Below are 56,695 nucleotides of genomic sequence, written 5' to 3'. Positions count from 1 at the left end.
AGCTCAACCAGACCGTCATTCAGCATCAAATGGAAATGCTGAAGATGCGCGAACACCTGCGCATGTTGACCGACAAGCTGCGCTCGACCCAAACCTCAATGATCGCCTCGCAGTCGGAAGAAACCCCTCCGCCGCACTATTGAGGGCTCGCCATGCGGTTATTTCAGGCGTGCCAACCCTTCGACGGCACGCTCGAGATACCGGCGCGGGCACCCCAGGTTGATGCGGATAAAACCGCGCCCCTGCGGGCCGAAACCGCTGCCCATCGACGGCGCCAGCTTCGCCACCGCCACCAGCGCCTGCTGCAAGTCTGTATCGCTCAAACCCAGCGAGCGACAATCCAGCCAGGCGAGATAGGTCCCTTCAGCCTGGATCATCGCGCACCAGGGCGCGGCGGCCGCCAGCGCCTGCTCAAACCAACGCCGATTCTCCGCCAGGTAGTCGAGCAGCTCATCAAGCCAGGCAGCGCCCCGTTGATAGGCCGCGGTCGCCGCCGTCATCGACAGCGCGTTGAATACATCCAGCCCGTGGGCGTTCAGCCGATCGACAAACGCCTGCCGAAGCCGGGCATTGGGGATCAGGAAATTCGAAATGCGCAGCGAGGAAAGGCCGAACGTTTTGCTGGCGGACGTCGCCGCAATTACCCGCTCGCGATATTCCTCGCCCAGATGCAACACCGACGTAAACGTCTCGCCGGGCAGCAGCAGGTCGGCCCAAATTTCATCGGAGATCACCGTGACGTCATGGGCGTGGCAGAGCGCCATGAGCCGCTCCAGTTCATCGCGGCGCCAGCAACGGCCGGTTGGATTGTGCGGGTTGCACAGCAACAACAGCGGCGGTTTACGCTGCGCCAGACAGGCGGCCAGCTGGTCGAAATCGATCCGGTATCCCTGCGGGGTTTCCCGCAGCGGGTTTTCAATCACCTCTCTGCCGTTCATGGTGACTATCTTGGCGAACGAGCCATAATACGGCCCCTGCACCACCACCCCGTCCCCCGGCTTGCTGAGCAGTTGGATCAGCATCGCCAGCCCCGGCACCACCCCTTCAATCGACGTGAACCACTCGCGCCGCAGCGGCAAGCCGTGCCGCTTGGCAAACCAGTCGATCGCTGCCTCATAGTAAGCGTCGTCGCGTTCGCTGTAGCCAAAGACGCCGTGGTCCACCCGCTGATGCAGCGCCTGCTGCACCTCTGGCGGGCACGGAAAGTCGAAATCGGACACCCACATCGGCAACAGTTCGCTGCCGTCCAGTTGCAGATAGCGGTCGATGAAGTCCCACTTCACGGAGCCGGTGTTGTGGCGATCGATGATGGCGTTGAAATGACTCGTCATGTCAGGCTTCCTTACGCTGCAAGTCGTTCTGAGGTTGGAGTTTGGCGATACCGAAGCCGGTGAACCCATAAATCAGGGCGAACACCACCGCGGCATAACATTGGATCGCCCACGGCAGCAGATCGAGGGTGCTGACCCCCAGCGTGGTGGCCATGTAAATGCCGGCGGCCGTCCACGGGATCAGCGGTTCGATGACGGTGCCCGCATCTTCGACGGTGCGCGACAGATTTTTGTTGTCCAGCCCCATGCGTCGATAGGCCCCTTTGAACAGCTCCGCCGGGATCAGCAGCGCCAGCTTGCCGTCGCTGGTCGCGCCGGTCACCAGGATAGTGGTGGCAACGGTGGCGGCGATCAGCTGGCCGGTGGTGTGCACCACTTTCAGCAGCCGGCTGATGATCACCGTCAGCGCGCCGGTCAGCGTCAGAGCGCCGGCGAAGGAAAAGGCGCAGAACACCAGCAGGATCGTACTCATCATCGAGAACATGCCGCCGCGGTTCAGCAGGCGCGGCACATCGGCGACGATCCCTTCGACGTTATGGCCCTGATTGGCGAACATCGACAGATTGAAACCGTCCATCAACGCATTCAGCCCCTGCTGCAGGCTAAAGCCCTGCAGCGCGACGCCGATGGCGATCGCCAGCGCGCAGGCGGCCAGCATAACGGGGATCACCGGCCGTTTGGTCACCGCGCCCCACAGCACCAGCACCGGCGGCAGGATCAGCAGCAGATTGAAGTGGTACAGCCCCTCGAGCGCGCCGACGATTTCGGTCACTTTTTCCGGCGTTGCCACGCTGCCCACCGCACCGGTGTGGCCGGCGATCAGGTACACCACGGCGGCCAGGATGAAGCTCGGCAGCGTCGTGTACATCAGATGCTGGATATGGCTGTAGAGATCGGTATCCGCGACGATGGCCGCGAAGTTGGTCGAATCGGACAACGGCGAAATTTTGTCGCCGAAGTAAGCGCCGGACACCACCGCCCCGGCCGCGGCGGCCAGCGGCACGTCCAGACCGGCGGCCACGCCCATCAGCGCCACGCCCACGGTGCCGGCCGCTCCCCAGGAAGTGCCGGTGCACACCGAGATCACGCTGGTGATGAAGAATGCGGCGATCAGAATGTATTGAGGGCTGATCAGCTTCAGCCCCCAGTACACCATGTAAGGGATTGTGCCGCTGATCATCCAGGTGCCGATCAGGCCGCCCACGCAGATCAGGATCAGGATAACCGGCATCGCCTTCGCCAGTTTGGCCACGATGGCCTCGATGATGTCGTCCCAGCGGTAGCCTTGCCACCAGGCCAACGCGGCGGCGATGGCGGCGGAAACCAGCAGCAGCGGTTCAATGCGCAGGCCAAACTGGCCATAGCCGATGATGAGCAGCAACAGCATGGCCACAATCGGCAGCGTCGCCAACCCAAGGTTGAGCGTTTTCTTATTATCCATATACGGCTCCTGTTGAAGATGGGGTACTGCAACAGCGTAATGGCTTCGATAATCGGAGGATGTGAGCGCAGGCAATCGGCCATGTAATCGGTTTCATGAGGTGGTGTTGTGTGAGCCGTCTCTCATTCGCCGAGCTTGCTTTGCGCATGCGCCTCACCGTCGGTTACGGAGTCTCGCAGGATAAGTTCGGCCGAAAAGCGGTTGTTCTGCGGCGCAACGTCGCTGCCGCTGTGGATCTGCAGCGCCAGGCGCGCGGCGCGTCGGGCCATTTTCTCGATCGGGTAATGCACGGTGGTCAACGAAGGATGGAGATATTTCGCCAGGGCAATGTCGTCAAAGCCGACGATCGACAGCGCCTCGGGCAGCTGAACTTGCCGTTGATGGCAGGTGCGCATCATGCCGGCGGCCATCACGTCGTTGAACGTCACTGCGGCGGTGAAGCGTTGGTCGCTGGCCAGAACGCGCTCGGCCGCCAGTTCGCCCCCTCGCTCGTTGAAGGGCACGCTGATGATCCAGCTGCCAGGCACCTCAATGCCGGCGGCGGCCATGGCCAGGCGGTAACCCGCTAGCCGCTGCGCGCGATCGTCGATCGGCAGATCCGCCGTCACGCAGGCAATTCTTCGATGCCCCTGGCGTATGAGCAACTCGGTCGCCGTCTGCGCCGCATTGGCGTTGTCGAGCCAGATGCAACGGTTGGCGATGGCGGGCAGATAACGATTGATCAGCACCAGTGCGGGCGTATGGGCGGCGTAGCGCAGCAGCGCCTCCTCCCCCATGCGCGTGACGTGCGCCACGATGGCTTCACATCCCTGATTGATGAGAAAATCGAGGCCGCTTTTTTCCAGCTCGGCCTGATGCCCGCCGCTGCACAACATCAAACGCACGCCGGCCTGCCGCGTGATGTCTTCCACGCCCCGCGCCAGACGCGAGAAAAACGGATCGTCAAGATTGCCGGTCAGCAACCCCAGCATATTGCCGCTTCTTTTCGCCAGCGCCAGCGCGGCGGCGTTGCGGTGGTAGTTAAACTCGCGCATCGCTTTCTCGACGCGTTCGCGGGTCACCGGTTCAACGTAGGCGGTATTATTGATCACCCGGCTGACGGTGGCCGTGGAAACGCCGGCGCGCCGCGCCACGTCTTTCATGGTGGCCATGGCATGTCCTGTTGTGCCGTTCGGCGCCCGGTGCGCCGCGCATAAAAAAGGGCAGCCGATGGCCGCCCTCTTGTCTCGTCACTGCGATCTGCTTAGTGGCAGCCGCAGCCGCCGTTACCGCAACCGCCTTTACCGTGGTCGTGACCATGGTCGTGATCGTGGCTGTGGCCGTGACCGCCGCAGCAGCCGTCACCGTGTTCGTGGTGATGGTCGTGCTCGCCGTGTACGTGACCGTGCGCCAGTTCTTCTGCGGTCGCTTCGCGGATCGCGACAACTTCCACGTTGAAGTTCAGGTTTTGGCCGGCCAGCATGTGGTTGCCGTCAACCACCACGTGGTCGCCGTCAACTTCGGTGATTTCAACCGGTACCGGGCCCTGATCGGTGTCAGCCAGGAAACGCATGCCGACCTGCAGTTCGTCAACGCCCATGAAGACGTCTTTCGGTACGCGCTGCACCAGGTTTTCGTCGTAGTTGCCGTACGCGTCGTTCGCGCCGACGTGAACGTCAAAACGATCGCCAACGTCGTGGCCTTCGAGTGCTTTTTCCAGACCTGCGATCAGAGAACCATGCCCGTGCAGATAGTCCAGCGGTGCGCTCACCGGAGACTCATCAACCAAAACACCGTCTTCTGTACGTACTTGGTAAGCCAGGCTGACCACCAAGTCTTTTGCTACTTTCATGATATCTCCTACCGTTGGCTACTAGGACGCGCACCGTTATCGGGATGCGCGCCTTTTCCGGACAGATTGTAACGGAAATCTGCCTCGCTGTACCCTCCGGGATAAAAAAACGCTACTTCGGCTGGAAAATGCCGATCACCTGCTCTTGCGGGCGAACGTGTTTTTCCACCTGTTGTTCGGTCTGGCGCTGATGGTGGCCGCACTTGACGCACTCCACCACCTCCACCTGATCCTCCCGCCATACCGCCAGCGTATCCATGGCGCTGCAGCTCGGGCACACCGCCCCGGCGATAAATCTCTTACGTGTTGCAGACATCGTTATGCTCCCGCTTATTCGTATTCGTCCCAGCCGTCGAACTGGCGACTTTCTTTTTGCATTTCGCGATGGAACAGCTCTTCCAGCTCGCGCCGCGCCTCTTTCACGCGGGAAATTTGCGCCACGTCGCCCTGATGCGGCGGCATCAGTTCACGCAGCATGCGCATATCCAGGCGGCGGAAATGCTGCTGGGCGCGGAAGGCCTGATGCGGGTGCATGCCCAACTCCATCAGCGCTTTGCGCCCCAGTTCCAGCGCGCTGGAGAAGGTCTCGCGGCTGAACTGCTTCACGCCCGCCTGCAGCAACTCATGCGCCTCCACGCGGCCGCGCGCCCGCGCCAGAATGCTCAGATTCGGGAAGTGCTGCTGGCACAGCCGCACGATCTCCATGGTGTCTTCCGGCTCATTGCAGGTGATCACGATCGACTTGGCCTTCTCGGCGCCCGCCGCGCGCAGCAGCTCCAGCTCGGTGGCGTCGCCGTAATAAACCTGGTAACCGTAACGCCGCAGCACGCCGACGGCGCTGACATCGCGCTCCAGTACGGTAATGCGCATTTTGTTGGCCATCAACAGGCGGCCGATCACCTGGCCGAAACGCCCGAAGCCGACGATGATCACCTGCGGATCGTCGTCCTCTACGTACGGCGTTTCCTCTTCTTCGCCCTTGGCGTTATAGCGACGCGCCAAAATGCGGTCGATGGCCTGCATCAGCAGCGGCGTGGTCATCATCGACAGCGTCACCACCACCAGCAGCAAGGAGAGTTGATCCGGCTGCAGCACCTTTTGCGCGCCCGCCGCAGAAAACAGCACGAAGGCGAACTCGCCGCCCTGGCTGAGCACCCCGGCGAACTGCAGGCGCACCGAACTGCGCAGGCCGAACAGACGCGACACCCCGTAGAGTACGCCGGATTTGATCGCCACCAGCGCCAGCACGCCGATCAACACCTCGGCCAGATTGGTGTAGAGCACGCCGATATTCAACACCATGCCCACCGAGATAAAGAACAGCCCCAGCAGCAGCCCTTTAAACGGCTCGATGGAAATCTCCAGTTCGTGGCGGTATTCGCTCTCCGCCAGCAGCACCCCGGCGATGAAGGTGCCGAGCGCCATCGACAGGCCAAGCGTCTCCATAAACAGCGCCGAGCCGAGCACCAGCAACAGCGCCGCGGCGGTGAAGATCTCGCGCACGCCGGAAGCGGCGATATAGCGGAACAGCGGTCGCAGCAGGAAGCGGCCGCCGATCAGCATGCCGCCGAACGCCGCCACCTTGAGCGCGATCTTCGCCCAGTCGTCGCTGGTTCCGCCGGCGCCGGCCAGAATGGGGATCAGCGCCAACGCCGGGATCACCGCCATATCCTGGAACAGCAGCACCGAGAAGCCGAGCTGCCCCCCTTCGTTGCGGTTCATGCCCTTCTCGCGCATCAGCTGCAGCGCCATGGCGGTGGAAGACATCGCCAGGCCGATACCGCCGATCACCGCCGCCTGCCAGGCGAAGTGCGTCAGATACAGCAACGCGCCCAGCACCGCAGCGGTGATCAACACCTGGCCGGCGCCGGCGCCGAAGATCGAGCGCCGCAGCTCCCACAGCTTGCTGGGGTTCAGCTCCAGGCCGATGATGAACATCAGGAACACCACGCCCAGCTCGGAGAAGTGCAGGATCTCGTCGACGTCGCGAATGAAGCCCAATCCCCAGGGGCCGATGGCGATGCCGGCGATCAGATAGCCCAGCACCGCGCCGATCCCCAGGCGACGGGCGATCGGCACCGTCACCACCGCGGCGAACAGGAACAGCAAAATGGCGGTCAGTAAGGTCGATCCTTCCATCGTCACCGCCCTCCGTGCGGCAGCGGGTGGCTCAGCCACTCGCCGTAGGCGTCCGCATGGCTGCGCAGCACCTCCGGCTTCTGCCGCCGCGCCCAATAGACCACGAACGGCGTCAGCCAATGCATATGGCACATCCCGGCGGTCAACTCGAACGGCCGCAGGATATCTTCCATAGGATAGTGGTTATAACCGCCGGTGCGGTAGGCGCCTTCCGGCTCACCGGTGGTGATCACCGAGCGCCAGTATTTGCCCGCCAGCGCATTGCCGCCCACCCCGCTGGCGAAGCCGCGCGACAGCACGCGATCCAGCCACTCCTTCAGCAGCGCCGGGCAGCTGTAGGTATACAGCGGGTGCTGAAACACGATGACCTGATGCTCACGCAGCAGCTGTTGTTCGTGATGGATATCGATAAAAAAATCAGGGTAGTGCGCGTAGAGATCGTGCACGGTGACATGTTCCAACTGCTGCGCCGGTCGAAGCAAAACCCGGTTCGCCACCGAGTCATGAGATTCCGGATGGGCATACAGCAGCAAGACCTTGGGCGGCTGCGACATCATTCCCCTCCAAAGCGTCGTCAGGGTAGCGGTTTTCCGTTACCATGCATCGCAAAGACAAAAACAGCGCGCGGTGCGCGTTCTGTTACCTTAATGATAATTTAACATACTCTGAACATACGGCGCTTTATGATTGTATTCTCCTCGCTACAAATCCGACGCGGCATCCGCGTCCTGCTGGACAACGCCACGGCGACGGTTAATCCAGGTCAGAAGGTCGGCCTGGTGGGCAAAAACGGCTGCGGCAAATCCACGCTGCTGTCGCTGCTGAAGGGCGAGATCGCGGCGGATGGCGGCAGCTTTACCTTCCCCGGCAACTGGGCGCTGGCCTGGGTCAACCAGGAGACGCCGGCGCTGGACGTGCCGGCGATCGAGTATGTTATCGACGGCGACCGCGAGTTTCGCCAGCTCGAAGCCGAATTGCAGGCGGCCAACGACCGCAACGACGGCCACGCCATCGCCACCCTGCACGGCAAGCTGGACGCCATCGACGCCTGGACCATCCGTTCCCGCGCCGCCAGCCTGCTGCACGGCCTCGGCTTCTCCAACGAACAGCTGCAAAGCCCGGTGCGCGACTTCTCCGGCGGCTGGCGGATGCGCCTCAACCTGGCGCAGGCGCTGGTGTGCCGTTCCGACCTGCTGCTGCTCGACGAACCGACCAACCACCTGGATCTCGATGCGGTGATCTGGCTGGAGCGCTGGCTGAAAAGCTATCCCGGCACGCTGGTGCTGATCTCGCACGACCGCGACTTCCTCGATCCGATCGTCGACAAGATCCTGCATATCGAACAGCAGACGATCAATGAGTACACCGGCAACTATTCGTCGTTCGAACGCCAGCGCGCCACCAAGCTGGCGCAGCAACAGTCGCTGTATCAGCATCAGCAAGAGAAAGTGGCGCACCTGCAAAGCTATATCGACCGTTTCCGCGCGCAGGCCACCAAGGCCAAGCAGGCGCAGAGCCGCATCAAGATGCTGGAGCGCATGGAGCTGATCGCCCCGGCGCACGTCGACAACCCGTTCACCTTCAGCTTCCGTCCGCCGGAAAGCCTGCCGAACCCGCTGCTGCGCATGGACAAAGTCAGCGCCGGGTATGGCGATAAAGTGATCCTGAAGTCAATCAAGCTGAACCTGGTGCCCGGCTCGCGCATTGGCCTGCTCGGCCGCAACGGCGCCGGTAAATCCACGCTGATCAAACTGCTGGCCGGCACCCTGGAGCCGCTGAGCGGCGAGATCGGCCTGGCGAAAGGCATCAAGCTGGGTTACTTCGCCCAGCACCAGCTGGAATTCCTGCGCGCCGACGAATCGCCGCTGCAGCACCTGAGCCGCATCGCACCACGGGTGCTGGAACAGCAGCTGCGCGACTATCTGGGCGGCTTCGGTTTCCAGGGCGACAAGGTCAGCGAAGTGACCGAACGCTTCTCCGGCGGCGAGAAGGCGCGGCTGGTGCTGGCGCTGATCGTCTGGCAGCGCCCTAACCTGCTGCTGCTCGATGAACCGACCAACCACCTGGATCTCGACATGCGCCAGGCGCTGACCGAGGCGCTGATCGATTTCGAAGGCGCGTTGGTGGTGGTCTCGCACGACCGTCACCTGCTGCGCTCCACCACAGACGATCTGTACCTGGTGCACGACGGCCAGGTCGAGCCTTTCGAGGGCGATCTCGACGACTACCAGCAGTGGCTTGTCGACCTGCAGCGCCAGGAAAGCCAGCAGGACGCGCCGGAAAAAGAGAGCGGCGGCAACAGCGCGCAGGCGCGCAAGGATCAAAAACGCCGCGAGGCGGAGTTCCGTACGCAGACCCAACCGCTGCGCAAGCAGATCGCCAAGCTGGAACAGCAGATGGAAAAACTGGGCGCCGAACTGGCGGCGGTGGAGGAACAGCTGGCGGATCCCGCGCTGTACGACATCAGCCGCAAGGCCGAGTTAACCGACTGCCTGCAAAAGCAAAGCCAGGCCAAATCCGCGCTGGAAGAGACGGAAATGACCTGGCTGGATGCGCAGGAACAGCTGGAACAGTTAACGCAGGCGTTCGAAGCCTAAGCCTCAGGCCTTGTAAAAAGGCCTATCCCCCAGAATGGTCGCGCGGTGCATGATGCGCCGCTGCGGCAGATAATCCGCGTTGGCGTAGTGCTGCGTCACGCGGTTATCCCAGATCGCCACGTCATTTTCCTGCCAGCGCCAGCGCACCTGAAACTCCGGTTTGGTGATGTGAGCAAACAGGAAGTTCAGCAAAGCGTCGCTCTCTTTCGGCGCCAGATCGACGATCCGCGTGGTAAACCCTTCATTGACGAACAGCGCCTGCCGGCCGCTGACCGGGTGGGTGCGCACCACCGGATGCAGCAGCGGCGGGTTTTTCTGCACCGCCTGTTGCCAGCGCTGATGCTCCTCTACACTGCCGCGATGTTTGTGTTCCGGGAACGACTTGGTGAAGTCATGCTCCGCACGCAGCCCCGCCAACAGCGTTCTGAACGGTGCCGACAGCGCCTCGTAGGCCGCGATGCCGCTGGCCCACAGCGTATCGCCGCCGGTGGAAGGCAAGGTCTTGGCCGCCAGGATCGCCCCCAGCGGCGGGTTGTCGATAAAGGTCACGTCGGTGTGCCAGTTATCGTTGTCCGGCGGGTTGTCGTCGTGGGTATCGAGCACGATGATCTCTTCCACGTCGGTGGCGTGCGGATAGACCGGATGGATATGCAGATCGCCGAAGCGGCCGGCCAGATCGCGCTGCTGCAGCGGCGTGATCGGCTGATTGCGGAAGAACAGCACCTGATGCTTCAGCAAGGCATGATAAAGCTGTTCAAACTGGCCGTCGCCCAGCGGCCGGGCCAACTCGACGTTTTCCACCAGCGCCCCGATGTAAGGCCCCAGCGGGGTGATATTCAGACGTTCGTTCATTGCTGTACTCCATGCCACGGGGTCAATCGGCGCTGCAGGGCACGCAGCCCCAGCTCCAGCCCAAATGCAATCACCGCAATCACGCCGATGCCGGCCAACACCACGTCGGTCGCCAGAAACTCACCGGCGGATTGCACCATAAATCCCAGGCCGCGCGTGGCGGCGATCAGTTCGGCGGCCACCAGCGTCGACCAGCCGACGCCCAGCCCGATGCGAATACCGGTCAGGATCTCCGGCAGCGCGCTCGGCAGCACCACGAAACGCAGCACCTGCCAACGCGTGGCGCCCAACGCCCGGGCGGCACGCACCCTCACCTGCGCCACGCTGCGCACGCCGGCCACGGCAGACAGCGTCACCGGCGCGAAGATCGCCAGATAAATCAGCAAGATCTTCGAGGTTTCGCCGATGCCGAACCAAATCACCATCAGCGGCAGATAGGCCAGCGGCGGCACCGGGCGATAGATCTCAATCAGCGGATCGAGAATGCCGCGCACCGTGTCGTTCAGCCCCATGGCGATGCCCACCGGAATGCCGACGATCACCGCCGCCAACAGCGCTACCAGAATGCGCCCCAGGCTGGCCGCCAGGTGTTGCCACAGCGTGGCGTCCATAAAGCCTTGCGGGCTGGCGATGGTGATCAGCTGGTGCAGCACCTGCTGCGGCGCCGGCAAAAACAGCGGGCTGATCAGCTGCAGCGCCGTCACGCCCCACCAGACGATCAACACCGTCAACAGCGTGGCGCCGCTCAGCCAAACGTTGCGCGGCACGCTGAAACGGCGCGCCGCTTTGCCCTGCGGCTGCGCCGCGGCCTTCAGAGTGGAATGCAGGCTCATAGCAAGGCCTCGCGCTGTTGGAAAACTTTGCCCAGCACGTATTCGCGCTGCGCGATAAATTCAGGATCGGACTTGATGGCGCGGCAGGCTTCGCCGTCGGCATAGCGTTGGCCGAAGTTCAGCGACAGCCGCTCCACCACCTGCCCCGGCCCCGGCGACAGCAGCAACAGCTCGCTGGCGAGGAACACCGCCTCTTCGATATCGTGGGTGATCAGTAGCACCTGTTTGCCGGTATCACGCCAAATGGTCAGCAACAGCTCCTGCATCTGCTCGCGGGTGAACGCATCCAGGGCGCCGAACGGTTCGTCCAGCAACAACAGCCGCGGATCGGCGGCCAGAGCGCGGGCGATGCCGACGCGTTGGCGCATGCCGCCGGAAAGCTGCCAGATAAAGTGCTGTTCATAGCCCGCCAGCCCCACGCGCTGCAGCATCTGCTCCGCCACCTGGCGGCGCTGCGCCTTGCCGACGCCGGCCAGCTGCAGGCCGAACTCGACGTTGTCCACCACGTTGCGCCACGGCAGTAAACCCTCATGCTGGAACACCACGCCCCGTTCGGCGCTCGGGCCGTGAACGGGCGTTCCATCCAGCGTGATGCTGCCAGCTGAAGGCTCGATAAACCCGGCGATCAAATTCAGCAGCGTGGTCTTGCCGCAGCCCGACGGGCCGAGCACCACCACCAGTTGCCCGGCGGCAATCTGGAACGACACGTCACGCAGCGCGGGCCGCCCCTGATACTCTGCTGAAAGATGATTGACGTTTAGCATCCTGCTTCCTTACGACTGCGGCGCAGCCTGCACCTGTTTCACAAAACGGTCGGTCACGTAAGCGCTGTAGTCGCTGTCGACCTGCGGGATCTTGCCCTGCTGCTTGAGGAATTCGGCGGTATCGCGGATCGCCTTGTCCACCGGCTGGCCGAGCTGGGCAACCTGATCCGCCACCGGCAGATAACGGTTTCCCTTCACCAGCTCCGGCACCTGCGCTTCCGGCACCCCGCTCAGGCGCGCCAGCGTGCTGAGATGGCTCGGATCTTTCAGCCACTGCTCCGGCGCCGCCAGGTAGGCCTTTTGCGCCTGCAGGGCGCTGGCGGCAAAGGCGGTCACCACGTCGGGATGTTTCTCGGCAAAGTCTTTGCGCACCACCCACACGTCCAGCGTCGGCGAGCCCCATTCGCCCACCTGCGCGGAGTCGGTCAACACCTTGCCCTGTTTGGCCAGTTCGTTGACCACCGGCGCCCAGACGTAAGCGCCGTCGATGTCGCCGCGCTGCCAGGCGGCGGCGATGGCCGGCGGCTGCAGATTGAGGATCTTCACCTGCTCAGGCTTGATGCCCCAATGCTTGAGCGAGGCCAGCAGGCTGTAATGGGTGGTGGAGATAAACGGCACCGCAATGCGCTTGCCGATCAGATCCTGCGGGCTTTTGATGTCATTTTTCACCACCAGCGCTTCGGAGCTGCCGAGCTGCGAGGCGATGAGGAATACTTCGATGGGGAGTTTCTGGCTGGCGGCCACCGCCAGCGGGCTGGAGCCGATATTGCCGATCTGCACGTCGCCGGAGGCCAGCGCACGCAGCACGCTGGAGCCGCTGTCGAACTTACGCCAGTCGACGGTCGCGCCGGACCGTTTGGCGAAGCTGCTTTCCGCCTGCGCCACCTTGGCCGGCTCCGCCGACGTCTGGTACGCCACGGTCACGTCCACCGCGTAGGCGCTGGCTGCGCTGAGCGCCAGCGCCAACAGCGCCGCGTTGCGTAAGGAAAAGAGTTTGCCCGCCATGTTCCGCTCCGTTGATAAAAATCTGTTCAGTTGCTGACAGTTTTATCTGAGCGGTGACGGGCGATAAAAGAATAAAAAAGTCTTCTTTATTACCCTGCGTAATATAAACGCGGATTACAGCGCGATCGTCCCGTGCAGGAACACGTGAGCATAGCCGCCGAGCAGCGTGCGATCCCCTTGCAGTTCGCAGAACAGTTCGCCGCCGCGTGCCGAGACCTGCTGCGCCTGCAGCCGATGGCGGCCGAGACGCGCCGTCCAGTAAGGCATCAGCGTGCAGTGCGCGGAGCCGGTAACCGGATCTTCACCGCCGTCGAGCGTGAAATAGCGCGAAACGAAGTCCACGGTGTCACCGGGCGCAGTGACGATCACCGCACGCCCGGCCAGCGCGATCAGCGCCGGGATGTCCGGCCGCAGCGCGCGCACCTGCGCCTCGTTTTCCAGCACCACCATCAGCGCTTTCGCCTGCCACACCTCCTGCGGCTGCACGCCCAGCAGCGCCGCGAGGCCCGCCGGCTCAGCCACCTTCTGCGGCGGCCGGGCGGGGAAGTCGAGCACCAGCCGTTCCCCGTCCTGCGCATCGCGCTTGACGAACAGTTCGCCGCCGGCCGAGCGGAAGCGAATATCCTGCAGCGCCGGGTTAACCACGCTGAACATCACATGCGCCGCCGCCAGGGTGCCGTGGCCGCAGAGATCGACCTCGCGCTGCGGGGTAAACCAACGGATGGCGGTCATGTCGCCGTCATCCCAGACAAAGCTGGTTTCCGGCAGGCCGATCTCGTTGGCGATCGCCTGCAGCCGCGCCGCCGGCAGCGGCTGCGTCAGCAGGCACACCCCGGCCGGGTTGCCGCGCAGCCCTTCGCCGGTAAAGGCAACCACGTGATAATAATTTTCCGCCATCGTTCGCTCCTTAATGCCAGATCAGTAACACACAGGCTGCGGTCAACAACCCCATGGAAACGTTGAAGATAACCCAGGCCTTTTTGCTGCGCAGCAGGCGGCCGATCACCGTGCCGAACGCCAGCCAGATAATGCCGGCGACGATGTTGACCGCCAAAATGCCCAGCGCGATCGCCGCAATGGAACCGTTGTACTTATCGCCCGCCAGGCTGAAGCTGGCCACCGCCCCCAGCGCCATCAGCCAGGCTTTCGGGTTGAGGAACTGCAGCAGCCAGCCCTGATACAGCCGCACCGGCTGCGGCGGCGCCACGTCGGTTTCCAGTTTTTCATAGGCGGCGGTGGCGACTTTCCATGCCAGCCACAGCAGGTACAGGCTGCCGAGGATTTTCAGGATCAGGTGCAGCGACGGATAAACCAGGATCAGGCTGCCGACGCCGAAGGCCACCAGCAGCAAAATGCTTTGCATGCCGAGCATGATGCCGATCATCAGCCACAGCGAACGCATAAAGCCGAAGTTGGCGCCGGAAGTGGTCAGCAGCAGGTTATTGGGGCCGGGCGTGATGGCGGCGACCCACAGGAAGCCCAGCATCGAAAGGAATAAACTCGGTTCCATGGCACGGGTGCTCCTCACCCAAGGCGCTTTTTTGCAGTATCATTGTTAATTCTTGGTATTGAAGCTAACAGTGCGCTAGGGATCTCACAATAGCCGCCCACAACATTTTACTCAGCCTATGCCTAACACCTTTCGCCCTCTGACCGGGGCCAGTAACCCGCACCTGCAAACGCTGTTGCCGCGGCTGGTGCGCCGCCGCGTATTATTGAAACCGCATTGGCAGCGGCTGGAATTGCCCGACGGTGATTTCGTCGATCTCGCCTGGAGCGAGGATCCGGCGCAGGCGCGCGACAAACCGCGCGCGGTGCTGTTCCACGGCCTGGAGGGCAGCTTCTACAGCCCCTACGCGCATGGCCTGCTCAACGCCTGGCGCGAGCGCGGCTGGCTCGGCGTGGTGATGCACTTTCGCGGCTGCAGCGGCGTGCCCAATCGCAAGCAGCGCATCTACCACTCCGGTGAAACCGAAGACGCGCGCTTCTTCCTGCGCTGGCTGCGCGACCGCTACGGCGAGGTGCCGACCGCGGCGGTCGGCGTTTCGCTCGGCGGCAACATGCTGGCCTGCTACCTGGCGCAGCAAGGCGCCGACAGCCTGCTGCAGGCGGCGGTGGTGGTCTCGGCGCCGCTGATGCTGGAGCCCTGCGCCTACCGCATGGAGCAAGGCTTTTCCCGCGTTTATCAGCGCTACCTGCTGGGGCAGTTGAAACAAAACGCCACCCGCAAGCTGTTGCACTACCCGGACACCCTGCCGCTCAAGCTGTCCCAACTGAACGGTCTGCGGCGCATCCGCGAATTCGACGACGCCATCACCTCGCGCATTCACGGCTTCAGTGACGCCACCGACTATTATCGCCGCTGCAGCGCCCTGCCGCTGTTGCCGGCTGTCCAAACGCCGCTACTGATCATCCATGCGAAGGACGATCCCTTCATGACCCCTGAGGTGATCCCCGACGTCGCCGGCCTGCCGCGCAATATCGAATATCAGCTGACCGAGTTCGGCGGCCACGTCGGCTTCGTCGGCGGCACGCTGAAAAAACCATACATGTGGCTGGAGCATCGCATTCCGGCCTGGCTTTCCCCTTATCTGGACATCCCGACGTGATCATTCCCTGGCAAGAACTGGCAACCGACACCCTCAACAGCCTGATCGAATCTTTTGTACTGCGCGAAGGCACCGATTACGGCGAGCACGAACGCTCGCTGGAACAGAAGGTGGAGGACGTGCGCCGCCAGCTGAAAAACGGCGAAGTGGTGCTGGTGTGGTCGGAACTGCACGAGAGCGTCAACATCATGCCGCGCGGCCAGTTCCGCGCCGGGCAGGAAGAAATTTAGTGGCGATCGGTTCTATGACTGACGGAAAAAATCAGGTAACAATGGGGCATTGCAAACCAGCGCGCGCCATTTTTTCCCGAGATAGAGAGCGTCAACAAGAGCCACAATAATCCCCTGACGCCGGCGCATTCAACACGGAGTGACAACCACCATGTCTGCCAAACATCCCGTTATCGCGGTGACCGGTTCCAGCGGCGCCGGCACCACCACCACCAGCGTGGCGTTCCGCAAAATATTCCAACAACTCAACATCCGCGCCGCCGAGCTGGAGGGCGACAGCTTCCACCGCTACACCCGGCCGGAAATGGACGCGGCGATCCGCAAGGCGCGCGATCTGGGCAGACACATCAGCTATTTCGGCCCCGAGGCCAACGACTTCGGCCTGCTGCAGCAGAGCTTCATCGACTACGGCAAGAACGGCACCGGGCGCTCGCGCAAGTATCTGCACACCTACGACGAAGCGGTGCCCTACAATCAGGTGCCGGGCACCTTCACCCCGTGGGAACCGCTGCCGGCGCCGACCGACGTGCTGTTTTACGAGGGGCTGCACGGCGGCGTGGTCACCGAGCACCATGACGTGGCCAAGCACGTCGACCTGCTGGTCGGCGTGGTGCCGATCGTCAACCTGGAGTGGATCCAGAAACTGATCCGCGATACCGGCGAGCGCGGCCACTCCCGCGAAGCGGTAATGGATTCGGTGGTGCGTTCGATGGAAGACTACATCAACTACATCACGCCGCAGTTCTCGCGCACCCACATCAACTTCCAGCGCGTGCCGACGGTGGACACCTCCAACCCGTTCGCCGCCAAGGCGATTCCCTCACTGGACGAAAGCTTCGTGGTGATCCACTTCCGCGGGCTGGATCAAATTGACTTCCCCTATTTGCTGGCGATGCTGCAAGGCTCGTTTATCTCGCACATCAATACGTTAGTGGTGCCGGGCGGCAAGATGGGGCTGGCGATGGAACTGATCATGGCGCCGCTGGTGCAGCGGTTGCTGGAAGGCAAGAAGATCGAATAAACGCGTTGAGCGCGGCGCCGGGCCGCGCTCCGCCTCGATTACGCCGCTTGGCGGATCTCGAAGCTGTGGGTCACCGTGGCGGCCTTGTTGAGCATCAGCGCCACCGAGCAATATTTCTCCGCCGACAGGTTCACCGCACGCTCGACGATCTTGTCGGTCAGATCCTGGCCGGTAACGATGAAATGCAGGTTGATATGGGTGAACAACCGCGGAGCTTCTTCGCGGCGCTCGGAGGTCAGCTTCACCTCGCAGTCGCGCACGTCGTTGCGCCCTTTTTGCAGGATGGACACCACGTCGATCGCGCTGCAGCCGCCCACCGACATCAGCACCATCTCCATCGGGCTGGGTGCTTTATCGCCGGCGTTGCCGTCCATCAGCACCTGGTGGCCGGAGGCCGATTCACCCAAAAACGTTAACCCTTCCACCCATTTAACTCTTGCCTGCATTCTGATCACTCCGGTTGATTTCTTAAAATCAGAGTACGCTTTCGCATAGAAACAGGCAACGTAACCTGATGCTAATCATGCTGAAGCGAGACAACACGAGACACCCGCCTTACTCTGTGCTACAAACAGAGCCGCAATAAATCTTTCCGGGACACTGAATTTCAGGGAAACGCCCAGAGAAAGGCTCCTTTACCGGTATGTTAACAGAATGTAGCTTGCAGCGCTTACGGCAAGTTAATATGCTAGAGCGACAGCGTATTTTTATGACACGCCTCAAAACTTGCCGGTAGCCCTCGCTCATGACTGCGGCTACAGGCGGGTTTTACAGGGAACTCTGACCCCTGTGACACAAGGCAGCGATAACAACAGAGGATAACAGCGAATGGTTCTCGGCAAACCGCAAACAGACCCTACTCTCGAATGGTTCCTGTCTCATTGCCATATCCACAAATATCCATCGAAGAGTACGCTGATTCACCAAGGTGAAAAGGCCGAAACGCTTTACTACATCGTGAAAGGCTCCGTCGCGGTGCTGATCAAGGATGAAGAAGGTAAAGAGATGATCCTGTCCTACCTCAACCAGGGGGATTTCATCGGCGAGCTCGGATTGTTCGAAGAAGGCCAGGAGCGCAGCGCCTGGGTTCGCGCGAAAACCGCCTGTGAAGTGGCCGAAATTTCCTACAAGAAATTCCGCCAGCTGATCCAGGTGAACCCAGACATCCTGATGCGTCTGTCCGCCCAAATGGCGAGCCGCCTGCAGGTCACCTCCGAAAAAGTGGGCAACCTCGCCTTCCTGGACGTTACCGGCCGCATCGCGCAAACCCTGCTGAATCTGGCGAAGCAACCCGACGCCATGACTCACCCGGACGGCATGCAGATCAAGATCACCCGCCAGGAGATCGGCCAGATCGTCGGCTGCTCGCGCGAAACCGTTGGCCGTATTCTGAAAATGCTGGAAGATCAAAACCTGATTTCCGCCCACGGCAAAACCATTGTCGTCTACGGCACTCGTTAATCCCTGAAGAAACGGCGCAATCTGCGCCGTTTTTTTTATCTGCTCTCTGCCATGTGGCGCCGCCTGATCTACCACCCGGAAATCAACTACGCACTGCGACAAACGCTGGTGTTGTGCCTGCCGGTGCTGTTCGGCCTGCTGATAGGCCAGCTGCAGCTCGGCCTGATGTTCTCTCTGGTGCCCGCCTGCTGCAATATCGCCGGTCTGGACACGCCGCATAAGCGCTTCTTTAAACGGCTGGTGGTTGGCGGCTCGCTGTTCGCCTTCAGCAGCGTGCTGCTGCAACAGGCACTGCTGTGGCACGTGCCGCTGCCGGCGCTGATGCTGGGCCTGGCGCTGCTGCTCGGCGTCACCGGTGAAATCAGCCCGCTGCACGCCCGGCTGTTGCCGGCGGCGCTGGTGGCCGCCATCTTCGCCCTCAGCACGGCCGGCACAGTACCCATCTGGCAGGCGCCGCTGCTATACGCCATCGGCACCGTCTGGTACGGCTTATTCACCTGGTTCTGGTTTAAGCTGTGGAAAGAGCAGCCGATGCGCGAGACGCTGAGCCAGCTCTACCTGGAACTGGCGGACTATTTCGAAGCCAAATACTCGCTGCTGACCCAGCACACCGATCCGCAAACCGCGCTGCCGCCGCTGCTGGTGCGCCAGCAAAAGGTGATGGATCTGATCAGCCTGTTGTACCAACAGCTTAATTTCCTGCCGCACGCCAACAACCTCGAGCAAAAGCGCCTGCAGCGCGCCTTTCAGGTGGCGATGGACCTGCAGGAGCACATCACCGTCAGCCTGCATCTGCCGGAGGAGGTGCAAAAACTGGTGGAGCAGAGCCAGGCCGAAGCGATCATTCGCCGCAACGCTCAGGTGATCGCCGGCCGGCTGCGCGTAGTGGCGCACGATATTCTCTATCATCAACATTCGAAGCGCTTCTCCATGGCCCACGAGCTGGCGGCGCTGGAAAAAATGGCGGCGCAGCATCCCGATAACCCGGTCGGCCAGTTTTGTTATTACCACTTCAGCCGCATCGCCCGCCTGCTGCGCACCCAGCATCCGCTGTACCGCCGCGACCTGATGCCCGGCCAGCACCGCCTGCCGTTTTGGCCGGCGCTGGCCAGCTATCTGTCGTTCAAGTCCACCGCCCTGCGCAACGCCGCGCGGCTGGGCGTGACGCTGGCAGTCGGCAGCAGCCTGGGTGCGGTGTTCAATCTGCCGAAGCCTTACTGGATCCTGCTCACCATCATGCTGGTGAGCCAAAACGGGTATAACGCCACCCGGGTGCGTATTCAGCACCGTGCGCTGGGCACGATTGCCGGGCTTTTGCTGGCGGCCGGGCTGCTGCAGCTGCAGTTGCCGGAAGGAGAAACGCTGAGCATCATGCTGGTGATCACGCTGCTGGCCTACCTGGTTTCGCGCAAGAACTACGGGCTGTCGGTGATTGGCTTTACGGTCACGGCGGTTTACACCCTGCAGCTGCTGGCGCTGAACGGCTCGCATTTTCTGGTGCCGCGCCTGATCGATACGCTGATCGGCTGCGTGTTGGCGTTCGGCGGCACCATTTGGCTGTGGCCGCAGTGGCAAAGCGGGCTGCTGCGCAAGAATGCCCATCAGGCGCTGGAGCACGATCAAACCGCGCTGCGGTTGATGCTGGAACAGCCGGAACCGGACGCCACCGCGTTGGCCTATACCCGCATGCAGGTCAACCAGGCGCACAACGCGCTGTTCACCTCGCTCAATCAGGCGATGCAGGAGCCGGGGTTCGCGTCGGACTATCTGGCGGACATGCGGCTGTGGGTCACGCATAGCCAGTTCATCGTCGAGCACCTGAACGCCATGACCATTCTGGCGCGCGAACACTACATGCTGACGCCAAAACTGGCGGAAGCGTATCTGCAGGCCTGTGAAATCGCGCTGCAAAGCTGCCAACAGCGGTTGGAATACGACGGCCCGAGCAGCGGCAACAGCGGCATCATGCAGCCGCCGGATCTGCATCCGGAGATGCCCGTTACCGAGATGGAGCGCCATCTGCGGCGCATTCTGTCGCACCTGAGCGTGATGCACACCATTTCTTCGCTGGCCTGGCGCCAGCGCCCGCACCACGGCATTTGGCTCAAGCGCAAACTGCGCGATCAATAAGGGCGCGGCATGCCGCGCCCCGTTATATACCGCGCGGGCATCAGGCGTTGATCACATCCTGCACCGCCAGCTCGAACAGCGCCATGCCGGCCTCGATATCCTGCAGCTCCACCACCAGCGACGGCGCGAAACGGATCACGTTCGGCCCGGCGTTGAGGATCATCAAGCCGCGCGCGGCGGCGGCGGTGAGGAAGTCGCGCGCTCTGCCGTGATAATGCGGCGTCAGCTCGGCGCCAATCAGCAACCCCATGCCGCGAATCGCGGTGAAAATACCGTATTTATCGCCGATATGCTGCAAAGCCTGCACATACAGCGCATGACGCTGCTCGATGCCGCTCAGCACCTCCGGCGTATTGATCACGTCCAGCGCCGCCTCCGCCACCGCGCAGGCCAGCGGGTTGCCGCCGTAGGTGGTGCCGTGGGTGCCCACCTGCATCACCGACGCGATCTCTTCGGTAGTCAGCATGGCGCTGACCGGGAAACCGCCGCCCAGCGCCTTGGCGGTGGTGAGAATATCCGGCGTCACGCCATAATGCATATAGGCGAACAGTTTGCCGCTGCGCCCCATGCCGCTTTGCACTTCGTCGAACACCAGCAGCGCCTGATGTTGGTCGCACAGCTCGCGCACGCCTTTGAGGAAGCCGGCATCGACCGGCGTAATGCCGCCCTCGCCCTGAATCGGCTCCATCACCACCGCGCAGGTGTGGTCGTCCATCACCGCCTTCACCGCCGCCAAATCGTTGAACGGCACGTGCACGATGTCGGCCGGCTTCGGCCCGAACCCGTCGGAATATTTGGCCTGCCCGCCCACCGACACGGTGAACAGCGTGCGGCCATGAAACGCGTTATAGAAGGCGATGATTTTGGTTTTGTAGGGGCTGTGGCGGGTGATGGCATAATGACGCGCCAGTTTGAACGCCGCCTCGTTGGCCTCTGCGCCGGAGTTGGCGAAGAACACCCGATCGGCGAAGGTGGCGTCGATCAGTTTGCTCGCCAGGCGCAGCGCAGGCTCATTGGTGAAGACGTTGCTGGTATGCCACAGGGTTTCGCCCTGGCGTTTGAGCGCCTCGACCAGCGCCGGATGGCAGTGCCCCAGCGCCGTCACCGCGATGCCGCCGGAAAAATCGATGTACTCTTTTCCCTGTTGATCCCAGACCCGGCTGCCTTGGCCGCGCACCGGCACAAACTGGGCAGGTGCATAAACAGGCAGGATCACCTGGTCAAAGGTGCTGCGGCTCACTGCGGATTTTTCAGTCATTTTCGGCTCCACCCTGAAGGTTTTTCAGCGCTATCGTGATGTTAGATTGAAAACATAATCACGAAATATGCATAAAAAACCAATCGAGCGCAAACGCAAAACGCCTGGCGGGCGAAAAAAACGCATCGGGATTAACGCTGGAGGAAATTATCCAGCAGCTGGTGGCCCTGCTCGCTGAGCACGCTTTCCGGATGGAACTGCACGCCTTCCAGCGCCAAAGTGCGGTGGCGGATGCCCATGATCTCGTCGCGCACGCCGTCGCGTTCGCTCCAGGCGGTCACTTCAAAACAGTCCGGCAGCGTATCGGCCTTCAGCACCAGCGAGTGGTAGCGGGTCACGGTCAGCGGATCGCTCAGGCCGCGAAACACGCCGACGCCCAGATGACGAATCGCCGAGGTTTTGCCGTGCATCACCGCGCGGGCGCGCACCACCTCGGCGCCGAACGCCTGCCCCAGCGCCTGGTGCCCCAGGCACACGCCGAGGATCGGCAGCTTGCCGGCGAAATGACGAATGGCGGCCAGCGAGATACCCGCTTCGTTCGGGGTACAGGGGCCAGGGGAAATTACCAGATGCTGCGGCGCCAGCCGCTCGATATCGGCCAGCTGCAGCTCATCGTTGCGCTTCACCAGCACCTCGGCGCCCAATTCGCAGAAGTACTGGTAAAGGTTATAGGTAAAGGAGTCGTAGTTATCGATCAGCAGCAGCATGTTAGGTCCGGCAGAGAAAAATGCCGCCACAGTGTACTGATTTAACCCGCCGCTGCCGACGATAATTTCCGCTTACTTTTTACGGCCGCCGGTGATCGAGCCCAGCACGCCGCGCAGGATCTGGCGGCCGAGATCGCGCGCCATGCTCTTGGCGGCGGTCTGGACAATGCCGTCGCGCTTGCCGCCGCGCGGGCCGGTGGAACCGAACAACAGCTCGTTCAAGCCGTCCATCAGGCCGCCGCCCGCCTGCTGTTGTTGCTGTTGCGCCTGCGGTTGCTGCCCCTGCTGCGGGGTGCCGACGGTGGCAAAACCGCCCGACGACAGCTTCTCGTAGGCGGACTCGCGGTCGATCATATCCTCATAGCGGCCATACAGCGGCGACTTGTTGATCGCACTGTTCAGCCCTTCCGCGCCGAGCATGCCCATTTTGGATTCCGGCGCGATCACCATCGCCCGCTCCACCACGTTCGGCCGGCCCTTTTCGTCGAGGAATGACACCAGCGCTTCACCCACGCCCAGCTCGGTGATCGCCGTTTCGGCATCGAAGGCCGGATTGGCGCGCAGGGTTTGCGCCGCCGTCTTCACCGCCTTCTGATCGCGCGGCGTGAAGGCGCGCAGCGCATGCTGCACGCGGTTGCCCAGCTGGCCCAGCACGCTGTCCGGGATGTCCAGCGGATTCTGGGTGACAAAGTAAATGCCGACGCCTTTGGAGCGGATCAGGCGCACCACCTGTTCGATCTTGGTCAGCAGCGCCGCTGGCGCGTCGTTGAACAGCAGGTGCGCCTCATCGAAGAAGAACACCAGCTTCGGCTGTTCAGGGTCGCCCACTTCCGGCAGGTGCTCGAACAGCTCAGCCAGCAGCCACAGCAGGAACACCGAATACAGCTTCGGCTGATTGATCAGCTTGTCCGCCGCCAGCAGGTTGATCACGCCGTGGCCGTTGGCGTCGGTTTTCATCAGATCGTTGATGTCGAGCATCGGCTCGCCGAAGAACTGGTCAGCGCCCTGCTCTTCCAGCGTCAGCAACCCGCGCTGAATGGCGCCGATCGACGCGGCAGAGATATTGCCGTACTGGGTCTGGAATTGTTTGGCGTTGTCGCCGACGAACTGCATCATGGTGCGCAGATCCTTCATGTCCAGCAACAGCAGCGCGTTGTCATCGGCGATCTTGAACACCAGCTGCAGCACGCCGCTTTGCACCTCGTTCAGATCCAACAGGCGCCCCAGCAGCAGCGGCCCGAGATCGGAAATCGTGGCGCGGATCGGGTGCCCCTTTTCACCGTAAATATCCCACGGGATAATGGTGCAGGCCTGCGGCTGCCAGTCGCTGACGCCGATCGCCGCCAGGCGCGCCTGCAGTTTCTCGGAAGGCACGCCCTCGACGCCGATGCCGGACAGATCGCCCTTCACGTCCGCCAGGAACACCGGCACGCCAATGCGCGAGAACTGTTCGGCCATTTTCTGCAGCGTCACCGTCTTGCCGGTGCCGGTTGCCCCGGTGATCAGCCCGTGGCGGTTGCCCAACGCCGGCAAAATCACCAGATCCTGCTCCGGTTTTCCGTCTTTCATCGCTTTGGCGATAATCCGTGGTTCACTCATTTTCTGTTCCTTTGACGCTGACGCGGCGCGAAACGCGCCTGTGGATGCAATAAAGCTATAAGCGCCGCGTAACCCCGTCAAGGACAAACAAAATGGGTGCCGTCGGGGCCTGATGAATTCAGATTGCGCTTAGCGTCAAAGCGCCTTTGCTTGAACAATAAAGCACCAGTGCTATAGTGAGCATTACGCTGTATATACGAGGTAAATACCATGTCTGAATCTACCGTGGTAATCCGCGTGGATGAAGAGTTAAAAACCGCTTTCGCCAGCGCGGCAAAGGCCGCCGATCGCACGGCTTCGCAACTGCTGCGTGATTTCATGCGCGAGTTTGTCAGCCGCCAGGCGCAACAGGAAGAGTACAACCAGTGGTTAAAGGAAAAGGTCGAGGTAAGCCGCAAGGCGTTGCGTGAAGGCAAATTCGCCGACGATGAAGAGGTGGCCGCTTATTTCGCCGAACGCAGAGCCAAATCAACGCAATAAAACACAAAAGGACTTTTGTGAAACTGACATGGACGGAACCCGCCATCGCCGATCGTCTGGCGATTTATGAATGGTTGGAACTTAAAAATCCGGCCGCCGCCGCAGAAAATGATGCAAAAATCGCTGACGCGGCGGCACGCCTCGTGCATCATCCGCCAGCGGGAAAACGGGGCGGATAGCCGGTACGCGCGAGCTGGTCATCTCCCCGTCCTATTTGCTGGTCTATGAATGGGCGGCTCAACGCGTCATCGTATTGGCCATCGTGCATACTCGCCGTCGGTGGCCGCCGGCATAGTCACCCCCGCAGCCCCAACTGCTCCTTCAGCGTCTTCAAATAGCGCCGGCTGACCGGCACCGGATCGCCGGCCGACATGATCATCTCCGCCGCGCCGCCCTCTTCGAAGCGGATCTCGCGCACCTGCTCCAGATTGACCAGATACTGCCGATGGCAGCGCACCAGCGGCGTGCGGCTTTCCAGCGTGCGCAGCGTCAGCTCGGTGAAACACTCCATGCCGTCGCTGCGCACCACGAAGACCCCGCTCAGTTTGGAGCGGATCGCCAGCACTTCGTCGAAGCGCAGCAGATAGATGCGGCTGTGGCCGGTGCAGGGAATGTATTTCAGGTAACCGGCGCTCTCTTCCAGCGCCGTCACGTCCTGCGGCGCACTGCGCTGCCGCAGACGTTGCAGCGTCTTGCTCAGCCGCTTCGGCTCCGCCGGCTTCAGCAGATAGTCGAAGGCGTGCTCCTCGAATGCCTGCACCGCGTATTCGTCATAGGCGGTCAGAAACACGATGTGCGGCATGCGGTTGGGATCCAGCATGCCGACCATTTCCAGCCCGCTGATGCGCGGCATCTGGATATCGAGAAACACCACGTCCGGCTGCAGCCGGTGGATCTGGCTGATGGCTTCAATGGCGTTGGCGCACTCGCCGATAATCGCGATCCCCGCTTCAGCTTCCAGCAGGTGGCGCAGGTTGTCGCGCGCGGAAGGTTCATCGTCAACAATCAGTGCGTTTAACATCAGGCGGCCCTCTCCATGGGAACATTGAGCGTAATGCGGGTGTAGGCGTCCGGTCGGCAATCCACCTGCACGCCATAGCCTTCGCCGTAGCGCACGCGAATGCGTTTATCCACCAGGTTCATCCCCAGCCCGCTGCAGTTCGGCTTCGGCTGGAACAGCCCGGCGTTGTCCGTCACCTGCAGCAGCAGATGCTCCCCTTCGCAACAGGCGCCGATTTCGATGCGGCCCACGCCCAGCAGATGCGAGGTGCCATGCTTGATGGCGTTCTCGACGATCGGCTGCAGCGAGAACGCCGGCAGCCGCACCGCCAACAGCGCCTCCGGCAGCGATACCGCGATCTCCAGCCGATCGGCGAAGCGCGCTTTCTCGATCTGCAGGTAGGCGTTCACGTGTTCAATCTCGTCCGCCAGGCTGACTTCGTCATCCGAGCGTTTGAGGTTTTTACGAAAGAAGGTCGAGAGGGATTGCACCAGATCGCAGGCGCGTTCGCCATCGCGGCGGATCACCGCCACCAGAGTATTCAAGGCATTGAACAGGAAATGCGGATTGACCTGCGCATGCAGCAGCTTGATCTCCGACTGCGCCAGCAGCTGCTTGTGGCGCTCGTACTGTCCGGCCATGATCTGCGCCGACAGCAGGCTGGCGATGCCTTCGCCCAGCGTACGGTTGATGGTGCTGAACAGCTGGCTTTTCGGTTCGTACAGTTTGATGGTGCCGATCACCCGCTGGTTTTCGCCGCGCAGCGGGATCACCAGCGTCGATCCCAGCTTGCAGGCCGGATTGATCGAGCAGCAGTAAGAGAGCTGATTGCCGTCGGCGTACACCACCTCGTTGTTGTCGATGGCGCGATGCGAATGCACCGAGGCGATCGGCGTGCCCGGCAGGTGGTGGTCGTCGCCGATGCCGATAAACGCCAGCAGCTTGTCGCGATCGGTGATCGCCACCGCGCCGATGCCCAGCTCCTGATAGATCACCCGGGCGACCTTCATGCTGTTCTCCTGATCGAAGCCCTGCCGCAGGATGCCCTCGGTGCGCTCGGCGATCTTCAGCGCCTTGGAAGAGAAGGCGCTGGTGTATTTTTCGAACATCGCGCGCCTATCCAGCAGGATTTGCATGAACATCGCCGCACCGACGGTATTGGCGATCATCATCGGCAGCGCGATGTGCTCCACCAGCTGCAACGCTTCGTCGTAGGGGCGCGCCACCGCCAGGATGATCGCCATCTGCAGCACTTCCGCCACCAGCGCCACGCCGCCGACGAACAGCGGATTGAACAGCAGCTCGATGCGCCCGCGGCGCATGGCGATGCTGTGTACGATGCCGCCGACCAGGCCTTCCGACACCGTGGAAATCGCGCAGGCCACGTCGGTCATGCCGCCGAGCGTATACCGGTGCAGGCCGCCGGTCAGCCCGACCAGAAAGCCCACCGACGGCCCGCCCAGCAGACCGCCCAGGACCGCGCCTATCGCGCGGGTGTTGGCGATCGAATCCTGAATGTGCAGCCCGAAATAGGTGCCCATGATGCAGAACACCGAGAAGATCACATAGCACAGCAGCTTGTGCGGCAGGCGGATGGTCACCTGCATCAGCGGGATGAACAGCGGGGTTTTGCTCAGCAGATAGGCGATAACGAGATAGACGCACATCTGCTGCAACAGCAACAGCACCTGGTTAAATTCATACATGGCAGCAACTCATCCAGAGACAACAAAGGGCGAACGCCGGATTGGTCTGATTATTGTCTGCCGATTAGAGCATGAGGCGCGGGAGAAAACAGTGATGAAGGCAAGGCTTCGGGAGGAAGGAGCGGCCGACCCCAACGGGATCGGCCAAAAAACTTACGGCAGCACCTTGGCCGACAGAATCACCACCGGTTTGGTCGGCACATTCTGGTAAGGGCCGACGTTGCCGGTCGGCACCTGGGCAATTTTGTCCACCACGTCCATGCCTTTCACCACTTTGCCGAACACCGCGTAGCCGAAGTCACGCTGGCCGTGATCCAGGAAGGCGTTATCCGCCACGTTCAGGAAGAACTGGCTGGTGGCGCTGTCCTTGTCGGCGGTGCGCGCCATCGAGATGGTGCCGCGCAGATTGCGCAAGCCGTTGTCGGCTTCGTTCTTGATCGGCGCCTTGGTGGATTTTTGCTGCATGTCAGCGGTGAAACCGCCGCCCTGGATCATAAAGCCCGGGATCACGCGATGGAAAATGGTGTTGTTGTAGTACCCGCTGTTCACGTAATCGACGAAGTTCTGGGTGGAAACCGGTGCCTTCTGGCTGTCGAGCGCCAACTCGATATTCCCCGCCGAGGTCGTCAGCATGACGTGGGTCTCACCGGCGGCGAGTGCGGCTGGCGCCATCGCTGTGAGGGAACACAGCGCGACGAAGGTCACTAAAGTACGTTTGAACATTAACGGGTCCTTTCTCTGAGAGACAAACAACGGAAAAGCGCTTTGATTCTAAAGAGCTGTATCGGCAAGTACCAGCCATTTACCTATATTTACCCAATTACGGGACATATCCTAGGCGGCCCTGAATTTTGCTGCGGAAAGTATGGGCGCAGAAGGCTTTTTTGCCAACCGCATCACGCATTTTTTGCCCCGCGCCGCCCTGGGTTGATTTTTGCGATCTGCCTCCCAGTTTGCACACGCATTGCCGTTACTCTATATAAATGAGAGCGCTCTCATTATAAAAAGAGCGGATACTGAAGCATCCCACGGCGGCGTCGCCGCGCAACCCCTGGAGAAATGACGTGAGTGAACTGATGACTGAAGTCAGCCCCGAGTTTGAAAGCACCATCATGGAACTGCTGGTGTTCTCCGGCAGCGCGCGCAGCAATGCGTTGACGGCGCTGCGGCAAGCGCGCGCCGGTGACTTCGCCGCCGCGGCCAGGCACATGGCTGAGTCCAAAGAGTGGGTGAAGAAAGCACACCTGATCCAGACCGAGCTGATCGGCCTGGACGAAGGCTGCGGCAAACTGGCGATCAACCTGATCACCGTGCATGCGCAGGATCATCTGATGAACGCCATGGTGATCCAGGATCTGGCCGACGACATGATCGAGCTCTATCGCCGTCAGTCGCAGACGGAGGGCCGCCCATGAGCGCACTCAAAATCGCCGTGATCGGCGGCGGCAGCAGCTACACTCCCGAGCTGGTCGATGGGCTGATCCAGCGCATTGAGGAGCTGCCGGTCACCGAGCTGGCGCTGGTGGACGTCGAACCGGGCCGGCAAAAAGTGGAAACCATCGCCGCCCTGACCCGCCGCATGCTGGCGCGCCACGGGCTGGAGCAGGTGAAGGTCAGCGTGCACTTCGCGCTGGACGACGCCATTCGCGGCGCCGCCTTCGTGCTGACCCAGTTCCGCGTCGGGCAACTGCCGGCGCGCGCCGCCGACGAACGGCTGGGCCTGAAATACCAGCTGCTCGGCCAGGAGACCACCGGCGTCGGCGGCTTCGCCAAGGCGCTGCGCACCATCCCGGTGATGCTGGACATCGCTCGCCGGGTGGAAAAACTGGCGCCGGACGCCTGGATCATCAACTTCACCAACCCGGCCGGCATCGTCACCGAGGCGGTGTCCCGCTTTACCAAAGCGAAGATCATCGGCCTGTGCAACGTGCCGATCAGCATGCATCACATGATCGCCAACATGCTGCAGGCGCCTTACGCCGACGTGCAGCTGCGCTTCGCCGGCCTGAACCACATGGTCTGGGTGCATCAGGTCACGCAGCAGGGGCGCGACGTCACCGCCAAGGTGATCGACATGCTGTGCGACGGCGCGGCGCTGACCATGAACAACATCAAGGAAGAGCCCTGGCAGCCGGACTTCCTGCGCGCGCTCGGCGCCATCCCCTGCCCCTACCACCGCTATTTTTACCAGACCCGCGAGATGCTGGCGGAAGAGATGGCCGCCGCCGGCGAGCGCGGCACCCGCGCCGAGCAGGTGATGCAGGTGGAGAAAGAGCTGTTCGAGCTGTATGCCGATCCGCAGCTGAACACAAAACCGGAGCAGCTCAGCTTCCGCGGCGGTTCTTTCTATTCCGAAGTTGCGCTGGAGCTGATTCGTGCTATCCATAATAATCTCGGCACGCAATTAGTGGTCAACACCGCAAACCGCGGCGCTATCCATGGCCTGCCGGACGATGCTGTGATAGAAATCAACTGTATCGTTGATGCTCAGGGCGCGCACCCGCTGACCTTCGGCCCGCTGCCAGAGCCGATGCAGGCCCTGACGCAGCAGGTGAAAGCCTACGAACGCCTGACCATCGAGGCGGCGGTGCACGGCGATCGCCGCAGCGGGTTGCTGGCGTTGATCGCCAACCCGTTAGTGGGCAACGCCAACCTGGCGCAGCCGCTGCTGGAAGAGGTGTTGACGATAAACGCGCCGTATTTGCCGCAGTTCAGGTAAGCGGCTATACGCAGCCAGACAGGGGTTCGGCGCGCCGAACCCATTTTTTTAGCCGTAATTCAGGAGTGGGACGATGGTGACACTGGAAGATGTCGCAGCGCTGGCGGGCGTTTCGCGCGCCACCGTATCGCGCGTGGTGAATGGCGACAGCAACGTCAAGGCGCCGACCCGCGAGAAGGTTGAACGCGCCGTTGCCCAGCTCGGTTACACCCCCAATCCGGCGGCCCGCGCGCTCGCCTCCAGCCACAGCAATACCCTTGGGCTGGTCACCACCTCGTACCGCGGCGGCTTTTTCGGCGCGCTGATGGACTTCGTGCAGACCGAGGCCGAATCCCACGGCAAACAGCTGCTGGTGACCCAGGGCCGCAACAGCGCCGAAAACGAATGGCAGGCGGTGCAGCGGCTATTTAGCCTGCGCTGCGACGGCGTGATCCTGCACGTGCGTTTTCTCAGCGACGATCGGCTGCGCCAATTGGCGGCGGAGCAACGTGATTTCGTATTGCTCGATCGTCTGGTGCCGGGGCTGGAAGACCGCTGCGTCACCTTCGATCACCCGCTCGCCAGCCGCATGGCGACGCAGCAGCTGCTCGATGCCGGGCACCGGCGCATCGCCTGTATCAGCGGCCCGCGTGAACGCCCGTCGAGCCGCCTGCGGCTGCAGGGGTTTGAAGAGGCGATGCAGGCGGCGAATATCGAGCCGGTGGCCTGCCTGGAGGGCGTCTACGATCTGGAAAGCGGTTACCGCTGCGCCGATCGGCTGCTGCGGCAAGCCGCGCGGCCCAGCGCCATCTACTGCTGCAACGAAGAGATGGCGATCGGCGCGCTGCTGGCGATCAACGAACACCGCCTGCGGGTGCCGCAGGATATCTCCTTGATCTGCTACGACAGCGGCGAACGCGCGCCTTTCGTGCGCCCGGCGTTGAGCAGCGTACATTTTCCCATCAGCGAGATGGCCCAATACGCGGCGCGCAGGTTGATCGACCCCGCCACCCCGGCGCACCGGTTTGAGCCGACGATCGTCAACCGTGATTCCGTTGTGACGGTACGCAAATAGATCACAATAATGCACACCGACCCTTCATGGGTTACATCAAAAAATCGACAGCCATCACAAAAAATCCCGTTGTCTGTGCTAGGATCCGCCCCCTGGTGGCCTGATCGGGACTTTTTTCTGCGTTTGCCAGGAAAAGCCAGCGGCCTTATGCCAGCGTTAAAACCTCTAACAGACATATTCAGGCCTATACAATGAATGACAGTAACCGCATACGGCTTACCTGGATCAGCTTCTTTTCGTACGCGCTGACCGGTGCTTTAGTGATCGTCACAGGGATGGTGATGGGAAACATTGCAGAGTACTTTAATCTGCCGGTTTCCAGCATGAGCAACACCTTTACTTTCCTCAACGCCGGCATTTTGATTTCGATCTTCCTCAATGCCTGGCTGATGGAAATCATCCCGCTGAAGCGTCAGCTGATCTTCGGCTTTGTCCTGATGGTGCTGGCGGTCGCCGGGCTGATGCTCGGCAAGAGCCTGACCATGTTCTCGCTGTGCATGTTTATCCTCGGCGTGGTTAGCGGTATCACCATGTCGATCGGCACCTTCCTGATCACCCACATGTATGCCGGCCGCCAGCGCGGTTCGCGCCTGTTGTTCACCGACTCCTTCTTCAGCATGGCCGGGATGATCTTCCCGATCGTCGCCGCGATGCTGCTGGCCCGCCATATCGGCTGGTACTGGGTTTATGCCTGCATCGGCCTGCTGTACGTGGGGATCTTCGTGCTGACCCTGTGCTCCGAATTCCCGGTGCTGGGCAAGAAAGGCGCCGACGCCGGCCAGCCGGTCGAGAAAGAAAAATGGGGCATCGGCGTGCTGTTCCTGTCGATCGCCGCGCTGTGCTACATCCTCGGCCAGCTGGGCTTCATTCAGTGGGTGCCTGAGTACGCCACCAAGTCGTTCAACATGGACATCGGCCAGGCCGGTAAGCTGGTGAGCGACTTCTGGACCTCTTACATGGTCGGCATGTGGGTGTTCAGCTTCATCCTGCGCTTCTTCGATCTGCAGCGCATCGTGACCGTGCTGGCCGCACTGGCTACCGGCGCGATGTACCTGTTCGTCAGCACCGACAACCCGGAGCACCTGGGCTACTACATCATGGCCCTGGGCTTCGTTTCCAGCGCCATCTACACCACGCTGATCACCCTCGGCTCGCTGCAGACCAAGGTCTCCTCGCCGAAGCTGGTCAACTTTATCCTGACCTGCGGCACCATCGGCACCATGTTGACCTTCGTGGTTACCGGCCCGATCGTGGCGAAAGGCGGCGCGCACGCGGCGCTGACCACCGCCAACGGCCTGTATTTGGCGGTGTTCGTGATGTGCCTGCTGCTGGGCTTCGTGACCAAGCACCGCAGCCACGGCCACGTGACGCACTGATCCGCACACAGGGCTGAATTCATCGTCGTTGACTGATAATGCCCCTCTCCTTAGATAAATGCCGGCCGCTTCTACCTGGCCGGCATTTTTTATTCTCTCCTCTTTTCCATAAGCTGGGCCAACGCGCCCTGGGCCGGTGGCATAACCGAGTTTCATTTCCAATCCGCGCTGTGACGGAACATAATTAAATGGGCATTGTATAAAATGCCAACACTCCTTATATTTGAAAACTCCGATTAATGAGAAACAGCGCAGCCCTACCGGCGGCTGTTCACTTATCATTTTCACTCACTCAGCGCTCAAGCATCACCATCAAATATATATAAAGGAATATCATAAATGAAAAAGATAGTTTATGCCTTATTCTTAATGTTGATAAGCAACGCCCCCGTCTATGGTAAAAATACGTCATTCACAACAGCGTCGGCCATTAATGCGCGTAACACAACACATCAATTCCTCTTAAGTGCGAAAAACGCCTATGAGATTTATAACCTGGAAAAACTGGAAAATGCATTATCCTCGGCTCACCAGAGTGCGCCACAACGCTTGGATGTCCTATTTAGCCTGGGAAATACCTACATACTGCAAGGAGATATTCATAAGGCACTAGACGTCTATGCCAGAATAAATACCCAAACCGGTGGTGATATTGATGCGCTGACCTATCTGGTGATGTACAAACACTATCTGGGGCAACCATTTACCAACGAAATATCAGCCCTAAAGAAAATCAGTGAGCAACGGGCAAAAGATGTGACGACCATAATCGGTAATATCAACGAGCAATTAGCCATGCCAATAGCGGAAAAACTTCCCGCTGGCTATAACAAAAATAACCCAGCACTAATTATCACCTTGGGTTATGCATTAAAAGAAGATGGCACCATGGATAGCATCTTGATCGACCGGCTGGAAAAAACCTTAGCCATGGCTAAAATGCTGCCTGAGGCTAAAATTGTCGTAACAGGCGGCGTGCCGAAACATGATAAAAGCGAAGGCATCGAAATGAAGCAATGGCTGATTCACCAAGGCATAGATGAAAACCGGATAATTGCCGAAAACTATGCGACAGATACCGTAGAAAATTTTATTTATTCGCGTTACATCATCAAACAAGAAAAACGAAATAACATTGTCATCGTCAGTTCCGCAACCCATGTGCGCAGATGCCATGTCATTTTACAATCCCTCGCTCTGGCCAAAGGGGAACATTATGATATCACTACCGTCGCAGCCCCTGACGCCTCCGAAGAAGAAATGAAATTCGAAGGGAAACGCAAACTGGGTATCTATCGTGATGCGCTGCGCGCCTATGGATTGTATATGATTTCTGCCGCACCTGAATTCTCGCTAAACTGATAGCGTGCTCCCGGATGGACGGCGCCATCCGGGATTCGATTCACTGCTCAGGGCTGGCTCAGCTCAATTCCCAACCAGGAAGGTACAGGGCGGGCATTGCCGTCAGGTTGTTTTATCGGCGAACACCAGGCGCCAGAGTTAGAACAACTGCTCTTGGGTAACTCGCCGCCCCCCCATTTCGCCGCGCCGTCCTTAATCACTAAGGCGGCGGAGCCGCCGCCGTCCAGTTCTATCGCTACCTTGGCCTCCAATGCCCGGAACAACGCGGTCAGATCCCCACGGTCAATGCCGTCACGGTAAGCACCGCCGTGAAAAATATAAAGACGATCCTGCTGGTTATGGTAACCCAGGGCAATCCGGGTCGTTTGGGCTGGCCCATTATCCGGCTGCCCTTCCGGACCATCATCACGCCGTGGAATCAACGAGGTACCGGAAAAGGCCACAAATTGGCCTCTCATATTCGTTAGCTTATTAGCGTAATTCGTAGCCTCTCTGCTGAAACGATCGGTATTTATTACAATATGCAACGGAACTCCAGGTTGATTCATTTCCCAAAAAAATGTGTCAACCGGCGCGGCTTTATTATGCTCATCAACAAAATGGCGCAGCCCAGGGAAATAATCACTGGTTTCTTGCTCAGGCTGTGTTGAACCACCGCTAATATTGTCATAATACATACCAAGCGGCGTTGCACAGCCATTACTCAGCCAGGTAGTACCGTTTCTTTGCGCCCTGATATCAAAATAATTAACGTTTAGCACAATGTCAGGGAAAGCTAACCGCCCCCATGCGCCAACCGGATAATAAATTTCAGATGATTGCCGCCTCCCGTCATCCGTTACCGCATTGTTATTCATCTCACAACGCAACGACGTCCTTTTTTTCATATCCAGAAGCAATGACGGCACTCGTTTTCTCACATCAGGAATCACCAACAACACACCATTTTGATTATTGGCATAATATCTATCAACGTTTGAGCGCATGGGAATTTGATGGTCTTTATCAAAAATATAAGCAAACGGTTCATCTTTATGCTTCTCTATTTCATCATTTAGCTTCATTAAGGTTTCAGCACCATCAGGGTCGATGTTTACTTCCTTACTTAAACGAACATAGATATCATTAGCGCTGCCTATTTTATCAGCATGTACGGTCGCGTTGAGCGTAAACGTATATCTCCCAGACCTTGGTGTTGGTATCACCTTGACGAAGCGCTTATCTCTGCCAAATCCGTATAACTGAAAGAGCTGCTGACTTTCTCTCCCTGTTTCATCATGTTTTATCCCGACCAGCATGCTCAGTTTATAAGGCTCTTCCCAGTCATACCAAAAGCCCGAACTATAATCCTGATACTTGTTCACCCATAGAATTAAAACCATCTTCCCATCGACATACTTTTCGCACATCGTGAACATGGCATACCTATCTCTGTTAGCCGAATACTTCTCCGTGGCACGTTCATCGCAATTGGGATCCTGAATATTTATATCATCAAATTCATTGGTCGGATCCGTAACGCTACCTTCACCGGCCAACGCCGCATAGCATGCCCCGCCATAAGCCAGAAAACCAAACAATGCTATTCGGCGGAAAGATATCATTAAACCTTGCATATCAGACACCAATAAAGTTAATAATCAATCACAAACAACTAGATCAAAACCTTATAAATATCCACAAATCAAAGTAAAACAATAAAAGTCATTGATTAAGATCAATATCAACACTCTATTATCCAACAAGGTTAGGGATATAGACTATAAATAGCCGAAGCGTGGCATTTCGTGATAAAGAACAATGCGTATAGAATTATTTCAATGAATGATTGTTAGATATTCAAATTATAAAGAGAGTTCTTAATCGACCGATCAATAATGTACAACGCGTTGCCGGAATTATCGTGAGAGAACGGCCCACAACATACAATGTTCACCATTATTGTCGCGGGCAAAAGAACTGGCTAGCGCCGAAAATCCACCGTTTCATCCTGCTGCAGATGCAGCGTGGTTTCCGCCGGCCGCGTTTCGGCGATCACCGCCCCCTGGCGAATCGAGTAGCGCACCGGCGTCTGGCGGCGCACCGCGTCGAAGCCGCTTTCCGCCGGCAGGATCACCAGGTTGGCGCTGTTGCCGGCCGCCAGGCCGTAGTCGCTCAGGTTAAGGGTGCGCGCGCTGTGGCTGGTGATCAGCTTCAGCCCGTCGTCGATCTGGCCATAGCCCATCAGCTGGCACACGTGCAGCCCCATATGCAGCACCTGCAGCATGTTGGCGGTGCCGAGCGGATACCAGGGATCGAACACGTCGTCGTGGCCGAAGCAGACGTTGATCTGCGCCTCCAGCATCTCCTTCACCCGCGTTACGCCGCGCCGTTTCGGATAGCTGTCGAAACGGCCCTGCAGGTGAATGTTCACCAGCGGATTGGCGACGAAGTTGATGCCGGACATTTTCAGCAGGCGGAACAGCCGCGAGGCGTAAGCGCCGTTGTAAGAGTGCATCGCCGTGGTGTGGCTGGCGGTGACTTTCGCCCCCATCTCCAGCTTCAGCGCCAGCGCCGCCACGGTCTCGACGAAGCGCGATTGTTCGTCGTCGATCTCATCGCAGTGCACATCCACCAGCCGATCGTATTTTTGCGCCAGCGCAAACGCCTTATGCAGCGACTCCACGCCGTACTCGCGGGTGAATTCGAAATGCGGAATGGCGCCCACCACGTCGGCCCCCAGCCACAGCGCCTCTTCAAGCAGCGCTTCGCCGTTGGGGTAGGAAAGGATCCCCTCCTGCGGGAAGGCGACAATCTGCAGCGTCACCCAGGGTGCCACCTCCTGTTTCACCTCCAGCATGGCGCGCAGCGCGGTCAGCGTGGGATCGGAAACGTCGACGTGGGTGCGCACATACTGCACGCCGTTGGCGATCTGCCACTTGAGCGTTTGCCAGGCGCGCTGCTTGACGTCTTCATGGGTCAGCAGCGCTTTGCGTTCGGCCCAGCGCTCAATGCCCTCGAACAGCGTGCCGGACTGGTTCCAGGCCGGCTGACCGGCGGTTTGCGTGGTATCCAGGTGAATATGCGGTTCGACGAACGCCGGCAGCGCCAGCCCGCCCTGCGCATCCAACACGTCGCTGCGCCACTCCTGCCCTTCCGGCTGCGGCACCAGATGCGCGATGCGCCCCTGCTCAATCGCCAGTTGCCACAATCCTTCATGCCCGCTCAAACGCAGGTTATCGATAAACTTCAATGGACGTTTCGCCACCCTTCACCTCTGCCGTTGCGCTGGTTTTCTTCATCATACTGGCAGCGGATCGCGCTGACAAAGTCACCGTTGCCTGCCTACCCCCTGTGTTTACTCCCTGCGGGGTAGTTTGCATGCAAACTGACTCGCTTCAGCTAAAGGTGAATAAAATCCGCAACTTATCAAAAAACGTGAAAAATCATCCATATACCACGTTAGAGGTATATGAGGGTGTGATTGATTTGCATCAATAAATTGCCCATTGGGAGAGATAAGGTAAGCCTAGGAAACCAGAATTTTGAGGCAATAATGAGCAGAGTCAAACTTGCCGTCGTCGGCAATGGCATGGTCGGCCACCGGTTCATCGAAGATCTGTTGGATAAAGCAGACAAAGACCAGTTCGAAATCACCGTATTTTGCGAAGAGCCGCGCATCGCTTACGATCGCGTGCACCTCTCTTCCTACTTCTCGCACCACACCGCCGAAGAGCTGTCGCTGGTACGCGAAGGCTTTTACGAAAAACACGGCGTGAAGGTGCTGGTCGGCGAGCGCGCCATCACCATCAATCGCGACGAGAAGGTCATCCACTCCAACACCGGCCGCACCGTCTATTACAACAAGCTGATCATGGCCACCGGTTCCTATCCGTGGATCCCGCCGATTAAAGGTTCGGATAGCCAGGACTGCTTCGTTTACCGCACCATCGAAGACCTGAACGCCATCGAAGCCTGCGCGCGCCGCAGCAAACGCGGTGCGGTGGTCGGCGGCGGGCTGTTGGGGCTGGAAGCCGCAGGCGCGCTGAAAAGCCTGGGGGTGGAAACGCACGTGATCGAGTTCGCCCCGATGCTGATGGCCGAACAGCTCGACCCGATGGGCGGTGACCAGCTGCGCCGCAAGATCGAGCGCATGGGCGTCAAGGTACACACCGGCAAAAATACCCAGGAGATCGTCAACGGCGGCGGCACCGCGCGCAAAACCATGCATTTCGCCGACGGCAGCCTGCTGGAAGTGGATTTCATCGTTTTCTCCACCGGCATCCGCGCCCAGGACAAGCTGGCGCGCCAGTGCGGGCTGGAGATTGGCCGCCGCGGCGGCATCGCCATCAACGACAGCTGCCAGACGTCGGATCCGGACGTCTACGCCATCGGTGAGTGCGCCGCCTGGCGCGATCGCACCTTCGGCCTGGTGGCGCCGGGTTACAAAATGGCGCAGGTGGCCGTCGATCACTTGCTGGGCCGCGAAAACGGCTTCCAGGGCGCCGACATGAGCGCCAAGCTGAAGCTGCTGGGCGTGGACGTCGGCGGCATCGGCGATGCTCACGGCCGCACCGAGGGCGCCCGCAGCTACGTTTATCTGGATGAAAGCAAAGAAGTCTACAAACGCATCGTGGTCAGCGCCGACAACAAAACCCTGCTCGGCGCGGTGCTGGTGGGCGACACCAGCGATTACGGCAACCTGCTGCAGCTGGCGTTGAACGGCATCGAGCTGCCGGAAAACCCGGACGGCCTGATCCTGCCGGCTCATGCGGGCAGCAAACCGGCCATCGGCGTGGATTCGCTGCCGGAAAGCGCGCAGATCTGCTCCTGCTTCGACGTCAGCAAAGGCGACATCATCCAGGCGGTCAACAAAGGCTGCCACACCGTGGCGGCGCTGAAGGCCGAAACCAAGGCCGGCACCGGCTGCGGCGGCTGCATCCCGCTGCTCACCCAGGTGTTGAACGCCGAGCTGAGCAAGCAAGGCATCGAGGTCAACCATCACCTGTGCGAACACTTCGCCTACTCGCGCCAGGAGCTGTTCCACCTGATCCGCGTCGAAGGCATCAAGTCGTTCGAGGCGCTGCTGGCCAAATACGGCAAAGGCTACGGCTGCGAAGTGTGTAAGCCGACCGTCGGCTCGCTGCTGGCTTCTTGCTGGAACGAATACATCCTCAAGCCGCAGCATACGCCGCTGCAGGATACCAACGACAACTTCCTCGGCAATATCCAGAAAGACGGCACCTACTCGGTGATCCCGCGCTCCGCCGGCGGCGAAATCACCCCGGACGGCCTGCTGGCCATCGGCCAGATCGCCAAGGAGTACAACCTCTACACCAAAATGACCGGTTCGCAGCGCATCGGCATGTTCGGCGCGCAGAAAGACGACCTGCCGGCCATCTGGCGCAAGCTGCTCGCCGCCGGCTTTGAAACCGGCCACGCTTACGCCAAGGCGCTGCGCATGGCGAAAACCTGCGTCGGCAGCACCTGGTGCCGCTACGGCGTCGGCGACAGCGTCGGCTTCGGCGTCACGCTGGAGCATCGCTACAAAGGCATCCGCACCCCGCACAAAATGAAGTTCGGCGTCTCGGGCTGTACCCGTGAATGCGCCGAAGCGCAGGGCAAGGACGTCGGCATCATCGCCACCGAGAACGGCTGGAACCTGTATGTCTGCGGCAACGGCGGCATGAAACCGCGCCACGCCGATCTGCTGGCCGCCGACCTCGATCGCGAGACCCTGGTGCGCTACCTCGACCGCTTCATGATGTTCTATATCCGCACCGCCGATAAGCTGCAGCGCACCTCGGTGTGGCTGGAGAGCCTGGAAGGCGGCATCGATTACCTGCGCAAGGTGATCATCGACGACAAGCTCGGCATCAACGACCAGCTGGAAGCGGAGATCGCCCGCCTGCGCGATGCGGTGATCTGCGAGTGGAAAGAGACCGTCGAGCACCCGGAAACGCAGCTGCGCTTCGCCCACTTCGTCAACAGCCCGCTGCGCGATCCGAACGTGCAGGTGGTGGCCGAACGCGACCAGCACCGCCCGGCGCGCCCTGACGAGCGCATTCCCGTCACCCTGATCGATACCGAGGAGAGCCACGCATGAGCCAGTGGATTACCGTTTGTCCCGTCGCCGACATTCTGCCCGGCACCGGCGTGTGCGCCCTGATCGGCGATCGGCAGGTGGCGGTGTTCCGCCCCTATGCCGACGAGCAGGTGTTCGCCATCAGCAATATCGACCCGTTCGCCCAGGCCAGCGTGCTGTCGCGCGGCCTGATCGCCGAGCATCAGGGCGAACTGTGGGTCGCCAGCCCGCTGAAGAAACAGCATTTCCGCCTGTACGACGGCCACTGTCTGGAAGACGACAGCCGTTCCGTCGCCAGCTTCGCCAGCCGGGTGGTCGACGGCATCGTGCAAGTCGCGGCATAACCTTTCGGGAGGCAACATGTTTACCAACACGATCAACAAATGCGCCGCCAACGCGGCGCGCATCGTCCGCCTGGCGAAGGAGAGCCCGCTCGGCTTTTGGATCAGCTCGGCGATGGCGGGCGCCTACGTCGGCCTCGGCATCATCCTGATCTTCACCCTCGGCAACCTGGTCGACCCAAGCGTGCGGCCGCTGGTGATGGGCGCCACCTTCGGCATCGCGCTGACGCTGGTGATCATCGCCGGTTCCGAGCTGTTCACCGGCCATACGATGTTCCTGACGCTCGGCGTCAAGGCCGGCACCATCCGCCAAAGCCAAATGTGGGCGGTGCTGCCGCAAACCTGGCTCGGCAACCTGCTCGGCTCGGTGCTGGTGGCGCTGATGTATTACTACGGCGGCGGCAGCCTGCTGCCGGTGGATACCAGCCTGGTGCACAGCGCCGCGCTGGCGAAAACCACCGCGCCGGCCGAAGTGCTGTTCTTCAAGGGCGTATTGTGCAACTGGCTGGTCTGCCTGGCGATTTGGATGGCGATCCGCGTCGAAGGCGCCGCCAAATTCATCGCCATCTGGTGGTGCCTGCTGGCCTTTATCGCCTCGGGTTACGAACACTCCGTCGCCAACATGACGCTGTTCGCCCTCTCCTGGTTCGGCAACCACAGCGAGGCCTACACCCTCGCCGGCATTGGCCACAACCTGCTGTGGGTGACGCTGGGCAACATCCTGTCCGGCTCGGTGCTGATGGGCCTGGGGTATTGGTACGCTACGCCGCGCGCCGAACGCCCGCAGGCGGCGAAAGCCGCCGCACGTCAGACCGCCTGAGTTTTCGGGGGCGCATTTCGCCCCCACACTGATTCTCCCGAGGAGTGCCGATGGACTACCTGCCGATTTTCTGCCAACTGCAACACAAAGCCTGCCTGCTGGTGGGCGGCGGCGAGATCGCCGAACGCAAGGCGCGCCTGCTGCTGGACGCCGGCGCGGCGCTGACCGTCAACGCCCTGGCATTCAGCCCACAGTTCCACCACTGGGCTGAAAAAGGCCTGCTGACGCTGGCCGAGGGCGAATTCAGCCCGGCCCTGCTGGCGGAAAAATGGCTGGTGATCGCCGCTACCGACCGGCTGGAAGTCAACGCACTGGTGTATCAGTGCGCCAACCAGCAGCGGGTGTTCTGCAACGTGGTGGACGATCCAAAACGCGCCAGCTTTATCATGCCGTCGATCATCGACCGTTCGCCGATCATGGTGGCGGTGTCCTCCGGCGGCAAAGCGCCGGTGCTGGCGCGGCTGCTGCGCGAGAAGCTGGAAGCGATGCTGCCGCAGCACCTCGGCAAGCTGGCCCAGCTGGGCGGCTCGCTGCGGCAGCGGGTAAAACAACGCTTCAGCAGCCTCGGCGCGCGCCGTCGCTTCTGGGAACGGTTATTCGCCCACGATCGGCTGGCGCAGTCGCTGGCCAACGACGACGCCGCGCTGGCCGAACGCCAGCTCGAGCAGCTGTTCAGCGAACGGCCGGAAGATCGCGGTGAAGTGGTGCTGGTGGGCGCCGGGCCGGGCGATGCCGGCTTGCTGACGCTGAAAGGGCTGCAGCAGATCCAGCAGGCCGACGTGGTGGTTTATGACCGGCTGGTCTCCGAAGAGATCATGACGCTGGTGCGCCGCGACGCCGAACGCATCTTCGTCGGCAAACGCGCCGGCCACCACTGCGTGCCGCAAGAGCAAATCAACCAAATCCTGCTGCAGCAGGCGCTGCAAGGCAAACGCGTGGTGCGCCTGAAGGGCGGCGATCCCTTTATCTTCGGCCGCGGCGGCGAAGAGCTGGAGACGCTGGCGGACGCCAACGTGCCGTTCTCGGTGGTGCCGGGCATTACCGCCGCCTCCGGCTGTTCCGCCTACAGCGGCATCCCGCTCACCCACCGCGACCATGCGCAGAGCGTGCGCCTGGTGACCGGCCACGCCAAGGCCGACGGCGGATTGGACTGGGCGACGCTGGCCGCCGGGCAGCAGACGCTGGTGTTCTATATGGGGCTAACGCAGGCAGCGGAGATCCAGCGCCAGCTGATCGCACACGGCTTGCCGGCCGCCACACCGGTAGCGCTGGTGGAAAACGGCACGTCCTGCCGCCAGCGGGTGATCGAAGGCGAGCTCGGCCAACTGGGCGCCTTGTCCCTGCAGGCCGCCAGCCCCAGCCTGATCATCGTCGGCAGCGTGGTCAGCCTGCGCAGCAAGCTCAATTGGTTCGCCAGCGAGGAACCGCCCGCCGGCCTGGCGCAAATGGCGTGATACCGACGTAAAAAAAGCGGCCTTTGGCCGCTTTTTCTATTCGCGCCGGCGTTACGCCTGCGGCGGTACGAAACCGACGGCCTGATAGACCTTCGCCAGGGTTTCCTGCGCGCGCGCGCGGGCCTTGGCGGCGCCGTCGCGCATCACCTGCTGCAGATAGGCTTCGTCGTTGCGGAAGCGATGGTAGCGCTCCTGCAGCTCACCCAGCATGCCGGAGACGGCTTCCGCCACCGCGCCTTTCAGGTGGCCGTACATCTGGCCTTCGAACTCGGCCTCCAGCTGCGCGATGCTCTTGCCGGTCACGCCGGCGAGGATATCCAGCAGGTTGGAGACGCCCGCCTTGTTGACCACGTCGTAACGCACGACAGGCGGCTCTTCCGAGTCGGTCATTGCGCGTTTGATCTTCTTGGTCACCGCTTTCGGATCTTCCAGCAGGCCGATCACGTTGTTGCGGTTGTCGTCCGACTTGGACATCTTCTTGGTCGGCTCCTGCAGCGACATGACGCGCGCGCCGGATTTAGGAATGAACGGCTCCGGCACTTTGAACACGTCGCCGTACAGCGCGTTAAAACGCTGGCCTACGTCGCGGCTCAGTTCCAGGTGCTGCTTCTGGTCTTCGCCCACCGGCACCTGATTGGTTTGATACAGCAGGATATCGGCCGCCATCAGCACCGGATAGCTGAACAGCCCGGCGTTGATGTTCTCCGCGTAGCGCGCGGATTTGTCCTTGAACTGCGTCATGCGGCTCAGTTCGCCGAAATAGGTGTAACAGTTCAGCACCCAGCTCAGCTGCGTGTGCTCAGGCACGTGCGACTGCACGAAGATGGTGCTTTTTTCCGGATCGATACCGCAGGCCAGGTACAGCGCCAGCGTATCCAGCGTGGCCTTGCGCAGCTTCTCGGCGTCCTGGCGCACGGTGATGGCATGCAGATCGACGATGCAGTAGATGCAGTCGTAGTCGTCCTGCATCTGCACCCACTGACGCAGCGCACCCATGTAGTTGCCGATGGTCAGTTCGCCGGACGGCTGCGCGCCGCTAAATACGATGGGCTTACTCATGTTTAAATTTCCTGATTCTCTAAAGATGACAGCCCAAGAGCGGGCAACAAATCGGCGAAGCGCTCCAACACCCGATCGGGGTGGCTCAGGGCGATCGATTCGCCGTAGTTATAACCGTAGGTAAAGCCGACGCTCGGGCAACCGGCACCCTGCGCGGCTTGAATATCGTTGCGGGAGTCGCCGACGAACAGCAGTTCATGCGCCCGCAGCCCAAGCTTGCCGAGCACCAGGTACAGCGGCGCCGGATGCGGTTTCTTTTCCGTCACGTCGTCGCCGCCGATCACCAGCGAGAAATAGTCGCCAATGCCCAGCGCCGCCAGCAGCGGTGCCACGAACGGCGTCGGCTTGTTGGTCACCAATGCCATCGGGTAACCGTGCGCGGCCAGCCGGGCCAGCGTCTCTTGCACCTGCGGGAACAGGCGGCTGCCGCTGTCGACGGTCTGCGCGTAGAAATGGTCGAAGCGTTCACGCAGCCGGCTGCACTGCTCCGGCGTGCCTTCCGCTTCCGCCCAGCGCAGCGCGCGCTGCACCAGCACGTCGGCGCCGTTGCCGATCCAGGTGCCGACCCGTTCCTCACCCGCTTGCGGCAGGCCCGTCTCTTCCAGCGCCATATCGATGGCGGCTGCCAGACCCGGCGCGCTGTCGACCAGCGTGCCGTCCAGATCGAAGGCCAATGCGCGGATCGCGCCGAAATCAGCCATGGGTAACCTTCGCCAGCTCGCTGCGCATCTCGTCGATCACCTTGCGGTAGTCCGGCTGGCCAAAGATGGCGGAACCGGCGACGAACATATCGGCGCCCGCGGCGGCGATTTCGGCAATGTTGTCCACCTTCACCCCGCCGTCGACTTCCAGGCGGATATCGCGGCCGCTGTCGTCAATCAGCTTGCGCACCTGGCGCAGCTTGTCCAGAGTGCCGTGAATGAACGACTGGCCGCCGAAGCCCGGGTTAACCGACATCAGCAGGATCACGTCGATTTTATCCATCACGTAATCGAGGTAGCTCAGCGGCGTGGCCGGGTTGAACACCAGGCCGGCTTTACAGCCGTGCTCTTTGATCAGCTGAATGGTGCGATCGACATGCTCAGAAGCTTCGGGGTGGAAAGAGATATAAGACGCGCCGGCCTTGGCGAAATCAGGCACGATGCGATCCACCGGCTTGACCATCAGGTGCACGTCAATCGGCGCGGTAATGCCGTAGTTGCGCAGCGCTTCGCACACCATCGGGCCGATGGTCAGATTGGGCACGTAGTGGTTGTCCATCACGTCGAAGTGCACCACGTCGCCGCCTGCGGCCAGCACGTTGGCGGTATCTTCACCTAACCGGGCAAAATCTGCCGACAGAATGGACGGGGCAATCAAAAACTTTTTCATCCGCTTCTCCAAACGTAGGGTCGAGTTGTTATGCGCCGGGGTGCCCCCGGCTTAGCGATACAGCGCCAAAAGCTCGTTCACTTTGCTGCGGCCGAGAATGTTGCGGCTGATCGTGCGGCGCGCTTTCACCACATACAGCGCGGCATGCTGGTACCAGTCGCGCGTCAGCTCGGTATCGTGATTGGAGATCAATACCGGTACTTGGCTCTCTACCGAGAGCTGGTGCGCCAGATGCGCCAGGCTCTGCTGATCGGCGATGCTGAAGCTGTTGGTGTGGTAGGCGGTGAAATTCGCCGTCGCCGACAGCGGCGCATAAGGCGGATCGCAATACACCACGGCGCCGGCCACGGCCTTCGCCATGGTATCGCGGTAATGCTCGCAGACAAAAGTGGCATTGCGCGATTTTTCGGCAAACCAGTAGAGCTCTTCTTCCGGGAAGTACGGTTTCTTGTACCGGCCAAACGGCACGTTGAACTCGCCGCGCAGGTTATAGCGGCACAGGCCGTTATAGCAGTGGCGGTTCAGGTACAGGAACAGCAGCGCCCGGCGGTAAGGCTCGGTGCTAGTATTGAACTCTTCTCGCAGCAGGTAAAACTGATCCGAGTTATTGAATTCATCGGCGAAAAGCGTGCGGGCATCGCGCACGAAGTCATCCGTGCGCAGCTTAACGATGTTATACAGGTTGATAAGATCGCTATTGATGTCGGCGAGAATGTAGGCGTCGTAATCCGTATTCAGAAAGACGGATCCCGCACCCACGAAGGGCTCGATTAAGCAGTCTCCCGCCGGCAGATGGCGACGAATCTCATCTACCAGCGGGTATTTTCCACCAGCCCATTTTAAAAAAGCGCGGTTTTTCTTCATGCCGTCAATTAGCTACTTATACAATTCAGAGCGGCGGATTGTACTCTGTTTCAGACAGCACATCAGCGCACAAATTTAAATGATTTATTTTTTAAGATCTTGCTGCACTTGGTGTACAGGTCGGACCCACGGTTTTTTCGCCTGCACATCCGCCGGCAACGAAGCAATGGCGCGCTTCGCTTCTGCGGAAGACGCATAGTTGCCGCTTACCAGCACGTACCACGGTTTGCCGTCACGCTTGGTGGCGTACACCAGGTAGTTCTGCAGCTTCTGCTGTTTGGCGTAGGCGTTCAGCGTATCGGAACGCGAAGCGCTGCTCAGCTGCAAGGTATAGTGGCTGCCTGGCGCAGACTGCAGCGAACTGCCGCTGCTGGCGACCGCTCCCGCTTTCGCGGTAGAAGACGGCTTGGCAGGCGGCGTATACACCGTGGTCGGTGATTTATGCTGCGTCGCGCTCGGCTTGGCGGCGGTTTTCGCCGGCGTTTTATGCTGTTGCTGCGCGGTGCCCTGCACAGGGCGAGTCGTTTCGCGCGCCGCGGCGCCACTCATCACCGTCGCCGGTGCGGTCGGCAGCGTCGAGGCTGCGCCGGTCATGCCCTGGGTCGCGGCATCCACCTGCCCTTGCTGCTGCGACAGCGCATCCGCCATGTTGCCAGGCAGATCGACGCGCTGCTGCGCACCGCCCTGCTGAGGCTGAGTTTGCGCTTCGGTCGGCGTGCCGGAGATCGGCGGAACGCTGACGTTCTGCGGTTGCTGCGGCTGAGTCGCGCTCACGCCGTTGTTGTCATGGGTATCCGTGGTGCCGCCCGGCACGCCGTTATTGGCGGTGGTCAGCGACGAAGAACCGGACAGGTTGATATCGCGGGCCGCGCCGTTTTGCGCGCCGCTATCCTGAGCCGCTTCATGCTTGGTCGGCGCCTTCAAGGCGGAACCGATGCCGATAATCAGCAGCAACAGCACCAAAATGCCGATGCCGATCATCAAATGCTGGCGCGAAACGGCGAAGCGCGGCGCGGCGGCCGGCTTGCGCGAACGCGTAGGACGACGATCGCTGCTATCAGGTCTGAGATCGTCTTCCGGTTTAAACTCGTCCATCTGAAACCCTCCAACTAGAGGCAAAAGCCCACCACCGTAGACCTACCGTGGCACGGGCAGATTAACCCGATGATGGCAAAGCGACACCCGTCGTGCTCTGCTCACTGTATTAATATAGATGCAAATGGCGGCTAAGCCACTGTTACTTAGTCCGATTTAATTACGCTGCTGCTCAGGCAGGCAGGCGGCGATCGACGCCAACACCAGCTCATGCCCTACGCCGCCGCGCACTTCCGCCGCACCTATCGCGGTCGGCAGCACCAGACGCAATTCACCCGCCAACACTTTCTTGTCGCGCAGCATGTGCGGCAGATAGGATTCCGGCGTCATTTCCTGCGGCCCGCAGACCGGCAAGCCGGCCCGCAGCAGCAGCGCTTTGATGCGTTCGATATCTTCAACCGAGAACTGGCCGAGACGGTGCGCGGTTTCCGCCGCCATCACCATGCCCGCAGCCACCGCTTCGCCGTGCAGCCATACGCCGTAGCCCATTTCGGCTTCGATGGCGTGGCCGTAAGTATGGCCCAGATTCAGCAAGGCGCGCAGGCCGCTTTCGCGTTCGTCGGCGGCCACGACCTCGGCCTTCAGCTCGCAGCAGCGGCGGATACAGTACGCCAACGCCTGCATATCCAGCGCCATCAGCGCATCGATGTTGTTTTCCAACCAGACGAAGAACTCGCGATCTAGGATGATCCCGTATTTGATGACTTCAGCCAGGCCGGAAGAGAGTTCACGCGTCGGCAACGTTTTCAGGCAATCCAGATCAACCACCACCGAAGCGGGTTGATAGAAAGCGCCGATCATATTTTTGCCGAGCGGGTGGTTGACGGCGGTTTTGCCGCCTACGGAGGAGTCCACCTGCGACAACAGCGTGGTGGGAACCTGAATAAAGCGCACGCCGCGTTGGTAGCACGCGGCGGCGAAGCCGGTCAGATCGCCGACCACGCCCCCGCCGAGGGCGATCAGCGTGGTATCGCGCCCGTGCGGTTTTTCAAGCAGCGCCGAAAACACCTGCTCCAACACCGCCAGAGATTTGTACTGCTCACCATCGGGAAGGATCACCTGATCCACCACGACGCCCCCCTGCTCCAGCACCTGCCGGACACGCTCCAGATAAAGCGGCGCCAGGGTCTGGTTGGTGACCAACATCGCTTGCTCACCCGCCTTCAACGGCATAAAAGAAGCCGGATCGTTAAACAATCCGGCGGCGATGGTAATCGGGTAGCTGCGCTCCCCAAGCGTTACAGTAATTCTCTCCATGTCGCGCTCAGTTCTCTGTATGGTGCGGCGGTGGTTGATCCCCGCAACAGCGGGGAACACAAATCAGTTTTCCGCATTGGCCGACGGCGAACGCGAAAATCGGCAATCAGTTGCTTTCCAGCATGTTGATGATCTGGTTGGCAACCACTTTAGCGCTCTGATCGTCGGTGCGGATGGTGACATCGGCAATCTCTTCATACAACGGATTGCGCTCTTTCGCCAAGGCTTCCAGCACTTCACGCGGCGGAGAATCAACCTGCAGCAGCGGGCGTTTTTTATCACGCTGGGTACGAGCCAGCTGCTTCTCGATCGTGGTTTCCAGATAGACCACCACGCCGCGCGCGGACAGACGGTTGCGCGTTTCGCGCGACTTCACCGAACCGCCGCCGGTCGCCAACACAATCCCTTGTTTTTCCGTCAGTTCATTAATGACTTTTTCTTCACGATCGCGGAAACCTTCTTCCCCTTCCACGTCGAATACCCAGCCCACGTCAGCTCCGGTACGTCGCTCAATTTCTTGATCGGAGTCGAAGAACTCCATATTGAGTTGCTGAGCTAACTGACGGCCAATAGTGCTTTTGCCGGCACCCATAGGCCCAACCAGAAAGATATTGCGTTTCTCTGCCATGTTTTTCGGTATTACTAAGACAATTCGTTAATGTTAACCCGCCCCGCCAATCAAATCAGCGGCGGGACCTAAACTGAAACCTCATGAGCGATAGTGCGAGATCAGACGAAAAATTATCTCAACACTCTTGGTAGTTTGGCAACCGAATAAATCGCAATCCACGCCGCGGGAGGGAAACCATATGTTTTTAACGGCGTCTTGACGCTAACAAAAAACCTCGGTGCTCAATTCGGTAACCCTTGTAAGCTAAATCGGCCGCAGCGTCAAACGCAGATCCCCCCAAGGGGATAAAAAAGTGTATCTGCTCATCAACTTTAGGAGATTTGCCGCCCGGCCGACAGGCAGCCGCTTATCCCTTAATCAGGGTCGGCGTAATGAAGATCACCAGCTCGCGTTTTTTCTGTTGCGCGCCGCTTTGCCGGAACAAGCCCCCCAGCATTGGTGCATCGCCCAATCCCGGCACCTTGTCCGCCGTCTTGCCGCTATGCCGTTGAAAAATACCGCCGAGCACCAGGGTTTCGCCGTTTTTCACCGTGATCTGCGTCTTAATCTCCTGTTTATCGATGGTCAGCGCTTCCCCCGCGCCCCGGCTGATGGCGCGCCCCGGCATATTTTGGCTGATGTGCAGCGTCAGCGTGATGCGTCCGTCCGGCAACACCTTGGGCGTCACCTCCATGCCCAGCACCGCCTCTTTGAACTCGATCGCGGTCGCACCGCTGGCGCCGCTCGACACTTCGTAAGGGATCTCGGTTCCCTGTTTGATACTGGCGGTTTGCAGATGCGCCGTCAGCAGGCGCGGGCTGGCGATGATCTCCACCTGATTCTCCTGCTCCAGCGCCGTCAGCTCGAGGCTCAGCAAACGCCCGCTGATGCGCGCCAGGTGGAAACCGGCGTTCACCGCGCTGCGCTCCAGCGGCAGGTTGACGCCGAGATTGCCCGGCCGCAGCGGCCGCGTCGGCCTGTCGTCGGGCGCCAATCCCCAACGCACGCCGAGTTCACGCAGGCTTTCGCTGTTGATGGTCACGATATGCGCCGCCAGCTGCACCTGTGCCAGCGGCGCGTCCATTTCCGTCACCCGTTTTTTCAACTGCGCCAGGATTGGCGCGGTGTCGCGCAGCAGCAGCGTATTGGTGCGCTTATCCGCCAGCACGCTGCCACGCTCGCTGAGCAAGGCGCCGCGTTGGGCATTGAGGCTTTCGGCAATCTCCGCCGCATCGCCGTTTTGTAACGTCAGGGTGAGGCTGTGCAGCGGTTGCCGCTGCGCCAGCGCTTCTCGCTGCTGTTTTTTTTCCTGCGCGTCCGGCTCCGGGGCGATCAGCATCACGCTCCCCTCCCGCGTCATCGTCAGCTTGCCCATACGCAGAGTCAGCGCCAGCGCCTGAGGCCAGGGCACATTCTCCAGCCGCAGCGTCAGGTTGCCGCTCACGCCGGGCGCGGCGATCAGGTTCATCTGCCGATAATCCGCCAGCGCCTGCAGGATGACCGTCACCGGCACATCCTGAAACTCCAGGGAAACCCGCTGCTTATCCTGCGCCTGCGCGGCACCGAGCGCCAGGCACCACAGCGCCACGCCCAATCCAGCGCGTGCTTTCATGGTTTGCCATCCTTGTTGTTGTCCATCATGAGCGAGATGTCGCCCTGGCTCGCCGGGCAATCCGGTTCGGCCGCCAGCGCCGTTAACGTCAGGCTGCGCGCCTGCACCTGCGTCACCTGCCAGCGCTCGGCCAGCACCCGCTGCTGCGGCCGCAGGCGTAGCCATTGCCCCGCCGGCGTCACCACCCAGCCATAGCGCAGCGCCGGGTGCCCGATGACGCCTTTCAGTCGCCAGCCCGCCGGCGATGCCTCCGTTTGGGCACAAGCAGGCAGCGGAGGCGGCGCAAACGGATCGCGCGGCTCAGCGCATAAGGCCCACGGCCATAGCAGCCACCACCAACGGCCAGGTCTTTTACTCATCGGCCTGCTCCTCGGCGGTATCCTGTAAAACCAACCGCGCCGTCATGCCCTGCGGCGGTGTCTCCACGCTCAGCTGCTGGAGGCGCAAATCGGCGGGCAGCGCCTCCAGCAGCACCAGCAAACCGGCGTAGTCAATGCGCAAGCTCAGCGTTTGCCGCGGCGGTTTTTCCTGCCGCTGCCAGCGCAACAGGGCGCCCCCCGCTCGTTGCAGCACGCTCGCCAGATCGCCGGTGGCGATCGGCGCAAGCGGCGCCGCAGGGATAGCGGTTTGCGGCACCTCATCCAGTTGGCGTTGCACCATGGCGATCTGTTGCAACAGGCGCTGTTGCCGCTCCGCCGCGCTTTCCCGCTGACGCCATTCGTCTTGCAGCATCCAGCCGCCGCCCAACAGCGCCAACGCGCCAATGCCCAGCCCTTGTGCCACCAGCAATAGCCAACCCGGCAAGCTCAGCCAGAAGCGCAGCCCGGATGACAAACGGCTATCCATCACGCCCCCAGCGCGCCGCCAGGTGAAAGGAGTACAGGCCGTCTTCGCGTTGCGCCACCTCAGCCAAACGCAGCCGTGGCAACGCAGGCATCCCCGCCAGCCGTCGTTCGAACTGCGTGATGGCCGCTGGAGAGCGGCTCAATCCACGCAGCCGCAGGCCGTTCGCCGCATCGCTGTCCAGCGCCGTGAGCCACAGCGGGGGAGGAACGCTGGAGGACAATTGCTGCAGCAGCTGCAAATAACGCCGGTTATGTTGGGCGTTGCTCGCCTGCCGTTCGGCGCGGACGCTGTGCAGCGCTCGCTGCGCCCGCTCTTGCTGCTGCTGGCGGACGAGCAACGTCAATGCCGCCAAATCTTCACCCAGCATCGCCAGCCGCGCCTGCCGCTGCGCCTGTTGATGCCGCAGCTGGCCGGCGATCAGGAACAGTGCCAGCAGCAGCGCCGCTACCTGCAACAGCAGCACGCCCAGCCAGAAATAGCCGCGCCGCCGCTCGCGGCGCTGGCGCCAGGGCAGAAAGTTGACCTGATACATCAGCGATCCTCCTCGCGCAGCGCCAGACCACCGGCCAACGCGAACGCCGAAGGATGCGCAGGCAACGGCGGACGCAGCTGCGTGAAGGCGCTGAGCGGCGACCAGCCAAGGCAACCGGCGGGCAAGGCTCCCGCCAGCACACCGCCGGCATAGACCGGCCGATCGTCGCCCACCGGCATCTGGGCTTGCAGCGCCCGCAGCGCCTGCGCGTCATCGTCGCCCGGCGCCAGACCAAAAGCGAACGCGCCGTCGGCCGGCGCCACCCACAGCCATTCTCGTTCGAGACGGTGCATCAACCCCGCAGCGGGCGGCACGCCTGCCGCCGTCGCCATCATGCGCAGCGCACAGGGGGTGATATCGACCGCTTGCGGATGCAGGCCAGCCTGACGCAGACAATGCAGCCACTGCTGCAGCTCCTGCCGCCGCGCAGCGGTCAACAGCAGCGCCGCCTCATCCGCCGGCGCGGCGCGATAGTCGAGCACCAACGTCTGGCCGTCGAGCGGGAACTGCTTCAAACCGTGGCCACCGATATAGTCGCTGCGTTCCGGCTCGCGCAGCCGCGCGTCCGGCTGCGTCATGCGCTGCTGTAACACGCGTTGCGCCGGTAGAGCAATGCGTAAGGAAATATGTCGCGGCAGCTGGACGCGCCATTGCCGCAGCGCCCGGATCAGGAATTCGGAAGGTTGCAGGCAGCCATCGCGCAAAACCGCCTGCGGCAGCGCCTGCTGCCACCAGTGGTGCAACTGCCAGCCGTTGCGGCGGCGTTGGGCCGCCACCGCCCGCACGCAGTCGATTTGTATATCCAGCCCTACCTGCCATGCTTGAGGGAACATGTTTCGCAAGCCTCCATAACATCAGATGATAAAAGAACATATCCATGTCGCAGGCTTGCCTTTATACTACCGCGCGGTTGTTTATAAACTGCCCAAATGACTTAGAAATGGGAAATCTCAGGTGAAGTTCGTAAAGTATTTTCTAATCCTTGCAGTATGTTGCATCGTGCTGGGAGCAGCCTCGATTTTTGGCTTGTACAAATATGTCGAGCCACAGCTGCCCGACGTTGCAACGCTGAAAGATGTGCGGCTGCAGATACCGATGCAGGTCTACAGCGCCGATGGCGAACTGATCGCCCAATACGGCGAGAAGCGCCGCATTCCGCTGAAACTGGATCAAATTCCGCCGGTGATGGTGCACGCATTCATCGCCACCGAAGACAGCCGCTTCTATGATCACCACGGCGTCGATCCGGTCGGCATCTTCCGCGCCGCCTCCATCGCGCTGGTCTCCGGCCACGCTTCACAGGGGGCCAGTACCATTACCCAACAGCTGGCGCGTAACTTCTTCTTAAGCCCGGAACGCACCCTGATGCGTAAAATCAAGGAAGCTTTCCTGGCGGTGCGCATCGAGCAGATGCTCACCAAAGATGAAATCCTTGAGCTGTATCTGAACAAGATCTATCTGGGTTACCGCGCCTACGGCGTGGGCGCCGCCGCGCAGGTCTATTTCGGCAAAGACGTCAGCCAGCTGACCCTGAGCGAAATGGCGACCATCGCCGGCCTGCCGAAAGCGCCGTCCACCTTCAACCCGCTCTATTCGCACGATCGCGCCGTTGCCCGTCGCAACGTGGTGCTATCGCGCATGCTGGACGAACACTACATCACGCAGGCGCAGTACGATCAGGCGCGTTCCGAAGATCTGGTCGCCAATTACCATGCGCCGGAAATCAGCTTCTCCGCGCCGTATCTCTCCGAGATGGTGCGTCAGGAGATGATCAAGCGCTACGGTGAAAACGCCTATACCGACGGTTACAAGGTTTACACCACCGTCACCAAACGGCTGCAGCTGGCGGCGCAGGAATCGGTGCGCAACAACGTGCTGGCCTATGACATGCGCCACGGCTATCGCGGCCCGTCCAACGTGTTGTGGAAAGTCGGCGAAGCGGCCTGGGATCGCAAACAGATTGTCGATTCGCTGAAAAACCTGCCGAACTACGGCCCGTTGGTGCCGGCGGTGATCACCGCCGCCAACCCGCAGGAAGCGACGGCGATGCTGGCCGACGGCAGCAGCATTGCCCTGCCGATGGCGACCATGCGCTGGGCGCGGCCATATCGCTCAGACACTCAGCAAGGCCCAACGCCGAAACGCGTCACCGACGTGGTGCAGGCCGGCCAGCAGGTATGGGTGCGCAAAGTGAACGACGCCTGGTGGCTGTCGCAGGTGCCGGACGTCAACTCGGCGCTGGTCTCGATCAACCCGAACGACGGCGCGGTGAAAGCGCTGGTCGGCGGCTTCGATTTCAACCAGAGCAAATTCAACCGCGTCACGCAGGCGCTGCGCCAGGTAGGTTCGAACATCAAACCGTTCCTGTACACCGCCGCGATGGATAAAGGCCTGACGCTGGCCACCATCCTGAACGACTTGCCGATCACCCGTTGGGATGCCGGCGCCGGCACCGACTGGCGGCCGAAGAACTCGCCGCCGACCTACGACGGCCCGATTCGCCTGCGGCAGGGGCTGGGGCAATCGAAGAACGTAGTGATGGTGCGCGCGATGCGCGCGATGGGCGTCGACTACGCGGCGGAATACCTGCAGCGCTTCGGCTTCCCGGCGCAGAATATCGTGCATACCGAATCGCTGGCGCTGGGTTCCGCCTCCTTCACCCCGATGCAGCTGGTGCGCGGCTACGCGGTGCTGGCGAACGGCGGTTACCTGGTCGATCCGTACTTCATCACCAAAATTGAAGACGACAACGGCAATACGGTGTTCGAAGCCAAACCGAAAGTGGTGTGCAGCAGCTGCAACCTGCCGGTGATCTACGGCGACACCCACCGCTCGGCGGTGCTGTCCGACGACAACATCGAAAACGTCGCCACCTCGCAGGAAGGCAACAACAGCACGGTGCCGATGCCGCAGCTGGAGCAGGTCACCCCGGCTCAGGTACAGCAGGACGGCGATCAACAGTATGCGCCGCACGTCATCAGCACACAGCTGGCCTTCTTGATCCACGACGCGCTGAACAGCAACATCTTCGGCGAACCGGGTTGGATGGGTACCGCCTGGCGCGCCGGGCGCGATCTGAAGCGTCATGACATCGGCGGCAAAACCGGTACCACCAACAGTTCCAAGGACGCCTGGTTCTCCGGCTATGGCCCGGATACCGTGACCTCGGTGTGGATCGGTTTCGACGATCACCGCCGCGATCTGGGCCGGTCGACGGTATCCGGCGCCATCCCGGATCAAATTTCCGGCGGTGAAGGCGGTGCCAAGAGCGCCCAGCCGGCGTGGGACGACTTCATGAAGACCGCGCTGGAAGGCATCCCGGAGCAGAAAGTCACGCCGCCGCCGGGCATCATCAGCGTCACCATCGACAAGAGCAGCGGCAAGCTCTCTGGCGGTGGCGGCGGCAGCCGTTCCGAGTACTTCATCGAAGGAACTCAGCCGACGGACTACCCATCGCGCGATACCGGCACCACGTTGACCGATCCGGGCGGTGAAAGCCACGAGCTGTTCTGATCGAAAAGGGCCAGAGAAATCTGGCCCTTTTTTTGTTCGGCGCGAAGCGTATCAGCGCGATGCGCGCAAAAACGCCTCGGAGAGGAACAGCGCGCTGACGTTGCGCGCCTCACGGAAATCCGGTTCCGCCAGCAGCGCCATCATGTTGGCGATCGGCCAGCGCACCTGCGGCAGGGGCTCTGGTTCATCCCCTTCCAGGCTCTGCGGATAGAGATCGTGCGCCAGCACGATATTCATTTTGCTGGAAAAGTAGGATGGCGCCATCGTCAGCTTGCTGAGAAAATCAAAGCGCTTCGCGCCGAATCCCACCTCTTCCATCAGCTCGCGGTTGGCCGCCTCCAGCACGCCCTCACCGGGATCGATCAGCCCTTTCGGGAACCCCAGCTCATAGGATTCGGTGCCCACCGCATATTCGCGGATCAGCAGCAGATCATCGCCAATCACCGGCACGATCATCACCGCTTCGCGATCCGAAGGCCGCATGCGCTCATACACCCGCCGAACCCCGTTGCTGAATTCCAAATCGACCGACTCGACGTTGAACAAACGCGAACGCGCGACCGTTTCCACTTTCAGAATTTTAGGTTTTTGCAGGTGTTTATCCATGATTGCCTCAAAAAGGTTACCCAGACGTGGACGGGGCAACCGAAATAATGATTGGCGTAACGCACGGCTCGTAGGCGCTCAAACGCTGACCAAATTCGATCCTGATCACATTGTGCGTTAAGGGCAAGCTCCGCCGCAACGCGCATGAGTAGTAATTTACTTTCTTTTAACAAGCGTAGCCAGCGGCCGGCGATTTTCCGTACTGATTCAGCAAACAGCGTGCAAGAAAATAGGATAATGCCGATATCGACGGCAGAGGCCGGTTGCTAGTATCACGCAGGCAAGAATCAGTGATAAAATGGCCTTGCGTCATGAAGGAATGAGATCCAGAGCGAGAATCTGTTTGTTCCCTCATTAGTTCTGGGTGCCTCCTGGCGGTTTACTCCGTATAATATTCAGCTTTTCATCAGGTTGGCGAAATTCACGGTGTGAGATGGGGATTGCATGAGCACAATAGTGTTGATATTGGCCTTAGTGCTTGTCTGTCTGATTGCCGCTGGTCTGTACCTGTGGTTCAAGGCCCGCAACCCGTCGGCGCTGGCGCACGCGCTGCCGTTTATCAAACCAGCCCACCGCAAGCTGACCGACGAAGAGCGCGCCGCGGTCGAATTCTACCTCAATCAGCAAAACAAGCTGAGCAACAAACTGTTGCCCGGCGGCGGCGCTACGCTGCCCGCGGCCAAGCTGGCGCTCACCCCGCAAAGCGATAACGTTTATCCCGTCACGCACGCCATCACCCGCTACGGGCTGGCCAGCGACGATCCCAATAAATGGCGCTATTACCTCGACGCTGAAGAGGTGCATCTGCCGCCGTTCTGGGAACCCTATATCACCGCCGACAACCATGTGGAAGTGATCAGAACCCAGACGCTGCCGCTGGTGATTTCGCTCAACGGGCATTCGCTGAAAGATCATATTCACGACCGGCCGCAGCCGCCGGTGGTGACCGCCGCGCCGACCAAAAACGCGTCCATCCGCAAGGAGGAGAGCGAGCATGTCGAGCTGGTCAATATTCGCAAGGAAACGCCGGAAGAGCATGCGCTGAACCGGCCGAACGGCATCCGTGAAGCCGTTATCATCTCCGTTGCGCTGCTGCTGCTGTTCTTCAGCCTGATAAGCCCGGTGCTGGTGATCCCCTGGATGATT

The 56,695-nt window shown here is 60.8% G+C and carries 55 protein-coding genes (2 of these 55 cut by a window edge); 20 read left to right on the top strand and 35 right to left on the bottom strand.

The genetic code is table 11. The features are described from left to right. Positions 1–143, top strand: partial view of a SlyX family protein gene (locus tag ABTW55_RS12630; protein WP_004930414.1) — the 3' portion only. Its footprint begins 85 nt before the window's first position; only the last 143 of its 228 coding nucleotides appear in the window; its start codon lies off the left edge, out of view; the stop codon is at positions 141–143. A 15-nt stretch (positions 144–158) separates the two neighbouring features. Here the strand turns inward: ABTW55_RS12630 and ABTW55_RS12625 are convergent, their stop codons facing one another. The 7 genes from ABTW55_RS12625 to kefG all read right to left on the bottom strand — a co-directional run bounded on the left by ABTW55_RS12625 (position 159) and on the right by kefG (position 7,296). Further along, complete coding sequence (locus ABTW55_RS12625) at positions 159–1,331, bottom strand: MalY/PatB family protein (RefSeq protein WP_060423684.1); 1,173 nt, start codon at positions 1,329–1,331, stop codon at positions 159–161. A 1-nt stretch (position 1,332) separates the two neighbouring features. Then, a complete protein-coding gene (gene nhaC, locus ABTW55_RS12620; RefSeq protein WP_047570292.1) occupies positions 1,333–2,772 on the bottom strand; it encodes a Na+/H+ antiporter NhaC in 1,440 nt (479 codons plus the stop codon). A gap of 122 nt (positions 2,773–2,894) precedes the next feature. Further along, the gene (locus ABTW55_RS12615) at positions 2,895–3,923 is read right to left on the bottom strand and encodes a LacI family DNA-binding transcriptional regulator (protein ID WP_060423681.1); all 1,029 of its coding nucleotides are present in this window, start codon (positions 3,921–3,923) and stop codon (positions 2,895–2,897) included. A 92-nt stretch (positions 3,924–4,015) separates the two neighbouring features. Further along, positions 4,016–4,603, bottom strand: a complete 588-nt coding sequence (slyD, locus tag ABTW55_RS12610) for a peptidylprolyl isomerase (protein WP_033654873.1) — start codon at positions 4,601–4,603, stop codon at positions 4,016–4,018. A 112-nt stretch (positions 4,604–4,715) separates the two neighbouring features. Next, positions 4,716–4,919: a YheV family putative zinc ribbon protein gene (locus tag ABTW55_RS12605; RefSeq protein ID WP_015379274.1), complete on the bottom strand. Its 204-nt coding sequence runs from the start codon at positions 4,917–4,919 to the stop codon at positions 4,716–4,718. A gap of 14 nt (positions 4,920–4,933) precedes the next feature. Continuing rightward, the gene (kefB, locus tag ABTW55_RS12600; RefSeq protein WP_060423678.1) at positions 4,934–6,742 is read right to left on the bottom strand and encodes a glutathione-regulated potassium-efflux system protein KefB; all 1,809 of its coding nucleotides are present in this window, start codon (positions 6,740–6,742) and stop codon (positions 4,934–4,936) included. Positions 6,743–6,744: 2 nt separating this feature from the next. Further along, the gene (kefG, locus tag ABTW55_RS12595; RefSeq protein WP_025159909.1) at positions 6,745–7,296 is read right to left on the bottom strand and encodes a glutathione-regulated potassium-efflux system ancillary protein KefG; all 552 of its coding nucleotides are present in this window, start codon (positions 7,294–7,296) and stop codon (positions 6,745–6,747) included. A 129-nt stretch (positions 7,297–7,425) separates the two neighbouring features. Here kefG and ABTW55_RS12590 point away from each other — a divergent pair, with 129 nt between their 5' ends. Continuing rightward, positions 7,426–9,339 (top strand): ABC transporter ATP-binding protein, encoded by a 1,914-nt coding sequence (locus ABTW55_RS12590; RefSeq protein ID WP_033636266.1) that lies wholly within the window; start codon positions 7,426–7,428, stop codon positions 9,337–9,339. A gap of 3 nt (positions 9,340–9,342) precedes the next feature. On the opposite strand, the gene tauD is transcribed toward ABTW55_RS12590, so the two are convergent. The 6 genes from tauD to ABTW55_RS12560 all read right to left on the bottom strand — a co-directional run bounded on the left by tauD (position 9,343) and on the right by ABTW55_RS12560 (position 14,303). Further along, on the bottom strand, positions 9,343–10,191 hold the full coding sequence (gene tauD, locus ABTW55_RS12585; RefSeq protein WP_033654872.1) for a taurine dioxygenase: 849 nt from the start codon (positions 10,189–10,191) through the stop codon (positions 9,343–9,345). Beyond that, positions 10,188–11,024 (bottom strand): taurine ABC transporter permease TauC, encoded by an 837-nt coding sequence (gene tauC, locus ABTW55_RS12580; protein ID WP_033631937.1) that lies wholly within the window; start codon positions 11,022–11,024, stop codon positions 10,188–10,190. The genes tauD and tauC overlap by 4 nt, the downstream gene beginning before the upstream one ends. Continuing rightward, positions 11,021–11,788 (bottom strand): taurine ABC transporter ATP-binding subunit, encoded by a 768-nt coding sequence (tauB, locus tag ABTW55_RS12575; RefSeq protein ID WP_038878069.1) that lies wholly within the window; start codon positions 11,786–11,788, stop codon positions 11,021–11,023. Before tauB ends, tauC begins: the two co-directional genes overlap by 4 nt. Before the next feature lie 9 nt (positions 11,789–11,797). Next, the gene (tauA, locus tag ABTW55_RS12570) at positions 11,798–12,793 is read right to left on the bottom strand and encodes a taurine ABC transporter substrate-binding protein (RefSeq protein ID WP_060423674.1); all 996 of its coding nucleotides are present in this window, start codon (positions 12,791–12,793) and stop codon (positions 11,798–11,800) included. Positions 12,794–12,907: 114 nt separating this feature from the next. Next, a complete protein-coding gene (locus ABTW55_RS12565) occupies positions 12,908–13,690 on the bottom strand; it encodes a PhzF family phenazine biosynthesis protein (RefSeq protein ID WP_033654869.1) in 783 nt (260 codons plus the stop codon). A gap of 10 nt (positions 13,691–13,700) precedes the next feature. Next, positions 13,701–14,303, bottom strand: a complete 603-nt coding sequence (locus ABTW55_RS12560; RefSeq protein WP_041036974.1) for a LysE family translocator — start codon at positions 14,301–14,303, stop codon at positions 13,701–13,703. Positions 14,304–14,421: 118 nt separating this feature from the next. Between ABTW55_RS12560 and ABTW55_RS12555 the strand changes: the two genes are divergently transcribed. The 3 genes from ABTW55_RS12555 to ABTW55_RS12545 all read left to right on the top strand — a co-directional run bounded on the left by ABTW55_RS12555 (position 14,422) and on the right by ABTW55_RS12545 (position 16,653). Continuing rightward, on the top strand, positions 14,422–15,402 hold the full coding sequence (locus ABTW55_RS12555; RefSeq protein WP_033649307.1) for a hydrolase: 981 nt from the start codon (positions 14,422–14,424) through the stop codon (positions 15,400–15,402). Beyond that, the gene (locus tag ABTW55_RS12550) at positions 15,399–15,632 is read left to right on the top strand and encodes a YheU family protein (protein ID WP_004930376.1); all 234 of its coding nucleotides are present in this window, start codon (positions 15,399–15,401) and stop codon (positions 15,630–15,632) included. Before ABTW55_RS12555 ends, ABTW55_RS12550 begins: the two co-directional genes overlap by 4 nt. Positions 15,633–15,783: 151 nt before the next feature. Beyond that, positions 15,784–16,653 carry a phosphoribulokinase gene (locus tag ABTW55_RS12545; RefSeq protein ID WP_004930374.1) on the top strand — a complete coding sequence of 290 codons (870 nt, stop codon included), beginning with the start codon at positions 15,784–15,786 and terminating at the stop codon, positions 16,651–16,653. Between the two features lie 38 nt (positions 16,654–16,691). Here ABTW55_RS12545 and ABTW55_RS12540 read toward each other — a convergent pair whose 3' ends face one another. Further along, a complete protein-coding gene (locus tag ABTW55_RS12540; protein WP_033654867.1) occupies positions 16,692–17,099 on the bottom strand; it encodes an OsmC family protein in 408 nt (135 codons plus the stop codon). A 382-nt stretch (positions 17,100–17,481) separates the two neighbouring features. On the opposite strand from ABTW55_RS12540, the gene crp reads away from it, so the two are divergent. After that, positions 17,482–18,114: a cAMP-activated global transcriptional regulator CRP gene (gene crp / locus ABTW55_RS12535; RefSeq protein WP_004090925.1), complete on the top strand. Its 633-nt coding sequence runs from the start codon at positions 17,482–17,484 to the stop codon at positions 18,112–18,114. Positions 18,115–18,165: 51 nt separating this feature from the next. Next, positions 18,166–20,244 (top strand): YccS/YhfK family putative transporter, encoded by a 2,079-nt coding sequence (locus ABTW55_RS12530; protein WP_033649309.1) that lies wholly within the window; start codon positions 18,166–18,168, stop codon positions 20,242–20,244. 40 nt (positions 20,245–20,284) lie between these two features. Here ABTW55_RS12530 and ABTW55_RS12525 read toward each other — a convergent pair whose 3' ends face one another. The 3 genes from ABTW55_RS12525 to ABTW55_RS12515 form a co-directional block, all read right to left on the bottom strand. Then, positions 20,285–21,502 (bottom strand): aspartate aminotransferase family protein, encoded by a 1,218-nt coding sequence (locus ABTW55_RS12525; RefSeq protein WP_033654865.1) that lies wholly within the window; start codon positions 21,500–21,502, stop codon positions 20,285–20,287. A 131-nt stretch (positions 21,503–21,633) separates the two neighbouring features. After that, the gene (locus ABTW55_RS12520; protein WP_033654864.1) at positions 21,634–22,209 is read right to left on the bottom strand and encodes an aminodeoxychorismate synthase component II; all 576 of its coding nucleotides are present in this window, start codon (positions 22,207–22,209) and stop codon (positions 21,634–21,636) included. A 72-nt stretch (positions 22,210–22,281) separates the two neighbouring features. Further along, a complete protein-coding gene (locus tag ABTW55_RS12515) occupies positions 22,282–23,808 on the bottom strand; it encodes a helicase HerA-like domain-containing protein (RefSeq protein WP_060423671.1) in 1,527 nt (508 codons plus the stop codon). Between the two features lie 210 nt (positions 23,809–24,018). On the opposite strand from ABTW55_RS12515, the gene ABTW55_RS12510 reads away from it, so the two are divergent. Then, positions 24,019–24,288: a hypothetical protein gene (locus ABTW55_RS12510; protein ID WP_041036986.1), complete on the top strand. Its 270-nt coding sequence runs from the start codon at positions 24,019–24,021 to the stop codon at positions 24,286–24,288. A gap of 17 nt (positions 24,289–24,305) precedes the next feature. Continuing rightward, on the top strand, positions 24,306–24,467 hold the full coding sequence (locus ABTW55_RS12505) for a type II toxin-antitoxin system RelE/ParE family toxin (RefSeq protein ID WP_223915493.1): 162 nt from the start codon (positions 24,306–24,308) through the stop codon (positions 24,465–24,467). A 116-nt stretch (positions 24,468–24,583) separates the two neighbouring features. Here the strand turns inward: ABTW55_RS12505 and btsR are convergent, their stop codons facing one another. The 3 genes from btsR to ppiA form a co-directional block, all read right to left on the bottom strand. Beyond that, positions 24,584–25,309, bottom strand: coding sequence for a two-component system response regulator BtsR (gene btsR, locus ABTW55_RS12500; RefSeq protein ID WP_033654861.1), 726 nt, complete (start codon positions 25,307–25,309; stop codon positions 24,584–24,586). Next, positions 25,309–26,994: a sensor histidine kinase gene (locus ABTW55_RS12495; protein WP_033636285.1), complete on the bottom strand. Its 1,686-nt coding sequence runs from the start codon at positions 26,992–26,994 to the stop codon at positions 25,309–25,311. Before ABTW55_RS12495 ends, btsR begins: the two co-directional genes overlap by 1 nt. A 153-nt stretch (positions 26,995–27,147) precedes the next feature. Then, complete coding sequence (ppiA, locus tag ABTW55_RS12490) at positions 27,148–27,717, bottom strand: peptidylprolyl isomerase A (protein WP_033636286.1); 570 nt, start codon at positions 27,715–27,717, stop codon at positions 27,148–27,150. Positions 27,718–28,070: 353 nt separating this feature from the next. On the opposite strand from ppiA, the gene ABTW55_RS12485 reads away from it, so the two are divergent. The 5 genes from ABTW55_RS12485 (at position 28,071) to ABTW55_RS12465 (ending at position 33,505) form a co-directional block, all read left to right on the top strand. Then, on the top strand, positions 28,071–28,409 hold the full coding sequence (locus ABTW55_RS12485) for a PTS lactose/cellobiose transporter subunit IIA (RefSeq protein WP_047571717.1): 339 nt from the start codon (positions 28,071–28,073) through the stop codon (positions 28,407–28,409). Continuing rightward, positions 28,406–29,713, top strand: coding sequence for a 6-phospho-beta-glucosidase (locus tag ABTW55_RS12480; protein ID WP_033649315.1), 1,308 nt, complete (start codon positions 28,406–28,408; stop codon positions 29,711–29,713). Before ABTW55_RS12485 ends, ABTW55_RS12480 begins: the two co-directional genes overlap by 4 nt. Before the next feature lie 73 nt (positions 29,714–29,786). Continuing rightward, positions 29,787–30,767 carry a LacI family DNA-binding transcriptional regulator gene (locus tag ABTW55_RS12475; RefSeq protein WP_039569200.1) on the top strand — a complete coding sequence of 327 codons (981 nt, stop codon included), beginning with the start codon at positions 29,787–29,789 and terminating at the stop codon, positions 30,765–30,767. Positions 30,768–30,958: 191 nt separating this feature from the next. Continuing rightward, complete coding sequence (gene tsgA, locus ABTW55_RS12470) at positions 30,959–32,143, top strand: MFS transporter TsgA (protein ID WP_033636290.1); 1,185 nt, start codon at positions 30,959–30,961, stop codon at positions 32,141–32,143. Positions 32,144–32,482: 339 nt separating this feature from the next. Continuing rightward, positions 32,483–33,505 carry a YdcF family protein gene (locus ABTW55_RS12465; protein WP_060423668.1) on the top strand — a complete coding sequence of 341 codons (1,023 nt, stop codon included), beginning with the start codon at positions 32,483–32,485 and terminating at the stop codon, positions 33,503–33,505. 47 nt (positions 33,506–33,552) lie between these two features. Here the strand turns inward: ABTW55_RS12465 and ABTW55_RS12460 are convergent, their stop codons facing one another. Continuing rightward, positions 33,553–35,121, bottom strand: a complete 1,569-nt coding sequence (locus ABTW55_RS12460; RefSeq protein ID WP_080431171.1) for a phosphodiester glycosidase family protein — start codon at positions 35,119–35,121, stop codon at positions 33,553–33,555. 347 nt (positions 35,122–35,468) lie between these two features. Beyond that, positions 35,469–36,737 carry a cytosine deaminase gene (locus tag ABTW55_RS12455; protein ID WP_041036994.1) on the bottom strand — a complete coding sequence of 423 codons (1,269 nt, stop codon included), beginning with the start codon at positions 36,735–36,737 and terminating at the stop codon, positions 35,469–35,471. 303 nt (positions 36,738–37,040) lie between these two features. On the opposite strand from ABTW55_RS12455, the gene nirB reads away from it, so the two are divergent. Genes nirB through cysG form a run of 4 tightly spaced genes read left to right on the top strand, consistent with a single transcriptional unit; the run spans position 37,041 to position 42,184 of the window. After that, entirely contained in the window at positions 37,041–39,590 is a 2,550-nt protein-coding gene (gene nirB / locus ABTW55_RS12450) for a nitrite reductase large subunit NirB (protein WP_060423660.1), read from the top strand. Then, positions 39,587–39,913: a nitrite reductase small subunit NirD gene (gene nirD, locus ABTW55_RS12445; protein WP_019456155.1), complete on the top strand. Its 327-nt coding sequence runs from the start codon at positions 39,587–39,589 to the stop codon at positions 39,911–39,913. The genes nirB and nirD overlap by 4 nt, the downstream gene beginning before the upstream one ends. Before the next feature lie 16 nt (positions 39,914–39,929). After that, positions 39,930–40,730, top strand: a complete 801-nt coding sequence (nirC, locus tag ABTW55_RS12440; protein ID WP_060425391.1) for a nitrite transporter NirC — start codon at positions 39,930–39,932, stop codon at positions 40,728–40,730. A gap of 50 nt (positions 40,731–40,780) precedes the next feature. Then, positions 40,781–42,184 (top strand): siroheme synthase CysG, encoded by a 1,404-nt coding sequence (gene cysG, locus ABTW55_RS12435; RefSeq protein WP_033654856.1) that lies wholly within the window; start codon positions 40,781–40,783, stop codon positions 42,182–42,184. Between the two features lie 51 nt (positions 42,185–42,235). Here cysG and trpS read toward each other — a convergent pair whose 3' ends face one another. The 12 genes from trpS to pilM form a co-directional block, all read right to left on the bottom strand. Continuing rightward, positions 42,236–43,243, bottom strand: coding sequence for a tryptophan--tRNA ligase (gene trpS, locus ABTW55_RS12430; RefSeq protein WP_025304534.1), 1,008 nt, complete (start codon positions 43,241–43,243; stop codon positions 42,236–42,238). Positions 43,244–43,245: 2 nt separating this feature from the next. Then, positions 43,246–43,944 (bottom strand): phosphoglycolate phosphatase, encoded by a 699-nt coding sequence (locus ABTW55_RS12425; RefSeq protein WP_015379295.1) that lies wholly within the window; start codon positions 43,942–43,944, stop codon positions 43,246–43,248. Continuing rightward, positions 43,937–44,614, bottom strand: a complete 678-nt coding sequence (gene rpe, locus ABTW55_RS12420; RefSeq protein ID WP_004930320.1) for a ribulose-phosphate 3-epimerase — start codon at positions 44,612–44,614, stop codon at positions 43,937–43,939. Before rpe ends, ABTW55_RS12425 begins: the two co-directional genes overlap by 8 nt. Before the next feature lie 51 nt (positions 44,615–44,665). Next, the gene (dam, locus tag ABTW55_RS12415; protein ID WP_004930319.1) at positions 44,666–45,478 is read right to left on the bottom strand and encodes an adenine-specific DNA-methyltransferase; all 813 of its coding nucleotides are present in this window, start codon (positions 45,476–45,478) and stop codon (positions 44,666–44,668) included. 84 nt (positions 45,479–45,562) lie between these two features. Beyond that, entirely contained in the window at positions 45,563–46,573 is a 1,011-nt protein-coding gene (locus tag ABTW55_RS12410) for an SPOR domain-containing protein (RefSeq protein WP_033636298.1), read from the bottom strand. Between the two features lie 156 nt (positions 46,574–46,729). After that, entirely contained in the window at positions 46,730–47,830 is a 1,101-nt protein-coding gene (aroB, locus tag ABTW55_RS12405; protein WP_033649322.1) for a 3-dehydroquinate synthase, read from the bottom strand. Positions 47,831–47,936: 106 nt separating this feature from the next. Then, positions 47,937–48,458 (bottom strand): shikimate kinase AroK, encoded by a 522-nt coding sequence (gene aroK / locus ABTW55_RS12400; protein WP_004391482.1) that lies wholly within the window; start codon positions 48,456–48,458, stop codon positions 47,937–47,939. A 349-nt stretch (positions 48,459–48,807) separates the two neighbouring features. Then, positions 48,808–50,052 (bottom strand): DNA uptake porin HofQ, encoded by a 1,245-nt coding sequence (hofQ, locus tag ABTW55_RS12395; protein ID WP_072265059.1) that lies wholly within the window; start codon positions 50,050–50,052, stop codon positions 48,808–48,810. Beyond that, positions 50,049–50,411, bottom strand: a complete 363-nt coding sequence (locus ABTW55_RS12390; RefSeq protein WP_039569179.1) for a HofP DNA utilization family protein — start codon at positions 50,409–50,411, stop codon at positions 50,049–50,051. Before ABTW55_RS12390 ends, hofQ begins: the two co-directional genes overlap by 4 nt. Next, positions 50,404–50,898, bottom strand: coding sequence for a hypothetical protein (locus ABTW55_RS12385; protein WP_041037013.1), 495 nt, complete (start codon positions 50,896–50,898; stop codon positions 50,404–50,406). The genes ABTW55_RS12390 and ABTW55_RS12385 overlap by 8 nt, the downstream gene beginning before the upstream one ends. Then, positions 50,891–51,430, bottom strand: coding sequence for a PilN domain-containing protein (locus tag ABTW55_RS12380; protein ID WP_049213870.1), 540 nt, complete (start codon positions 51,428–51,430; stop codon positions 50,891–50,893). Before ABTW55_RS12380 ends, ABTW55_RS12385 begins: the two co-directional genes overlap by 8 nt. After that, entirely contained in the window at positions 51,430–52,263 is an 834-nt protein-coding gene (gene pilM, locus ABTW55_RS12375) for a type IV pilus biogenesis protein PilM (RefSeq protein WP_060423655.1), read from the bottom strand. Before pilM ends, ABTW55_RS12380 begins: the two co-directional genes overlap by 1 nt. Positions 52,264–52,384: 121 nt before the next feature. On the opposite strand from pilM, the gene mrcA reads away from it, so the two are divergent. Beyond that, entirely contained in the window at positions 52,385–54,943 is a 2,559-nt protein-coding gene (gene mrcA, locus ABTW55_RS12370; protein ID WP_060423652.1) for a peptidoglycan glycosyltransferase/peptidoglycan DD-transpeptidase MrcA, read from the top strand. A gap of 51 nt (positions 54,944–54,994) precedes the next feature. Here mrcA and nudE read toward each other — a convergent pair whose 3' ends face one another. After that, positions 54,995–55,549 carry an ADP compounds hydrolase NudE gene (gene nudE / locus ABTW55_RS12365; protein ID WP_033636306.1) on the bottom strand — a complete coding sequence of 185 codons (555 nt, stop codon included), beginning with the start codon at positions 55,547–55,549 and terminating at the stop codon, positions 54,995–54,997. A gap of 444 nt (positions 55,550–55,993) precedes the next feature. Between nudE and ABTW55_RS12360 the strand changes: the two genes are divergently transcribed. Beyond that, positions 55,994–56,695, top strand: the beginning of a protein-coding gene (locus tag ABTW55_RS12360; RefSeq protein ID WP_033649328.1) for an intracellular growth attenuator family protein. The gene runs 1,434 nt beyond the window's last position; the window shows 702 of its 2,136 coding nt (coding positions 1–702); its start codon is at positions 55,994–55,996; its stop codon lies beyond the right edge, outside the window.

Source organism: Serratia sp. SM04 (genome assembly GCF_040280225.1).
Taxonomy (GTDB): Bacteria; Pseudomonadota; Gammaproteobacteria; order Enterobacterales; family Enterobacteriaceae; genus Serratia; species Serratia sarumanii.
This window is presented reverse-complemented; position numbering and strand designations above follow the sequence as displayed.

Coding starts and splice junctions, on each gene's coding strand:
- ABTW55_RS12625 (WP_060423684.1), bottom strand. CDS start 1,331: ATGACGAGTCATTTCAACGCCATCATCGATCGCCACAACACCGGCTCC.
- nhaC (WP_047570292.1), bottom strand. CDS start 2,772: ATGGATAATAAGAAAACGCTCAACCTTGGGTTGGCGACGCTGCCGATT.
- ABTW55_RS12615 (WP_060423681.1), bottom strand. CDS start 3,923: ATGGCCACCATGAAAGACGTGGCGCGGCGCGCCGGCGTTTCCACGGCC.
- slyD (WP_033654873.1), bottom strand. CDS start 4,603: ATGAAAGTAGCAAAAGACTTGGTGGTCAGCCTGGCTTACCAAGTACGT.
- ABTW55_RS12605 (WP_015379274.1), bottom strand. CDS start 4,919: ATGTCTGCAACACGTAAGAGATTTATCGCCGGGGCGGTGTGCCCGAGC.
- kefB (WP_060423678.1), bottom strand. CDS start 6,742: ATGGAAGGATCGACCTTACTGACCGCCATTTTGCTGTTCCTGTTCGCC.
- kefG (WP_025159909.1), bottom strand. CDS start 7,296: ATGTCGCAGCCGCCCAAGGTCTTGCTGCTGTATGCCCATCCGGAATCT.
- ABTW55_RS12590 (WP_033636266.1), top strand. CDS start 7,426: ATGATTGTATTCTCCTCGCTACAAATCCGACGCGGCATCCGCGTCCTG.
- tauD (WP_033654872.1), bottom strand. CDS start 10,191: ATGAACGAACGTCTGAATATCACCCCGCTGGGGCCTTACATCGGGGCG.
- tauC (WP_033631937.1), bottom strand. CDS start 11,024: ATGAGCCTGCATTCCACTCTGAAGGCCGCGGCGCAGCCGCAGGGCAAA.
- tauB (WP_038878069.1), bottom strand. CDS start 11,788: ATGCTAAACGTCAATCATCTTTCAGCAGAGTATCAGGGGCGGCCCGCG.
- tauA (WP_060423674.1), bottom strand. CDS start 12,793: ATGGCGGGCAAACTCTTTTCCTTACGCAACGCGGCGCTGTTGGCGCTG.
- ABTW55_RS12565 (WP_033654869.1), bottom strand. CDS start 13,690: ATGGCGGAAAATTATTATCACGTGGTTGCCTTTACCGGCGAAGGGCTG.
- ABTW55_RS12560 (WP_041036974.1), bottom strand. CDS start 14,303: ATGGAACCGAGTTTATTCCTTTCGATGCTGGGCTTCCTGTGGGTCGCC.
- ABTW55_RS12555 (WP_033649307.1), top strand. CDS start 14,422: ATGCCTAACACCTTTCGCCCTCTGACCGGGGCCAGTAACCCGCACCTG.
- ABTW55_RS12545 (WP_004930374.1), top strand. CDS start 15,784: ATGTCTGCCAAACATCCCGTTATCGCGGTGACCGGTTCCAGCGGCGCC.
- ABTW55_RS12540 (WP_033654867.1), bottom strand. CDS start 17,099: ATGCAGGCAAGAGTTAAATGGGTGGAAGGGTTAACGTTTTTGGGTGAA.
- crp (WP_004090925.1), top strand. CDS start 17,482: ATGGTTCTCGGCAAACCGCAAACAGACCCTACTCTCGAATGGTTCCTG.
- ABTW55_RS12530 (WP_033649309.1), top strand. CDS start 18,166: ATGTGGCGCCGCCTGATCTACCACCCGGAAATCAACTACGCACTGCGA.
- ABTW55_RS12525 (WP_033654865.1), bottom strand. CDS start 21,502: ATGACTGAAAAATCCGCAGTGAGCCGCAGCACCTTTGACCAGGTGATC.
- ABTW55_RS12520 (WP_033654864.1), bottom strand. CDS start 22,209: ATGCTGCTGCTGATCGATAACTACGACTCCTTTACCTATAACCTTTAC.
- ABTW55_RS12515 (WP_060423671.1), bottom strand. CDS start 23,808: ATGAGTGAACCACGGATTATCGCCAAAGCGATGAAAGACGGAAAACCG.
- ABTW55_RS12510 (WP_041036986.1), top strand. CDS start 24,019: ATGTCTGAATCTACCGTGGTAATCCGCGTGGATGAAGAGTTAAAAACC.
- btsR (WP_033654861.1), bottom strand. CDS start 25,309: ATGTTAAACGCACTGATTGTTGACGATGAACCTTCCGCGCGCGACAAC.
- ABTW55_RS12495 (WP_033636285.1), bottom strand. CDS start 26,994: ATGTATGAATTTAACCAGGTGCTGTTGCTGTTGCAGCAGATGTGCGTC.
- ppiA (WP_033636286.1), bottom strand. CDS start 27,717: ATGTTCAAACGTACTTTAGTGACCTTCGTCGCGCTGTGTTCCCTCACA.
- ABTW55_RS12485 (WP_047571717.1), top strand. CDS start 28,071: ATGACTGAAGTCAGCCCCGAGTTTGAAAGCACCATCATGGAACTGCTG.
- ABTW55_RS12480 (WP_033649315.1), top strand. CDS start 28,406: ATGAGCGCACTCAAAATCGCCGTGATCGGCGGCGGCAGCAGCTACACT.
- ABTW55_RS12475 (WP_039569200.1), top strand. CDS start 29,787: ATGGTGACACTGGAAGATGTCGCAGCGCTGGCGGGCGTTTCGCGCGCC.
- tsgA (WP_033636290.1), top strand. CDS start 30,959: ATGAATGACAGTAACCGCATACGGCTTACCTGGATCAGCTTCTTTTCG.
- ABTW55_RS12465 (WP_060423668.1), top strand. CDS start 32,483: ATGAAAAAGATAGTTTATGCCTTATTCTTAATGTTGATAAGCAACGCC.
- ABTW55_RS12460 (WP_080431171.1), bottom strand. CDS start 35,121: ATGCAAGGTTTAATGATATCTTTCCGCCGAATAGCATTGTTTGGTTTT.
- nirB (WP_060423660.1), top strand. CDS start 37,041: ATGAGCAGAGTCAAACTTGCCGTCGTCGGCAATGGCATGGTCGGCCAC.
- nirD (WP_019456155.1), top strand. CDS start 39,587: ATGAGCCAGTGGATTACCGTTTGTCCCGTCGCCGACATTCTGCCCGGC.
- nirC (WP_060425391.1), top strand. CDS start 39,930: ATGTTTACCAACACGATCAACAAATGCGCCGCCAACGCGGCGCGCATC.
- cysG (WP_033654856.1), top strand. CDS start 40,781: ATGGACTACCTGCCGATTTTCTGCCAACTGCAACACAAAGCCTGCCTG.
- trpS (WP_025304534.1), bottom strand. CDS start 43,243: ATGAGTAAGCCCATCGTATTTAGCGGCGCGCAGCCGTCCGGCGAACTG.
- ABTW55_RS12425 (WP_015379295.1), bottom strand. CDS start 43,944: ATGGCTGATTTCGGCGCGATCCGCGCATTGGCCTTCGATCTGGACGGC.
- rpe (WP_004930320.1), bottom strand. CDS start 44,614: ATGAAAAAGTTTTTGATTGCCCCGTCCATTCTGTCGGCAGATTTTGCC.
- dam (WP_004930319.1), bottom strand. CDS start 45,478: ATGAAGAAAAACCGCGCTTTTTTAAAATGGGCTGGTGGAAAATACCCG.
- ABTW55_RS12410 (WP_033636298.1), bottom strand. CDS start 46,573: ATGGACGAGTTTAAACCGGAAGACGATCTCAGACCTGATAGCAGCGAT.
- aroB (WP_033649322.1), bottom strand. CDS start 47,830: ATGGAGAGAATTACTGTAACGCTTGGGGAGCGCAGCTACCCGATTACC.
- aroK (WP_004391482.1), bottom strand. CDS start 48,458: ATGGCAGAGAAACGCAATATCTTTCTGGTTGGGCCTATGGGTGCCGGC.
- hofQ (WP_072265059.1), bottom strand. CDS start 50,052: ATGAAAGCACGCGCTGGATTGGGCGTGGCGCTGTGGTGCCTGGCGCTC.
- ABTW55_RS12390 (WP_039569179.1), bottom strand. CDS start 50,411: ATGAGTAAAAGACCTGGCCGTTGGTGGTGGCTGCTATGGCCGTGGGCC.
- ABTW55_RS12385 (WP_041037013.1), bottom strand. CDS start 50,898: ATGGATAGCCGTTTGTCATCCGGGCTGCGCTTCTGGCTGAGCTTGCCG.
- ABTW55_RS12380 (WP_049213870.1), bottom strand. CDS start 51,430: ATGTATCAGGTCAACTTTCTGCCCTGGCGCCAGCGCCGCGAGCGGCGG.
- pilM (WP_060423655.1), bottom strand. CDS start 52,263: ATGTTCCCTCAAGCATGGCAGGTAGGGCTGGATATACAAATCGACTGC.
- nudE (WP_033636306.1), bottom strand. CDS start 55,549: ATGGATAAACACCTGCAAAAACCTAAAATTCTGAAAGTGGAAACGGTC.